The organism is Nocardia sp. NPDC046473 (assembly GCF_040645995.1).
Classification (GTDB): Bacteria; Actinomycetota; Actinomycetes; order Mycobacteriales; family Mycobacteriaceae; genus Nocardia.
In genome coordinates this window covers 576,493-632,729 of the sequence record NZ_JBEYZJ010000004.1, presented here as the reverse complement: position 1 = coordinate 632,729, position 56,237 = coordinate 576,493, and the positions used below count along the sequence as shown (strand labels likewise).

The 56,237-nt window shown below is 67.0% G+C and carries 57 protein-coding genes (1 of these 57 running past the window's edge); 37 read left to right on the top strand and 20 right to left on the bottom strand.

Features of this window, described 5'->3' with window-relative positions; all coding sequences use genetic code 11:
* Positions 1-70: 70 nt before the first annotated feature.
* The 4 genes from ABZ942_RS17060 (at position 71) to ABZ942_RS17045 (ending at position 2,829) form a co-directional block, all read left to right on the top strand.
* A complete protein-coding gene (locus ABZ942_RS17060) occupies positions 71-877 on the top strand; it encodes an alpha/beta hydrolase (RefSeq protein ID WP_357382866.1) in 807 nt (268 codons plus the stop codon).
* Positions 878-947: 70 nt separating this feature from the next.
* Positions 948-1,091 carry a hypothetical protein gene (locus tag ABZ942_RS17055; protein WP_357382864.1) on the top strand — a complete coding sequence of 48 codons (144 nt, stop codon included), beginning with the start codon at positions 948-950 and terminating at the stop codon, positions 1,089-1,091.
* Positions 1,092-1,123: 32 nt separating this feature from the next.
* Entirely contained in the window at positions 1,124-1,927 is an 804-nt protein-coding gene (locus ABZ942_RS17050; protein ID WP_357382862.1) for an alpha/beta hydrolase, read from the top strand.
* 155 nt (positions 1,928-2,082) lie between these two features.
* Positions 2,083-2,829, top strand: coding sequence for a histidine phosphatase family protein (locus tag ABZ942_RS17045; RefSeq protein WP_357382860.1), 747 nt, complete (start codon positions 2,083-2,085; stop codon positions 2,827-2,829).
* Between the two features lie 16 nt (positions 2,830-2,845).
* Here ABZ942_RS17045 and ABZ942_RS17040 read toward each other — a convergent pair whose 3' ends face one another.
* A complete protein-coding gene (locus ABZ942_RS17040; RefSeq protein WP_357382858.1) occupies positions 2,846-4,123 on the bottom strand; it encodes a helix-turn-helix transcriptional regulator in 1,278 nt (425 codons plus the stop codon).
* A gap of 1,135 nt (positions 4,124-5,258) precedes the next feature.
* Between ABZ942_RS17040 and ABZ942_RS17035 the strand changes: the two genes are divergently transcribed.
* Complete coding sequence (locus ABZ942_RS17035; protein WP_357382856.1) at positions 5,259-6,335, top strand: DMT family transporter; 1,077 nt, start codon at positions 5,259-5,261, stop codon at positions 6,333-6,335.
* Between the two features lie 124 nt (positions 6,336-6,459).
* Here the strand turns inward: ABZ942_RS17035 and ABZ942_RS17030 are convergent, their stop codons facing one another.
* Positions 6,460-7,365 carry a helix-turn-helix transcriptional regulator gene (locus tag ABZ942_RS17030; protein WP_357382854.1) on the bottom strand — a complete coding sequence of 302 codons (906 nt, stop codon included), beginning with the start codon at positions 7,363-7,365 and terminating at the stop codon, positions 6,460-6,462.
* A gap of 614 nt (positions 7,366-7,979) precedes the next feature.
* Between ABZ942_RS17030 and ABZ942_RS17025 the strand changes: the two genes are divergently transcribed.
* The 4 genes from ABZ942_RS17025 to ABZ942_RS17010 all read left to right on the top strand — a co-directional run bounded on the left by ABZ942_RS17025 (position 7,980) and on the right by ABZ942_RS17010 (position 12,407).
* Positions 7,980-9,152, top strand: a complete 1,173-nt coding sequence (locus tag ABZ942_RS17025) for a DUF3558 family protein (RefSeq protein ID WP_357382852.1) — start codon at positions 7,980-7,982, stop codon at positions 9,150-9,152.
* 189 nt (positions 9,153-9,341) lie between these two features.
* A complete protein-coding gene (hrcA, locus tag ABZ942_RS17020; protein WP_357382850.1) occupies positions 9,342-10,373 on the top strand; it encodes a heat-inducible transcriptional repressor HrcA in 1,032 nt (343 codons plus the stop codon).
* A gap of 141 nt (positions 10,374-10,514) precedes the next feature.
* Positions 10,515-11,666 carry a molecular chaperone DnaJ gene (gene dnaJ, locus ABZ942_RS17015; protein WP_357382848.1) on the top strand — a complete coding sequence of 384 codons (1,152 nt, stop codon included), beginning with the start codon at positions 10,515-10,517 and terminating at the stop codon, positions 11,664-11,666.
* Complete coding sequence (locus tag ABZ942_RS17010) at positions 11,667-12,407, top strand: 16S rRNA (uracil(1498)-N(3))-methyltransferase (protein WP_357382846.1); 741 nt, start codon at positions 11,667-11,669, stop codon at positions 12,405-12,407.
* Positions 12,408-12,442: 35 nt separating this feature from the next.
* Here the strand turns inward: ABZ942_RS17010 and ABZ942_RS17005 are convergent, their stop codons facing one another.
* On the bottom strand, positions 12,443-13,678 hold the full coding sequence (locus tag ABZ942_RS17005; RefSeq protein ID WP_357382844.1) for an MFS transporter: 1,236 nt from the start codon (positions 13,676-13,678) through the stop codon (positions 12,443-12,445).
* Between the two features lie 149 nt (positions 13,679-13,827).
* Here ABZ942_RS17005 and ABZ942_RS17000 point away from each other — a divergent pair, with 149 nt between their 5' ends.
* The 6 genes from ABZ942_RS17000 to era all read left to right on the top strand — a co-directional run bounded on the left by ABZ942_RS17000 (position 13,828) and on the right by era (position 19,231).
* Positions 13,828-14,763 (top strand): LysR family transcriptional regulator, encoded by a 936-nt coding sequence (locus ABZ942_RS17000; RefSeq protein WP_357382842.1) that lies wholly within the window; start codon positions 13,828-13,830, stop codon positions 14,761-14,763.
* Positions 14,764-14,922: 159 nt separating this feature from the next.
* Positions 14,923-15,984 carry a PhoH family protein gene (locus ABZ942_RS16995; RefSeq protein WP_357383200.1) on the top strand — a complete coding sequence of 354 codons (1,062 nt, stop codon included), beginning with the start codon at positions 14,923-14,925 and terminating at the stop codon, positions 15,982-15,984.
* A 74-nt stretch (positions 15,985-16,058) separates the two neighbouring features.
* Positions 16,059-16,613 (top strand): rRNA maturation RNase YbeY, encoded by a 555-nt coding sequence (ybeY, locus tag ABZ942_RS16990; protein WP_014982750.1) that lies wholly within the window; start codon positions 16,059-16,061, stop codon positions 16,611-16,613.
* Positions 16,610-17,956, top strand: coding sequence for a hemolysin family protein (locus tag ABZ942_RS16985; RefSeq protein ID WP_357382840.1), 1,347 nt, complete (start codon positions 16,610-16,612; stop codon positions 17,954-17,956). The genes ybeY and ABZ942_RS16985 overlap by 4 nt, the downstream gene beginning before the upstream one ends.
* On the top strand, positions 17,953-18,333 hold the full coding sequence (locus ABZ942_RS16980) for a cytidine deaminase (RefSeq protein WP_357382838.1): 381 nt from the start codon (positions 17,953-17,955) through the stop codon (positions 18,331-18,333). The genes ABZ942_RS16985 and ABZ942_RS16980 overlap by 4 nt, the downstream gene beginning before the upstream one ends.
* On the top strand, positions 18,326-19,231 hold the full coding sequence (era, locus tag ABZ942_RS16975) for a GTPase Era (protein WP_357382836.1): 906 nt from the start codon (positions 18,326-18,328) through the stop codon (positions 19,229-19,231). The genes ABZ942_RS16980 and era overlap by 8 nt, the downstream gene beginning before the upstream one ends.
* A gap of 24 nt (positions 19,232-19,255) precedes the next feature.
* Here era and ABZ942_RS16970 read toward each other — a convergent pair whose 3' ends face one another.
* Both ABZ942_RS16970 and ABZ942_RS16965 read right to left on the bottom strand, forming a co-directional pair.
* Entirely contained in the window at positions 19,256-22,300 is a 3,045-nt protein-coding gene (locus ABZ942_RS16970) for an NACHT domain-containing protein (RefSeq protein WP_357382834.1), read from the bottom strand.
* 517 nt (positions 22,301-22,817) lie between these two features.
* Positions 22,818-24,257: an amidase gene (locus ABZ942_RS16965; protein WP_357382832.1), complete on the bottom strand. Its 1,440-nt coding sequence runs from the start codon at positions 24,255-24,257 to the stop codon at positions 22,818-22,820.
* Between the two features lie 178 nt (positions 24,258-24,435).
* Between ABZ942_RS16965 and ABZ942_RS16960 the strand changes: the two genes are divergently transcribed.
* The 3 genes from ABZ942_RS16960 to ABZ942_RS16950 are packed head-to-tail and all read left to right on the top strand — an operon-like array spanning position 24,436 to position 26,402.
* Positions 24,436-25,302 carry an alpha/beta hydrolase gene (locus tag ABZ942_RS16960; protein WP_357382830.1) on the top strand — a complete coding sequence of 289 codons (867 nt, stop codon included), beginning with the start codon at positions 24,436-24,438 and terminating at the stop codon, positions 25,300-25,302.
* Positions 25,289-25,888 carry a TetR/AcrR family transcriptional regulator gene (locus ABZ942_RS16955; protein ID WP_357382828.1) on the top strand — a complete coding sequence of 200 codons (600 nt, stop codon included), beginning with the start codon at positions 25,289-25,291 and terminating at the stop codon, positions 25,886-25,888. The genes ABZ942_RS16960 and ABZ942_RS16955 overlap by 14 nt, the downstream gene beginning before the upstream one ends.
* A 55-nt stretch (positions 25,889-25,943) precedes the next feature.
* On the top strand, positions 25,944-26,402 hold the full coding sequence (locus tag ABZ942_RS16950) for a hypothetical protein (RefSeq protein ID WP_357382826.1): 459 nt from the start codon (positions 25,944-25,946) through the stop codon (positions 26,400-26,402).
* Between the two features lies 1 nt (position 26,403).
* Here ABZ942_RS16950 and ABZ942_RS16945 read toward each other — a convergent pair whose 3' ends face one another.
* Complete coding sequence (locus tag ABZ942_RS16945; protein ID WP_159080204.1) at positions 26,404-26,784, bottom strand: DUF1870 family protein; 381 nt, start codon at positions 26,782-26,784, stop codon at positions 26,404-26,406.
* 141 nt (positions 26,785-26,925) lie between these two features.
* On the opposite strand from ABZ942_RS16945, the gene recO reads away from it, so the two are divergent.
* The 5 genes from recO (at position 26,926) to ABZ942_RS16920 (ending at position 30,824) form a co-directional block, all read left to right on the top strand.
* Positions 26,926-27,678, top strand: a complete 753-nt coding sequence (recO, locus tag ABZ942_RS16940; RefSeq protein WP_357382824.1) for a DNA repair protein RecO — start codon at positions 26,926-26,928, stop codon at positions 27,676-27,678.
* Positions 27,679-27,729: 51 nt separating this feature from the next.
* Positions 27,730-28,548 carry an isoprenyl transferase gene (locus ABZ942_RS16935; RefSeq protein WP_357383199.1) on the top strand — a complete coding sequence of 273 codons (819 nt, stop codon included), beginning with the start codon at positions 27,730-27,732 and terminating at the stop codon, positions 28,546-28,548.
* Positions 28,545-28,976 carry a YbjN domain-containing protein gene (locus tag ABZ942_RS16930; RefSeq protein ID WP_357382822.1) on the top strand — a complete coding sequence of 144 codons (432 nt, stop codon included), beginning with the start codon at positions 28,545-28,547 and terminating at the stop codon, positions 28,974-28,976. The genes ABZ942_RS16935 and ABZ942_RS16930 overlap by 4 nt, the downstream gene beginning before the upstream one ends.
* An 85-nt stretch (positions 28,977-29,061) precedes the next feature.
* Entirely contained in the window at positions 29,062-30,042 is a 981-nt protein-coding gene (locus ABZ942_RS16925; RefSeq protein WP_357382820.1) for an ABC transporter ATP-binding protein, read from the top strand.
* The gene (locus tag ABZ942_RS16920; RefSeq protein ID WP_357382818.1) at positions 30,039-30,824 is read left to right on the top strand and encodes an ABC transporter permease; all 786 of its coding nucleotides are present in this window, start codon (positions 30,039-30,041) and stop codon (positions 30,822-30,824) included. The genes ABZ942_RS16925 and ABZ942_RS16920 overlap by 4 nt, the downstream gene beginning before the upstream one ends.
* Before the next feature lies 1 nt (position 30,825).
* Here the strand turns inward: ABZ942_RS16920 and ABZ942_RS16915 are convergent, their stop codons facing one another.
* Positions 30,826-30,975: a hypothetical protein gene (locus tag ABZ942_RS16915; protein WP_357382816.1), complete on the bottom strand. Its 150-nt coding sequence runs from the start codon at positions 30,973-30,975 to the stop codon at positions 30,826-30,828.
* Between the two features lie 77 nt (positions 30,976-31,052).
* Here ABZ942_RS16915 and ABZ942_RS16910 point away from each other — a divergent pair, with 77 nt between their 5' ends.
* The 3 genes from ABZ942_RS16910 to ABZ942_RS16900 all read left to right on the top strand — a co-directional run bounded on the left by ABZ942_RS16910 (position 31,053) and on the right by ABZ942_RS16900 (position 33,388).
* Positions 31,053-32,222 carry a histidine kinase gene (locus ABZ942_RS16910; protein WP_357382814.1) on the top strand — a complete coding sequence of 390 codons (1,170 nt, stop codon included), beginning with the start codon at positions 31,053-31,055 and terminating at the stop codon, positions 32,220-32,222.
* Positions 32,223-32,267: 45 nt separating this feature from the next.
* On the top strand, positions 32,268-32,873 hold the full coding sequence (locus ABZ942_RS16905) for a response regulator transcription factor (protein ID WP_357382812.1): 606 nt from the start codon (positions 32,268-32,270) through the stop codon (positions 32,871-32,873).
* 125 nt (positions 32,874-32,998) lie between these two features.
* On the top strand, positions 32,999-33,388 hold the full coding sequence (locus ABZ942_RS16900; RefSeq protein ID WP_357382811.1) for a hypothetical protein: 390 nt from the start codon (positions 32,999-33,001) through the stop codon (positions 33,386-33,388).
* A gap of 201 nt (positions 33,389-33,589) precedes the next feature.
* On the opposite strand, the gene ABZ942_RS16895 is transcribed toward ABZ942_RS16900, so the two are convergent.
* Positions 33,590-34,018 (bottom strand): hypothetical protein, encoded by a 429-nt coding sequence (locus ABZ942_RS16895; RefSeq protein WP_357382809.1) that lies wholly within the window; start codon positions 34,016-34,018, stop codon positions 33,590-33,592.
* Positions 34,019-34,276: 258 nt separating this feature from the next.
* Between ABZ942_RS16895 and ABZ942_RS16890 the strand changes: the two genes are divergently transcribed.
* The gene (locus ABZ942_RS16890) at positions 34,277-34,852 is read left to right on the top strand and encodes an isoprenylcysteine carboxylmethyltransferase family protein (RefSeq protein WP_357382807.1); all 576 of its coding nucleotides are present in this window, start codon (positions 34,277-34,279) and stop codon (positions 34,850-34,852) included.
* Between the two features lie 120 nt (positions 34,853-34,972).
* On the top strand, positions 34,973-35,248 hold the full coding sequence (locus ABZ942_RS16885; protein ID WP_357382806.1) for a YggT family protein: 276 nt from the start codon (positions 34,973-34,975) through the stop codon (positions 35,246-35,248).
* Positions 35,249-35,388: 140 nt separating this feature from the next.
* Here ABZ942_RS16885 and ABZ942_RS16880 read toward each other — a convergent pair whose 3' ends face one another.
* Complete coding sequence (locus tag ABZ942_RS16880; protein WP_357382804.1) at positions 35,389-35,991, bottom strand: TetR/AcrR family transcriptional regulator; 603 nt, start codon at positions 35,989-35,991, stop codon at positions 35,389-35,391.
* A gap of 102 nt (positions 35,992-36,093) precedes the next feature.
* Here ABZ942_RS16880 and ABZ942_RS16875 point away from each other — a divergent pair, with 102 nt between their 5' ends.
* A complete protein-coding gene (locus ABZ942_RS16875; protein ID WP_357382802.1) occupies positions 36,094-37,068 on the top strand; it encodes a hypothetical protein in 975 nt (324 codons plus the stop codon).
* A 94-nt stretch (positions 37,069-37,162) separates the two neighbouring features.
* Here the strand turns inward: ABZ942_RS16875 and ABZ942_RS16870 are convergent, their stop codons facing one another.
* The 4 genes from ABZ942_RS16870 to ABZ942_RS16855 form a co-directional block, all read right to left on the bottom strand.
* Positions 37,163-37,894 carry a hypothetical protein gene (locus ABZ942_RS16870; RefSeq protein ID WP_357382800.1) on the bottom strand — a complete coding sequence of 244 codons (732 nt, stop codon included), beginning with the start codon at positions 37,892-37,894 and terminating at the stop codon, positions 37,163-37,165.
* Between the two features lie 238 nt (positions 37,895-38,132).
* Entirely contained in the window at positions 38,133-39,113 is a 981-nt protein-coding gene (locus ABZ942_RS16865) for a hypothetical protein (protein WP_357382798.1), read from the bottom strand.
* 138 nt (positions 39,114-39,251) lie between these two features.
* Entirely contained in the window at positions 39,252-39,698 is a 447-nt protein-coding gene (locus ABZ942_RS16860) for a Fur family transcriptional regulator (protein WP_357382796.1), read from the bottom strand.
* 3 nt (positions 39,699-39,701) lie between these two features.
* Positions 39,702-40,052, bottom strand: a complete 351-nt coding sequence (locus ABZ942_RS16855; protein ID WP_150402966.1) for a metalloregulator ArsR/SmtB family transcription factor — start codon at positions 40,050-40,052, stop codon at positions 39,702-39,704.
* A gap of 223 nt (positions 40,053-40,275) precedes the next feature.
* Between ABZ942_RS16855 and ABZ942_RS16850 the strand changes: the two genes are divergently transcribed.
* Positions 40,276-41,667 carry a glycine--tRNA ligase gene (locus tag ABZ942_RS16850; RefSeq protein ID WP_357382795.1) on the top strand — a complete coding sequence of 464 codons (1,392 nt, stop codon included), beginning with the start codon at positions 40,276-40,278 and terminating at the stop codon, positions 41,665-41,667.
* A gap of 57 nt (positions 41,668-41,724) precedes the next feature.
* Here the strand turns inward: ABZ942_RS16850 and ABZ942_RS16845 are convergent, their stop codons facing one another.
* Both ABZ942_RS16845 and ABZ942_RS16840 read right to left on the bottom strand, forming a co-directional pair.
* Complete coding sequence (locus ABZ942_RS16845; RefSeq protein ID WP_357382794.1) at positions 41,725-42,174, bottom strand: DUF1707 domain-containing protein; 450 nt, start codon at positions 42,172-42,174, stop codon at positions 41,725-41,727.
* A gap of 55 nt (positions 42,175-42,229) precedes the next feature.
* On the bottom strand, positions 42,230-42,955 hold the full coding sequence (locus tag ABZ942_RS16840; protein WP_357382792.1) for a DUF899 domain-containing protein: 726 nt from the start codon (positions 42,953-42,955) through the stop codon (positions 42,230-42,232).
* Between the two features lie 200 nt (positions 42,956-43,155).
* Here ABZ942_RS16840 and ABZ942_RS16835 point away from each other — a divergent pair, with 200 nt between their 5' ends.
* Positions 43,156-44,076, top strand: a complete 921-nt coding sequence (locus ABZ942_RS16835) for an NADP-dependent oxidoreductase (protein WP_357382790.1) — start codon at positions 43,156-43,158, stop codon at positions 44,074-44,076.
* A gap of 97 nt (positions 44,077-44,173) precedes the next feature.
* On the opposite strand, the gene ABZ942_RS16830 is transcribed toward ABZ942_RS16835, so the two are convergent.
* The gene (locus tag ABZ942_RS16830; RefSeq protein WP_357382787.1) at positions 44,174-44,782 is read right to left on the bottom strand and encodes a transcriptional regulator; all 609 of its coding nucleotides are present in this window, start codon (positions 44,780-44,782) and stop codon (positions 44,174-44,176) included.
* Between the two features lie 63 nt (positions 44,783-44,845).
* Here ABZ942_RS16830 and ABZ942_RS16825 point away from each other — a divergent pair, with 63 nt between their 5' ends.
* Together ABZ942_RS16825 and ABZ942_RS16820 are read left to right on the top strand one after the other, a co-directional pair.
* Entirely contained in the window at positions 44,846-46,132 is a 1,287-nt protein-coding gene (locus tag ABZ942_RS16825) for an acyltransferase (RefSeq protein ID WP_357382785.1), read from the top strand.
* 354 nt (positions 46,133-46,486) lie between these two features.
* On the top strand, positions 46,487-47,926 hold the full coding sequence (locus ABZ942_RS16820; RefSeq protein WP_357382783.1) for a molybdopterin-dependent oxidoreductase: 1,440 nt from the start codon (positions 46,487-46,489) through the stop codon (positions 47,924-47,926).
* Between the two features lie 32 nt (positions 47,927-47,958).
* Here the strand turns inward: ABZ942_RS16820 and ABZ942_RS16815 are convergent, their stop codons facing one another.
* Both ABZ942_RS16815 and ABZ942_RS16810 read right to left on the bottom strand, forming a co-directional pair.
* Entirely contained in the window at positions 47,959-48,777 is an 819-nt protein-coding gene (locus tag ABZ942_RS16815) for a MerR family transcriptional regulator (protein WP_357382781.1), read from the bottom strand.
* Between the two features lie 44 nt (positions 48,778-48,821).
* Positions 48,822-50,801: a TPM domain-containing protein gene (locus ABZ942_RS16810; protein ID WP_357382779.1), complete on the bottom strand. Its 1,980-nt coding sequence runs from the start codon at positions 50,799-50,801 to the stop codon at positions 48,822-48,824.
* Between the two features lie 214 nt (positions 50,802-51,015).
* Between ABZ942_RS16810 and ABZ942_RS16805 the strand changes: the two genes are divergently transcribed.
* The 3 genes from ABZ942_RS16805 (at position 51,016) to ABZ942_RS16795 (ending at position 53,725) form a co-directional block, all read left to right on the top strand.
* Positions 51,016-51,693 (top strand): MBL fold metallo-hydrolase, encoded by a 678-nt coding sequence (locus ABZ942_RS16805; protein ID WP_357383197.1) that lies wholly within the window; start codon positions 51,016-51,018, stop codon positions 51,691-51,693.
* Positions 51,694-51,785: 92 nt separating this feature from the next.
* Entirely contained in the window at positions 51,786-52,466 is a 681-nt protein-coding gene (locus ABZ942_RS16800; protein WP_357383195.1) for a YdcF family protein, read from the top strand.
* Positions 52,466-53,725 (top strand): deoxyguanosinetriphosphate triphosphohydrolase, encoded by a 1,260-nt coding sequence (locus ABZ942_RS16795; RefSeq protein ID WP_357382777.1) that lies wholly within the window; start codon positions 52,466-52,468, stop codon positions 53,723-53,725. Before ABZ942_RS16800 ends, ABZ942_RS16795 begins: the two co-directional genes overlap by 1 nt.
* On the opposite strand, the gene ABZ942_RS16790 is transcribed toward ABZ942_RS16795, so the two are convergent.
* Positions 53,719-53,889 (bottom strand): hypothetical protein, encoded by a 171-nt coding sequence (locus ABZ942_RS16790; RefSeq protein WP_357382775.1) that lies wholly within the window; start codon positions 53,887-53,889, stop codon positions 53,719-53,721. The two genes, ABZ942_RS16795 and ABZ942_RS16790, sit on opposite strands and share 7 nt — an antisense overlap.
* 39 nt (positions 53,890-53,928) lie before the next feature.
* Here ABZ942_RS16790 and dnaG point away from each other — a divergent pair, with 39 nt between their 5' ends.
* On the top strand, positions 53,929-55,857 hold the full coding sequence (gene dnaG, locus ABZ942_RS16785; RefSeq protein ID WP_357382773.1) for a DNA primase: 1,929 nt from the start codon (positions 53,929-53,931) through the stop codon (positions 55,855-55,857).
* Here the strand turns inward: dnaG and ABZ942_RS16780 are convergent.
* Positions 55,854-56,237: the 3' portion of an Imm21 family immunity protein gene (locus ABZ942_RS16780; protein ID WP_357382771.1), read on the bottom strand. 162 nt of this gene lie beyond the right edge of the window; 384 of the gene's 546 nt are visible here — the last part of the coding sequence; the start codon falls outside the window, past its right edge; its stop codon occupies positions 55,854-55,856. The two genes, dnaG and ABZ942_RS16780, sit on opposite strands and share 4 nt — an antisense overlap.

Here is a 56,237-nt window from a genome sequence, read left to right as displayed (position 1 = left end):
CCGCTCCAACCGCTGACACTGCCCGCCACAGTCGCGCAGATCGTGTACAGCGCCGTCCTAGGAGGTTTTCGTGTCGAATCCCACCGCACGTCCGGTCGTGTTCATCCATGGATTATGGATGCACAGCAGCAGTTGGGGCGCTTGGCTCGACGCGTTCGACCGCGCGGGCTATCAGACCTTCGCGCCGGGCTGGCCGGGTGACGCCGAAACCGCCGACGCCACCCGCAAGAACCCCGACGCGCTGAACAATCGCGGCATCGGCGAAGTCACCGAGCATTATGCGAAATTCATCGCCGACCTGGCGACGCCACCCGTGGTCATCGGCCATTCCTTCGGCGGCCTGATCGCGCAGAAACTGCTCGGCTCGGGTTCGGTCGCCGGCTGCGTCGCGATCAACCCCGCCCAGTTCCGCGGTGTGCTGACCTTGCCGTTGGCCCAGGTCAAGAGCGTGCTCCCGGTGCTGAGTAAGCCCTGGCTGCGCGGCAAGACGTGGTCACACACGCCGGAGAGCTACCATCGCGCCTTCGCCAACGCGATCCCCCGCGAGGAATCGGACAAGCTGTTCGCCACCCACGGCATTCCCGCCCCGGCCCGCCCCCTGTTCCAAGCGGGCCTGGCCAATTTCGTGCCGAACAGCGAAGCCGGCGTCGATACCGAACGCGAGCGCGGCCCCCTGCTGATACTGGCCGGCGGCCGCGACCGCCTCGTGCCGGAAGCAACAGTGCGCTCCGAATACAACATTCAGCGCAAGAATCCCGGCGTCACCGAATTGGTCGTCTTCGCCGATCGCGGCCACTCCATGCCCGCCGATCACGGCTGGCGCGAAATCGCCGATACCGCACTGGATTTCCTGACAAAGCAAAGCCTCCCCGCCTAATTCATCGAGATCCCGGGTGTGGGCCGGCTCGTGCCGTCCGCTGCGATCGGCGGCGTGCACACCGGTGTCGGTGGCTGCGACGCATCGGGGACCCCCAGAGTGCGCAGACCTGCCGAGATCCCAGCCGAAGGTCTACGCTGACGCATCGCACGGCCTGCACGGCGAGTTCGAGCAGACGTTCAATGCCGACCTGCTGGACCTGCGCGCGCACTGACCGGCCGCGAAACCCGACCCGACAGGACAACCATGCACCTCACTCGCACTCTGCGGGCAGCCGTGGCGGCGGTGGCGATCACCGCCGCGACGACCTTGGCGGCCATTCCCGCCGATGCCGCACCGCTCCCGACCATCGTGCTCGTGCACGGCGCCTTCGCCGACGCCACCAGCTGGAACGGCGTCGCCGCCGCTCTGCGTGAGCAGGGCTATCGCGTTGTGACGCCGGACAATCCGCTGCGCGGTCCGACCTACGACGCGGCCGTCATTCAACGCACCCTGGACGCCATCTCCGGTCCCGTTGTGCTGGTAGGCCATTCGTATGGCGGTGCCGTGATCAGCAACGTGCACGACCCGAAGGTCGAATCCCTGGTCTACATAGCGGCTTTCGCTCCGGTGCAGGGTGAGCCCGCGCAGCTGCTGCTCGACCCGATCCGCTTCCCCGGCAGCCAATTGCTCCCGCCGGTCCTGCAACTCGGCATCGTCGACGACCCCACCGGCATCGCGGGCAAGAACCTCGACGGCTTCGTCGCGCCCGACAGCTTCAATGCCGTCTTCGCCCAGGACGTCAGCCCGGCCACCGCCGCGGACATGATCGCGCACCAGCACTCCATCGCGATCGCGGCCAACCTCGAACCGTCCGGCGCACCCGCCTGGTCCGGTACGCCGAGCTGGTACCTCGTCTCCGCCGCCGATCGAGTGATTCCCCCTGCCTCCCAACGGTTTATGGCCAACCGCATGGGCGCCTACACGAGCGAAGTGGACTCCTCGCACGCCTCACTGGTCTCCCATCCCGCCGAAGTCGCCGCGGTAGTAGAGGCAGCCGTCCCACGCTGACCAAGGCATAGACCGGACCTTCGCCACGCCGCACCCGTGCTCCCTGCGGCGCAGCGAAGATCCGCACCGCCCCGCCTCACGACTCCGCTCGAAAGGTTCGGTCCGCTGGTGGTGGGGGAGGGCGCATAATTCAAAGGTGATCACGAAGGGGAGTCGTGCGATTCGATGCTGAAAGTACTCGGGAACAGGGTGAATTCGAGAGATCGTGCTCGCACCCGAAGAATTCCGGATCCGTCGATCTGCTGTATGCGGTTCGGCACGGGCAAAGTACCGCGAATGTAGCTTTCGCCACGAATACACCCTTCGAGTCCGACGACATGGCCATCGCCCTCACCGATCTGGGTAAGCGGCAGGCGACCGCCGTCGGCCGGTGGTTCGCCGACCTCGACTCGCACCAGCTGCCAGACCTGGTGCTGTGTTCGCCGTACCTGCGAGCCGTGCAGACCTGGCAGCTCGCCGAGCAGGAATTACGCGCCGCGAACCGCGATCTGCCGTGTCACCACATCGACCAGCGCCTCTACGACCGGCACCGCGGCAAATTCAATCACCTCTCGCCCACCGTCGTGTGCGAGCGCTTCCCCGAGGAACCCGCGAAGCAAGCCCGCGACCCGCTCGGCTACCGGCCGCCCGGCGGCGAGTCGTTCCGAGACGTCGCCGACCGGCTACGTGGAGTCGTCGCCGATCTCGCAGCCGACCATCGCCACCGCCGCGTGCTGATCGTGGCACACGACGCGATAGTCCTGTTCCTGCGTCAACTCCTCGAAAACCTCACCGACACAGCAGTTCTCACTCTCGCCGAAGCCGGCTTGGCGGGCAACGGCTCGATCACCAACTGGCAACGCACCGCCGACGGCTACCACCTGCTGGCCTACGACCAGCGCACCCACCTGCCGCAGACCTGAACACATTGGCCCTAGCTCAACGCTCGATGATGTTGTCCCGCATGGCCTGTGGGAGACTGACCACGAGTTGCGAGACGTTCCGGCGAACCTGACCCACCCGCAGCTCCGGCGGCAACGACTGCCAGACCTGCCGGATCTGTTCGCGCGCATGGTCCAGCTCACCCTGCCTGGTCCACAGGGTGGCCATGTCGAGATCGAGCAGCGCCCGACCGACCTGATCCTTCTCGGCCATCGGCAATTCGAGCATCCGATCACGGATCGACTCGGCCGCCCGCCAGTCGCCGATCGAACTCAGCGCATGCGATTGATGCCAGCGCAGAATGTATTCGGAGGTGCCGAGGTTGTCGTCGGTCGTCGCCGTGTCGGGCAGCGCGGCGAACATCCGATCCGCCGCGTTGACCGCATCCAGGGCATCCCGGCGTCGCCCGATCCTGGCCTGGATGCCCGCCTCGGCCAGCAGGCCGAACACGCCCGCCGCCGTCGGGCCACGGCCGCTGGCCGCCTGCGCCGAACGCGCCGCGGCCAAACCCTGATCGAGCGCATGCCGATAACACTCGTGGGTGTGCGCCATGTGCCCGGCCAGCCAGGCCTCGAGCGTCGGGTCGCCTGCTTGCCTGGCGGCGCGGCGCGCCTTGGCGAACCACATGAAGGTGTCGTGCAGATCCGCGACGTCGTTGAGCCGAAAAGCGATGAGCCCCGCGATAATTGCCTCGATGCGGTACAGCCGGCGACGCAGATCCGCGGAGTGGTCGGTCAGCTTCACCTGCTGGACCTGGGCCAGATCGCGCATCCGCGCCGGGATGTATTCCGAAGGCGGCTGGACGTAGACGAGGTAGCCGCTGAGTTCTAGACCTTCCTCCAACGCGCGCACGGTATCTCGCGCGGTGGAGCCGACTTGCGAAGCGGGAGTAACGATCAAGCGACTCGGAGGCGGCGCAGGCGGAGGGTCGTCGTCGGTGTAGTCGTGACCGAAGCCGAGCCGGTCCGGCCGGGTGCGATACAACCGGCACAACGCGTCGAGGAACTGATACGACGGCATATCCAAGCCGGTTTCCCAGCGGGACACGCTCTGATGCGACAGTCCTCGGCACGACGACCCGTCAGCCGTGACGATCTCCTGCAATCGGTGCGCGACATCGACGAGGGTGAACCCGTACGCGATGCGATGGGCCCGCAGCAACGAGACGCCGCAGTGTGACCGGACCGCGTGTACCTGGTCCCAGGTCGATCCACCGGCGGCCTCGTACTCGCGGACCACCCGTCTTCCGCACGCGATGCTGTGCGGCCCGTTCATTCCAATTCCCCCTTGCTGCCCTCACCTCAGCATTACGCGGACGCACGCTGTGTTGTCGGTAGGTGCGCTGCGCCAAGGCGCGTTGTACTGCTGTTTCGCTCGCTCACGCGGACCCATGGCTCACCCTGCTAGCCCTGTGTTCGTCGTGCGCGAAGGCGCATCGTGTTGTTTCGCTCGCGCGTGATCGTTCTCGGCTCACCCTGCTGGCGTCGAACTCGGCCATGCGCGAGGGCGCACTATGTTCTCCATTCGCTCGCTCACGGCTCACCCTGCTAGCCCTGAGCTCCTTCGTGCGCGAAGGTGCACTGTGTTGTCGGTTGGCTTGCTCACGCTGCAGACTCACGGCTCACCCTGCTGAGTCCTGAGTTCTGTCGAGCGCGAGGGCGCACTGTGTTGTCGGTTCGCTCGCTTGCGCTCGCTCACAACATCTCCAGATCACTGCTGTTCAACTATCCGGACGAGCGCACGGATTTGCGTCGTCCGTGCTTCCGACCGTATCCGTGTACTGGTCTTTCGTCCATAAACAGTGCGTTCTGCACGCCTGGCGCGCAAGGACGGGGCAATCCCTGGCCGGTCGTAGCGATCGGCGGCACCCTGGGGGCATGAAAAGAATCGTCATCGTCGGTAGGGTCCTGGCGTACCCCGAATGCACCGCCGACGAGGATGACCCAGTGTCATTCGCCCACAAGTTGGTGCATGTGATGACGCCTATCGCGACTGCGATGACCGCGCTGGCCACCTTCGTGACCTGCGCCTCGGCAATAAACACCGCGGCTGTGATGGTATTGGCCGCCGCCTGGGTACTGGCCGGTTGGCTGGCCCGTGGGCGGCGGCGCTGCACCACTCGCACAGACCGGCGGCACCTCCGGATGTCGCGTGTCGCAGGGGGTTCCGCCTAGTCGAAATGCCACAGTAACTGAGGCACACACGGGCGCGTGATGCCGCAGCGGGACTCGTTCAGCCCCATACCGTTGTAGCTGCGGCGATCACGTAAAAAATACCCGGGAGTACGGTTCCGGGTGTCGATCATATCGGTAATGTGAGCGACATCAACGGGTCCGCGATCGTACAAAGCAGACAGTCAACTGACCTGCGCGGTATCGGAGCGCTGGTCCTGTTAACCGCGTCTTTCGCCATGCTCACGGTGCTGTCCCGTTATCTCGGTAGCGGTTTCACTCCCGCCCAGCAGGTCTATCTTCGCACGGGCCTGGCGTTCTTCCTCTCGATAGTCGTATTCAGTCGGTGGATCCGTTGGCGCACCATACTTCGGATCCGCATGCGGGAATGGTGCGTCATCATCGGACGCACCGTCCTGCTGTACGTGGTTGGGACCACATTATTTTCCAAGGCCGCGGGAATGACGGCGGTGAGCGACATTTCGTTCATCGCCGCCCTCCCGCTGGTCTCCGCGCTCGGGATGCTGTTGCGTAGCGTGCGCATCTCCGCCGTCCGGATTGTCTTCGTCGGCGGTTCTGCCGTCGGTGTCGCGATCCTGTCGGGATTCGGTGGTAGTGCCGCGAGTTCACTGAACTATGGCAACTTGCTTGCGTTGCTCGCCATGGTGGCAATGTCGCTGGGTTATCTCGGACGAGGTTGGCACGACGGCACTTTGAACAATCACGAGCTCACCGCATTGACCCTAGGCGTCGGCGCGGTAGGTGTGGTGCTGACTTCCGTTGTGCAGGGAGACGGCATTCCCCATATTCCGGCGCACACGTCAGCGGTAATGCTATGGGCCGCAGTCGGTCTCGCCGGCGTGCTCAGCGTGCTGAATGTCTTTCTCATCAACTATTCGTTCGACCGCGTCGACGCGGTGCTCAGCGGCAATATGCTGACCGTCGAATGTGTGTGGGGTTTGCTGTTCGGGCTGGTCTTCTTCGGTCAGGTGCCCACCTGGAGCGGAATCCTGGGCGGGGCAGTGATCGTGTTGTGTGCGCTGGCACTCAACCTGCTCGACGGCCGCGCCGCCCCCGCCGAGGCCGAACCCGAAGACGATGAGCCGGCGCCGATTCCCCTCGCCCGACGAGAACCCGAGTTCGCCGCGCTCGCCACCGCCGAGCCCGCACCCCCGGTACTGCGGATGTACCGATCCGACGACGGCGAGCAGTCGCGCACCCCACGCGAAGAGGAACTGGCAGCCAGCCAATCGTGGATCGGTGCCTGGACCAACGACTCGGCAAACGGTCGAGAGCAACAAAGCGCCGCCAGCTGACCGGCGCCACTCGACGCATGCTCTTGACGCAGGCCGCAGCATGCGTCAAGAGCGCGTTTCCTACGTCGAGTCGTGGCTTACCACCGCTGGTCGGTCTTGACTGCGGCTGGTGAGCGCTGGTGGATCAGACGGCCGTCGAGAAGGCTGTGTTCAGTGCGTACTCCTGTGCGATTTCGCGGATGAGGGCGCGGCTGCGGGACTCGGTCAATGCGGAACGTTGCAGGTCGACGTGGGCTTGCTGGTACTGGCTCACCTCGTCCGGCTTGTCGAGGTACCGCGCGCCGGTGTGGCTCTGCAGGTAGACAACCGGCGGCTCGGTGAGATGTGCCGTTGGGTGCCTGGGGAATTCGAGTAGCACGAACGGGCCCACGGCCAGACCGGCGTATGCCTCTGCTGCGAGCGGGACCACCCGCACCGAGACATTGGGTAGCTCACCGACTCGGGCGAGATGCTCGAGCTGATCCGCCATTACGGCCGGGCCGCCGATTGCGCGACGTAGGACGTATTCGTCCAGGATGGCCGCGACGGTCAACGGGTTGTCGGTGTCGGTGAGCCGAGCCTTTCGGCGAGCGAACAGTTCGATGCGCCGTTCGACTTCGGTGGTCGGCATTGTGGGGGAGTGCACGCGGGTCATCGCGCGCCGATATGCATCGGTCTGCAACAACCCCGGCAGTAACACCGTCTGATACGAAACAATCCTCTTCGCTGCCTCGGCCAACCCGACAAACACATCGAAGTGCTTCGGAATGGCATCCCCGTACGCCTGCCACCATCCGGTGCGATGCGACTCTTCCGCCAATCCGAGCAGCCGCCGCGTCACGTCGTCGCGCGCGCCGTATACCGCGCACAGCCGCTCGATGAACAACGGATTCAATCGGACGGATTGCCCGGTTTCCATCCGCCAGAGTGTCTGCTTGCCAACGCCTATCGCCTGCCGGGCGAATTCCGCGCTGACGCCTGAATGCTCCCGGAGCTCGCGTAGCTGACGTGCCAGCATGCGTCGCGGGAGGGTCGATCCAGTGGGGGTCACGGCAATTCCCTTTCGTAGCCTAGCTATTGGCCAGATATGCAACTGGAACCGCATGACGGGAATCCTTGAAACCTTGCGAATGTGCGCTGGTTCCACCACTGGGAACCTTCCCGCCGATCATTTCCGGTGCTCTACTGAAGGCGTGCCCCGGTCCGTGTCATCGAAGTACTGAAACCTTATCTGCGACAGCGGGTTCAGGTCCACTCGGATCGGGTGGACCAAGCGAAGCCAACTGTCGCAGCCCTATCAGCCACCCGCCGGCCGCTCACCCTGCTCAGCAGCCGGCCACCCCGCGCGGCGAGCACTCGACCGCCACAACGGATGTGCGGCCCGCGCGATCAGCTGCGGCTTGTTGCCGACGAGAAGCCAAGTGCTGCAAGCCTGTCGTAGCCGGGACCGCCGACGAGCCGTTGCGGCCCGAGGCTCCGACGAACCGGACCGAAACCTCCGGTCGCCGCTGCCCAGCCCCCCGGTTGATCATGAGTTTTGTTCGCCTGGCCCGGATTCCGGCATTGATTGGGTCACGATTCGCCGGGTATTCGAGAATTAACAAGAGAGCGCCCATTATTGGGTTAACCTGCCGTGGATCGTTCGATAAGCCGAGGGAGTTGCCGTTGATAGTGGGCGGCAGTCGGCGCTGGGCGGCCGTGGTAGCGATAGCCACGGCCGTTATCGCGCTGGGCGGGTGCGGCACCATCACCAAAGAGTCGACCGCGCGATCCACCGCCGAGTCCACCGCGCCGCGGGCGGCGAAAGCACAGGTAGGGACGCCGGGTTCGGCGGAACTGGCCGCCATCGCGCCCGGCACGCCCGACCTGATGTCGCGGATCCGCGCTACCGACCCGTGCGCCCTGTTGAACCGCGAATACGCCGAGCGCCTCGGCGTTTTCCAGCGCTTCGACCGCAGCCCGGGCATGGACCGCGGCAGCGGCTGGACCGGCTGCGGATTGATACTCAGTGCCCCCGATGACGCTTACTACTCGTTCGACCTGGAACTCGACAAGCTCTACACCTCGGACAAACGCGCGGCGGACAAGACCGAACAGATCAACGGCCACACCGTGTATCGCAGCGCGAGCAGCGACGACAGACCCGACGCGTACAGCTGCGACTATCGAATCCCGGCCGGGGACACCGGATTCGCGCACTTCCTCAGCGTCGCCAAGTTGGCAGGCTCGGCGAAGACGCCTGTCCCGTGGTCGCAGCCCTGCAGCTTCACCAGGGAGTACCTGGCCGCAACCATCGACGGTCTGTTGGCATTGCCGCCACACGTGATCGACGATCAGGCCGGACGGTCGCTGATGCAGCGCAACCCCTGTGCGGCCACCGCGCAGATCACCGCACAGTTCGCCGGCTGGCAGATGACATCGGTCGGCTGGCCCGAGGCCTACAAGTGTGCGATCACCCTGGTCCAGCCCGGCGGCGCGAACCGCACCACCGTCGAGGTCTCCTTCAACCAAACCAGCGAGCAGATGGTCAAAACGGGCGAGGTCCTGCGCCTACCGTCGGGCCTCGACGGCGGCCAGTCGATCCAATACGCGCGGCACACGAACGTGGAGGGAGTCACCGGCATAGAGCTGCGCACGGTCCAGTCCACCGATCCCACCCGCCAAAACTCCAGCTGCGCAATAACACTGAACTACCGCCGGGCCGACCCGCCCACCGCCAACAACGCGCACCTGCTCACGGTTTCGGTGAAACTCGCTCCCGTCAGCCCGCCGTTCCCCTTCGACGCCTGCGCGCAAGCCGCCCAGATCACCCCGTCGGTCCTGCACGCGATCCCCTGAAGCCGGCAGTGCCCTCGTTCGGACCCGGTTCGCACTGGCCACCCAACCGACCGCCCGTCCGTCCCCAGCGCTGGCAAAGGGGCGATTCGGGTATAGGCAATTAGACTGGTTGAGCAGACGGGCCGGGATTCGCATGGTGCTGTGCGATGAGCGGCGGCGTACCCGAGACGAAGCGAGGAGGTGGGGCCGATGTCGAGCACCGAGGACAGGCGCTTCGAGGTCCTGCGCGCGATCGTCGCGGACTACGTCGCGACCAAGGAGCCGATCGGGTCGAAGAGCCTGGTCGAGCGGCACAATCTGGGCGTTTCCAGCGCGACTGTGCGCAACGACATGGCGGTGCTGGAGGCGGAGGGCTACATCACGCAACCGCACACCAGTTCCGGGCGCATTCCCACCGACAAGGGCTACCGGCAGTTCGTGGACCGGATCGCCGAGGTGAAGCCGCTGTCGGGGGCGGAGCGGCGCGCGATCATGGAGTTCCTGGAGTCGGGCGTCGATCTCGATGACGTGCTGCGCCGCGGCGTCCGGCTGCTGGCGCAGCTGACCAGGCAGGTCGCGGTGGTGCAGTATCCGTCGGTGTCCGCGTCGACGGTGCGCCACATCGAGGTGGTCGCGTTGAATCCCGCGCGGCTGCTGCTCGTGGTGATCACCGACACCGGCCGGGTCGACCAGCGCCTGGTGGAACTCGGCGCGCTCATCGATGACGAGGATCTGGCCGCGCTGCGCGGCATGCTCGGCGGCGCGATGGACGGCAAGCGGCTGGCGCACGCATCGGCGGCGGTCGCGGAGCTACCCGAGCGGGCGCCGCTGCGCCTGCGCGATGTGCTGATCCGGGTGTCGACGGTGTTGGTCGAGACGCTGGTCGAGCATCCGGAGGAGCGCCTGGTGCTCGGCGGCACCGCCAACCTGACCCGCAACGCGGCCGATTTCGGCTTCCCCGGTTCGCTGCGTGACGTGCTCGAGGCGCTGGAGGAGCAGGTGATAGTGCTCAAGCTGCTGGCCGCCGCGCAACAGCCGGGCACGGTGACCGTGCGCATCGGCGAGGAGACCCAGGTCGAGCAGATGCGCGGCACCTCGGTGGTGTCGACCGGCTACGGCACCTCCGGCGCGATCCTCGGCGGAATGGGTGTGCTCGGCCCCACTCGGATGGACTATCCGGGAACCATCGCCTCGGTGGCGGCCGTTGCCCGGTACATCGGCGAGGTCCTCGCCGAACGCTGACGGCTCCGATGCCGCTGATACCCTCGTACTTCCGGCCGGATAAAGTTGAGTGCATCCGACTAATGCTGGCCATCAGCATGCGGTTGGAACGGTGAAGCACCGTCGGCACTGTCGAGAACGACCAAGGACTAGAGAACTCAAGTGGCACGGGACTACTACGGACTGCTCGGCGTCGCGAAGAACGCGACCGACCAGGAGATCAAGCGCGCCTATCGCAAGTTGGCGCGGGAACTCCATCCCGACATCAACCCGGATGAGACGGCGCAGGCCAAGTTCAAGGAAGTGTCGGCCGCCTACGAGGTGTTGTCGGACCCGGAGAAGCGGCGCATCGTCGACCTCGGCGGTGACCCGCTGGAGTCCGGTGGCGGTGGCGGCGGCTTCTCGGGCGCGGGCTTCGGCGGCCTCGGCGACGTGTTCGAGGCCTTCTTCGGCGGCATGAACTCCTCGGGTGGCGCGCGCAAGCCGCGTGGCCGGGTGCAGCCCGGCGCGGACTCGCTGCTGCGGACCCGGCTCAGCCTGGCCGAATGCGCGGTCGGCGTGACCAAGCATCTGACGGTGGACACCGCGATCCTGTGCGATGTGTGTACCGGCGCGGGCACCAACGGCAAGTCCAAGCCGGTGCGCTGCGAAACCTGTGGCGGCGCAGGCGAAGTGCAATCCGTGCAGCGTTCGTTCCTCGGCCAGGTGCTCACCTCGCGCCCCTGCCCGACCTGCCGCGGCGCCGGTGAGACCATTCCCGATCCGTGCCACAAGTGTGGTGGCGACGGCCGGGTGCGCGCGCGTCGCGAGATCGCCGCGCCGATCCCGGCCGGTGTCGCGAACGGCATGCGGGTGCGGCTCGCCGCGCAGGGCGAGGTCGGCCCCGGCGGCGGGCACGCCGGCGACCTGTACGTGGAGATCGTCGAGCAGCCGCACGATGTGTTCGTCCGCGACGGCGACGACCTGCACTGCACCATCCGCGTCCCGATGGTCGACGCCACCCTGGGCACCACCGTGGTGATCGATACCATTCTGGACGGCCCCACCGAACTGACCATCGCGCCGGGCACCCAGCCGGGCGAGGTGTCGGTGCTGCGCGGGCACGGCATGCCGCGGCTGCGCTCCGGTGCGCGCGGTGATCTGCTCGCGCACCTGGACATCGTGATCCCCGCCAAGTTGGACGGCAAGCAGACCGAACTGCTGCGCAAGTACAAGGGCATGCGCCCGAGCGAGCGCGCCGAGGTCATGTCCACCCAGTCCGAGCACAACAGTGGCCTGTTCGCCAGGCTGCGGGCCTCGTTCAGCGGGCGCTGATTGGCCGCCACGGTCTTCTACCTCGACGAGGTGCCCGAACCGGGCGCCATCGCCGTGCTCGACGGCCCGGAGGGCAGGCACGCCGCCACGGTGCGCCGCATCCGGGTCGGCGAGCCGATCACGTTGTCGGACGGGCGCGGTGTGCTCGCCGAATCGGAAGTCGTTGCGGCGCAACGTGACCGGCTGGAGCTACGGGTACTGAATCGTGCTGTGGCGCAACCCGTTCCACCTCGCGTGACGGTTGTTCAGGCGCTGCCGAAGTCGGACCGCTCGGAATTGGCCGTCGAGCTGATGACCGAGGCGGGCGCCGACGCCATCGTCCCGTGGCAGGCCGCCCGCTGCATCGCCAACTGGGAAGGCAAGGCGGGCAAGGCCGTCGACAAGTGGCGCGCCGCCGCCCGCTCGGCCGCCCGCCAATCCCGCCGCCCCTACATTCCCGAGGTAGCGGACCTGCATCGCACCCGCGACCTCGTCGAGCTGATCCGAAAGTCCAAGGCGGACGGCGCAGTCGTCGCCGCCCTGCACGAATCCGGCACCGGCCGCTTCACCGAACTCCCGTTCGCCGACGCTGCCGAAGTCGTGCTGATAGTCGGCCCGGAAGGCGGCCTCGACAACGCCGAACTGGCTGCCCTCACCGAAGCCGGCGCCGAAGCAGTCCTGCTCGGCCCCACCGTGCTCCGCACCTCGACTGCCGCCGCGGTCGCCCTGGGTGCTCTCGGCGCCCTGACGCCGCGCTGGTAGAGATCTCGCGCAGACCAAGGCTGAAGGTCGAACTACTAGATCCCTACTGTCGGCTGCTTCGCGCCCGAACGGGAATTCGCGTGAATCGTCAAGGTGCAGACGAGGATCGCGGCGACGATGAGCAGTGCCGCTACGCAGAGGACCAAGCCGAGCCAGCCGTGGTGGACGTAGGCGATGCCGCCGGCTGCGCCGATTATGGAGCTGCCCAAGTAGAACGCGAACAGGTACAGCGAGGATGCGGCGCCTCGGTTTCCGTTCGCCATGGCGCCGACCCAGGCACCCGCGACCGTGTGGGCGCCGAAAAAGCCCGCGGTGCACAAGGACATGCCGATGACGAGGGTGACGAGGTTGTCGGGGAGGGTCATGGCCAGCCCGACGGCCATGATCGCCACGGCGGCGGCGAGGACTCGGAGTCGCCCGACGCGGTCGGCGAGGCGACCGGTAATCGCCGCGGCCGCCGATCCGGCGAGGTAGAGGACGAACACCAAACCGGCTACGGCTTCGGGCAATTCGAACGGTGGCCGGGTGAGGCGGTAGCCGAGGAAGTTGTAGAGCGAGACGAAGCCGCCGATCAATACGAAGATCAGCGCGAACAGGGTGAGCAGACCGCGGTGGCGCAGCTGCGCGGCGAGATCGCTGAGTACTGTGCGGATTCCGGCGGGTCTGGCGACGAAACTGCGCGAGGGAGGCAGGCCGCGGACGAACCACACGGTGCACACCGCGGCCGCGACCGAGATGGTTGCCTCGGCCCACCGCCAAGAGGCCACACTCAGCGTGAATGCCGGAATGACGCGTCCGGCCAAGCCACCGAAGGTGGTGCCCGCGATGTAGACCCCCATCGCCGCGCCGAGCCCATCGGGGCCGATCTCCTCGGCCAGATAGGCCATCGCCACGGCAGGCACTCCGGCCAGGGTGAGCCCTTGCAGCGCCCGTCCGGTCAACAGCACGTCCAGCGTGGGGCTGAACGGCAGCAGCAAGCCGATAACAGCCGAACTCACCGCCGACACCGTCATCACTCGCGTGCGACCGAACCGCGAGGACAGCGCGCTGACCGGCAGGATCGCCAGCGCGACAACCCCGGTGGTCAGCGAAACCGCAAGTGCCGCATGGGCAGGCGTCGCACCGAACGCCGCGGACAGGCTCGGTAGCAGGGCTTGCGCGCTGTACATGGTCGCGAAGGTGGCCAAGCCCGCCGCGAACAGCGCGGTGGTGATCCGGCGCTCGTGCGTGGTTCGGCCCCCGGCGACGGGCCGGGTCTTCGTCGAGGTCATGGCTTTCAGAATCGCCCGCTGCCCCTTCCACAGGGAAATGAATAATAATGGAGGAGTTCATGCGCTGAACGCATATAGGCAGACCAGTTGAGGCCGCTCCGGCCTGCACTGTGAGGCTCGTCACTAGGATTCAAGGAGGGTGGGCGCCCGTGCTGAGTGAAGACCTCGAATGGTTCACCACGCTCGCCCAACTGGAACGCGTCGGCGCCGCCGCCGAACGCCTGCACATCGCCCAGCCGACCCTGTCCCGCATGCTCGGCAGGCTCGAACGCAGGCTCGGCGTCGAACTGTTCGACCGCCACGGCAAACGCATCACCCTCAACGAGTTCGGCCGCATCTATTACGAACACGCCCGCCGCGCCCAAGCCGAACTCGACACCGCCGCCAAGTCCATCGACGATCTGAACAACCCCGCGAACGGCGTTGTGCGCCTGTCCTTTCTGCATTCGTTCGGCGGCTGGCTGGTCCCGCAACTGGTCGGCGAATTCCGCCGCGGTTCGGCCAGAATCACTTTCGCGCTGCGCCAGGGACCCGCGGAAATGGTGGCCACCGATGTGCTCGACGGGACATCGGATCTGGGGATCGTCTCGCCGCGCCCGACCATGGCCGGCATCGGCTGGCGCGGCCTGCTCCGGCAGCGCCTCGCGCTGGCCGTGCCCGCCGATCACCGGCTGGCCGGGCGCAGGCAGGTGCGCCTCGACGAGGTCGCCGACGAGGACTTCATCGCCATGCATCCCGGCTTCGGCATGCGCCGCATCGTCGACGAACTGTGCGCCGCCGCCGACCTGCGCCCGCGCATCGCCTTCGAGGCCAGCGACCTGATCACCGTCGCGGGCCTGGTCGCCGCAGGTCTTGGCGTCGGAGTGCTGCCGGAGGAGGACATCGGCCCGGCGAGTTCGCCGCGCGTGGCCGGTGTGAAAGCGGATGTGCGGCTGCCGGGGCCGGTACTGATCCCGCTCGCGGACGCGGGCGCCACCCGTGAGGTCGGGCTGGTGTGGTCGGCCCAGACGTCGGCGCCCGGGGCCGCGCGACGCTTTCGTGATTTCACCGAGGATTGGGCGCAGCGACGCCGGGGAATCCCCTGATCATCCGGTCCTCCCGTTAGCGGCTTATTCACTGGGCGGTGTCGGTGGGGCGCGTTAAACTTTCATCAACACAGCAGCACGTCGAGACCGGAAAGCAGGCTATAGCCACTTTTGAGAACACAAGGCGAGATCGGCGACCCGACAACCCCCGCAGCAGGCATCACAGCTGACGACAACACCTCGGGTCCCGCAGCACGCACCGTGCGTTCCAGTATCGAACTCGCTCCCGAATCCGTGTTCCCGTTTCTCGGTTCGGCCGACCAGAACCTGCGTGAGCTCGAAGAGTTGCTCGACGCGGACATTCACGTCCGCGGCAATTCCGTCACCCTCACCGGCAAGGCGGCCGACGTCGCCCTCGCCGAGCGAGTGATCGAACAGCTCGTCGCGCTCACCGGCCGGAACCGAGTGGTGACCCCGGAAGCGGTGCGGCACACCGTTTCGATGCTCACGGAGGGCTCCTCCGAGTCCCCGGCCGAGGTGCTCAGCCTGGACATCCTGTCCCGGCGCGGCAAGACCGTCCGGCCCAAGACGCTCAACCAGAAGCGCTACGTCGACGCGATCGACGCCAACACCATCGTGTTCGGCATCGGCCCCGCGGGCACCGGCAAGACGTATCTGGCGATGGCCAAGGCCGTGCAGGCGTTGCAGACCAAGCAGGTCACCCGGATCATCCTCACCCGCCCCGCGGTGGAGGCGGGCGAGCGGCTCGGCTTCCTGCCCGGCACACTCAACGAGAAGATCGACCCGTACCTGCGCCCGCTCTACGACGCACTGCACGACATGATGGATCCCGAAGCCATCCCGAAGCTGATGGCGGCCGGAGTCATCGAGGTCGCGCCGCTGGCATATATGCGTGGTCGCACGTTGAACGATTCGTTCATCGTGCTCGACGAGGCGCAGAACACCACGGCCGAGCAGATGAAGATGTTCCTCACCCGGCTCGGGTTCGGTTCGAAGATCGTGGTGACCGGTGACGTCAGCCAGGTCGACCTGCCGACCGGAGCACGGTCCGGGCTGCGGGCGGCCAGCGAGATCCTCACCGACATCGACGACATCCACTTCTCATACCTGACCAGCAGCGACGTCGTCCGGCACCGGTTGGTCGCCGATATCGTCGACGCCTACGAGCGGGCCGAATCGGAGCGTACGCCGCAGGTCGGCGCGCACTATCCGGGCAACCGGGCGCAGCGTCGGGCCGCAAGTCGAGGCGATCGACACTGAGTTGCGCACAATGTCGGTCATTCGGTCGACACCCAACGGCGTTGGGTGTCGACCTGCGGCATTAGGCTGACCGGGTGAGTATCGAGATCGCCAACGAGTCGGGTATCGACGTGCCCGAAGAAGATCTGGTCAGTGTCGCGCGCTTCGTGATCACCCGGATGGATGTGCACCCCGCCGCGGAACTGTCGATGGTGCTTGTCGATCTCGACACCATGGCCGACCTGCACATGCGCTGGATGGACCTACCCGGCCCGACCGACGTCATGTCCTTCCCGATGGACGAACTCGAGCCGGGCGGGCGCCCCGACAGCCCCGAACCCGGCCCGTCCATGCTCGGCGACATCGTGCTGTGCCCCGAATTCGCCGCGGGCCAGGCGCGCAAGGCAGGCCACTCGCTCGACCACGAGCTCGCGCTGCTCACCGTGCACGGCGTGCTCCACCTGCTCGGCTACGACCATGCCGAGCCGGAGGAGGAGAAGGAAATGTTCGCGCTGCAGGCCCGGCTGCTCGAAGAGTGGTACGAGAGCCTGCGCGAAGCACAGCGGCGGGCCGAGCTCGCCGCCCGAGACGCCAGGTTGCTGGGGAAGGCGGGCTTCACCACACCGGGTGACGCATTAGGGCCCGCGTGAATTCGCTGACCCTGATACTGCTTGCCGTCCTGCTCGTCCCCGTGGGGGGACTGTTCGCGGGCATCGATTCGGCGTTGAACACCATCTCGCAGGCCCGCGTCGACGATCTGGTGCGGGCCGACCGGCCCGGCGCGGTGCGGCTGAGCAGGATCGTCGGCGACCGCGCCCGGTACGTGAATCTCATGGTGCTGCTGCGCATTCTGTGCGAAATCGGCGCCACCGTGCTGCTCGCCGCGGCACTGATCTCGGTCTGGGAGGACGACTGGGCGCTGCTGGTCACCGCCGTTGTCATGGTGCTGGTGTCCTACGTGGTGATCGGCGTCGGCCCGCGTACGTTGGGCCGTCAGCACGCCTATTCGATCGCGCTGGCCGCGGCGCTGCCGTTGCAGTTCATCGGGGCGCTGCTCGGCCCGTTGTCCCGGCTGCTCATCCTGCTCGGTAACGCGATCACGCCCGGTAAGGGTTTCCGCAACGGCCCGTTCGCCTCCGAGATCGAGCTGCGCGAAGTGGTCGAGATGGCCAGCGAGCGCGGCGTGGTGGCCGACGAGGAACGCCGAATGATCCAGTCCGTCTTCGAACTCGGCGACACCGCCGCCCGCGCGGTGATGGTGCCGCGCACCGAGATGGTCTGGATCGAAGCGGATAAGACTGCGGCACAGGCGATGTCGCTTGCCGTGCGGTCGGGGCACTCGCGTATCCCGGTGGTCGGCGAGAACGTCGACGACATCCTCGGCGTGGTGTACCTGAAAGACCTTGTGCCGTACGCGGAACGGGGCCGCAAGGTGCTGGTGCGCGAGGTGATGCGTCCCGCCGTGTTCATGCCCGACTCCAAACCGCTCGACAGCCTGCTCGACGAGATGCAGCGCAGGCGCAACCACATGGCGCTGCTCGTCGACGAATACGGCGGCATCGCCGGGCTGGTCACCATCGAGGACGTGCTCGAGGAGATCGTCGGCGAGATCGCCGACGAATACGACACCGACGAGACGCCGCCCATCGAAGACCTCGGTGACGGCCGCTACCGCGTGTCCGCGCGACTTCCGGTGGAAGACCTCGGCGAGCTGTACGGGCTCGACATCGAGGAGGAGGACGTCGACACGGTGGGCGGCCTGATGGCGCACGAGCTCGGCCGCGTGCCGCTGCCCGGGTCGAAGGTCGCGGTGCACGGGCTGATGCTGCGCGGCGAGGGCGGTGCGGACACTCGAGGGCGGGTGCGGGTGCACACGGTGGTGGTGCGCAAGGTGAAGGATGCCGACGGCGAGAAGTCGAACGGCAAACGCAAAGGCAATGGCGCGGATCGGGAGACCCCGGCCGGTCGACACGAGGACGGAGACACCGAATGACCGAATTGGATCCCGAGGACAACAAACTGCTGGTGCTGGCCCGCGGGGCGATGGGCCGGGTGGGCGGCGCCAGCGGCGCGGCGGTACGCGACACCGACGGCCGCACCTACGCGGCAGGCGAGGTGACGCTGGCGGCGCTGCGGCTGACCGCGCTGCAGTCGGCCGTCGCGGCCGCGATCTCCAGTGGCGCAGAGGGATTCGAGGCGGCCGTGGTGGTCGGCGGCCGGTTGTCGGACTTCGGGGTCGCGGCGGTGCGCGAGGTGTCGCCCGCCGCCAAGATCATCTTCACCGATCGGGACGGCGCGGTATTCGAGATCGTCGACGACTCCCAGCTTGCCGTCGACGCGGCGCAGGCCAGCGAGGTGCGCGGTGGCTGACGGCGAATTCCGTTCCGGTTTCGTCTGTTTCGTCGGCCGGCCGAACACCGGCAAGTCGACGCTGACCAATGCCCTGGTCGGCCAGAAGATCGCGATCACGTCCTCGCGTCCGCAGACCACCAGGCACACCATCCGCGGCATCGTGCATCGCGACCACACCCAGCTCATCCTGGTCGACACTCCGGGTCTGCACCGTCCACGCACCCTGCTCGGTCAGCGACTGAACGACCTTGTGCGCGACACGTATTCGGAAGTCGACGTGATCACGCTGTGCATCCCCGCCGACGAGAAGATCGGGCCGGGCGACAAGTGGATCGTCCAGCAGATCAGGCAGATGGCGCCGAAGACCACCTTGCTCGGTGTGGTCACCAAGATCGACAAGGTGAGCCGGGACCAGATCGGCGAGCAACTGCTCGCGCTGTCGAAGCTGCTCGGACCCGACTGCGACGTGGTGCCGGTGTCCGCGGTCAAGGGGGAGCAGATCGAGGTGCTCATCGATGTCATCGCATCGAAAATGCCTGAGGGACCGGCGTTTTACCCCGATGGCGAGCTGACCGACGAGCCAGAGGAAACCCTCATGGCCGAGCTCATTCGGGAGGCGGCACTCGAAGGTGTCCGCGACGAACTCCCGCACTCGCTGGCCGTGGTGATCGAGGAGATCCTGCCGTACGAGCAGAACGAGGAAATGCTCGACGTGCACGCCATCCTGTACGTCGAACGGCCCAGCCAGAAGTCGATCATCATCGGCAAGGGTGGGGCGCGCCTCAAAGAGGTCGGCACCAACGCCCGCCACCAGATCGAGCACATCCTCGGCACCCGCATCTACCTGAACCTGCACGTGAAGGTCGCCAAGGATTGGCAGCGGGATCCGAAACAGTTGGGCAAGTTGGGTTTCTAAGGGGCGCGCGGCAACTCCGCCGATTTATGGCCGGTAGAACCGGATGCGGCCCTGCGACACCATCGTCCCGGTTGTCGCCGTGGCACGGTCGATCGTCACGGTCAATTCCCGGTCCGCACCCGGCTGTGGGATGGATGCCAGCCGAACCGGGCTGCCGTCCACCCTGGCGCAGTCGTTCAGCGAGATCGTTTCCAGCAGTGGGAGATCGCCGAGCGGCGTGAGGTCGTCCGGCAGGCTGACCGCGGACAGCTCCAGCGATCGGAGCCGGGGCAGCAGCGCGGTCAGGGCGGGCAGTTCGTCGGTGAGATCGCAATCGGCCAGCGTCAGCCGTTCGAGTCGTAATGCTCGGCCGGCTGTGGTGAGCGCGGCGGGCGCGGCCGAGCCGCTGAGACCGAGGTGGCTCAGCTCGTGATCCACCAGGCCGGTCAGGTTGTATCCCAGGGGAACAGGCTCGAGGGCAAGGGAATCCAGTTGCGTCGGCAGTGTCGCGGCGGACACCTGTGGCAGCGACTGCCAGCCGACTAGCTGAAGGACGCGCAGGCCGGTGCACGCGCCCAGCGCGTCCAGGCCGCTGAGCACCGCCTGATGGTCACTCGTAGAGAGAACCAGTTCGCGTAGGTGGCCGGGTTCGCGCGAAACGGCAAGCGCCGCCACATCGTTGATTCCGGTCAGCCGGAACAGCGAGAGCATGGGGACCGCCGGTACTCCGTCGGCGGCCAGCGTGCCGATGCTGGAAGGGAATTCGACGATCAGGGATCGAAGGTTGCCGAGCCGAACGATGGGTGCCCACTGGCGCGGGCGCCACAGCCAGAGATCGAGACCGGGCTGTGCCGGAAAGTTGGCGAGTACTTCCTCGGCGTATTCGGTCGGATCGTAGTAGTCCCAGGTGCTGATCAACTCCTGCTTTATCTCCTTTCGGTGGTCCGTGGCATAACTGCCCAGCAGTCGCAACGAGGCCGGTCCACCGATGAGCGCCGCCGTTCGGACCGTTGTCAGCGCGCTCATCTCGGGTATGCCGTCGAGATTCTTCGGCAGGTATCGCAGCAGCGGCTCGCCGACGGCGACGAGTGAGGCCGCCTCGTCGAGGTCGTGCGGCGGGACGAGCCCGGCGATCGTCTCGTCGAGCCGATGAGCCAGGTCGCCCGAGAGCGACTCGATCGTCTCCCAGCACGACGCGGCCAGTAGGCGCAGGTGTCGCCCGTCGCGGTCGTCGTCGTCCGCGCGGTCGAGGATTCCGGCGATCAGCTCACCGCGCTGGCTGCTGTTGGCGTGGCCCGCCGCCATGATGACCGTGTCGTGCCACACGTCCAGATGAGCGCGTCCGACAAGGTTGCCGATGCGGTCTTGCGCCGCGGCCTCCGCTGCCGCGAGGTATTCCTGAAAGGTGCGGTGTACGAAGTCGATTCGGCCATCGGCGGGGGATCGCAGGATGCCTGAGCGATTGAGCAGATAGTCCAGCACATCGCGCGGATCGACCTCGAGGTGACGCATGGAGGCGATCTTCGCGGTCACATATCCCTCGGCCTTGTCGAGGTCGACTTCGTTGAGATTGTTGTCCGACAAACGCCAGGCCAGATCGCGGAGCACGGTGACCTTGTCGGTCAAGCTGAGCGACGCGTGGTGCGCGCTCGGGATATGCCGCTCCGCATCGCGCCGCTGCACGAGCAGATCGACCGCGATCTGATACAGCTCCATCCGATTGCGCGGGAGCTGGCGCTTGCGCCGCAGATGCAACGAACACAGCATCGCCGCGAGCAGCGGGTTGGCGGCCAGCGCCTGCAGATGCGGGCGGTCCCGGACGCTGGCGATGAGGGCGTGTTCGTAGTCGGGTAGTTCCGTCGGTTCGCACGGCAGCCGCTGTCCGCTCGCGCCGACGGCTTGATGCCATTGCCGGATGAAGGCATTCAGGTCCGACCGCGTCATGCGTTCGAGCTCGATCGGCGCGAAATCGGCGGTGTCGAGCCAATCATGTTGTGCGGCTGCTGGTCTGGAGGTGACGACGATTGTGGTCCGGGGGTAGGCGTTGAGTAGGAGATTGATCCACTCGCGGACCTTGTCCCGATCCGCGGGAAGGAGTTCGTCCACACCATCGATCAGCAACAGGACCTGTCCGTCCGCCAGCTGACGATCGATCCAGGCACTAGGCAGATGGCTTGTCAACGGGCCCGCCGCGTCGTCGAGCAGCTCGTGCAGCTTGGGTAGCCGGCGAGTGGCGTAGCTGCGCAGCCTGAGCAGCACGGGGACAAGCCCATTCCATGCCGCGAGGTCGCCGGTGAACGTCGCGCGCGCCGCGGTGACCGCCAACCAGCGCAGCAGCGTCGTCTTGCCCGATCCGGCTTCGCCGCGAAGCAGGATTCGAGACTTTCGGCTCAGGGCCGCTTCGACTCGCCCGCCGCCGAGCCCTTGTTCGTCGGCCTGGCGCCGGTCGCCGAACCACAGGTAGTTCTTGCCGACCACTCGCAAACTCACGTAGGCGACGGAAAGCCTTGTCCGCAACGGCTGTTCGACCGCGAAACTGAACAGCTCGACCTCGTCGAGGGTCCGGCTGATCAGCTCGAGGTACTCGCGGCGAAATTCGACGTCGTGGTCACTGCCGTCGGGTGCATACAGCGAACGCTTGGGCAGTTGCTCCAGGACCTGTTCGACATCGGTGCCCAATCTGTCGATGCGCCTGAGCAGCTCGGGCACCGCCCGCTCGACGAACACCGGCAGATGGCGGACTATCTGGACGTAGCAGTCGCAACATTCCGCGACGAGCTGGTCGTACAGCGCCGATCCCGCGGCACTCAACCAGGTCGGCTGTCGTACGGTTTCGCGGATCCGCCGGGCCAGCTGGGCGGGGTCGGCGTTCGACGCGAAGATCTCGGCATCGGACAGGTCGGCCTGTTCGAAGGTGTCCACCACCGCGTCGATGACGGCGGTGTGCTCACCGTCGTCCAGGCCTCGAAACTCGTGCGCGAGCATGGGTTCGAGCCGTCCGGCCACCGCGTCGGCGATCTGTTCGAACTGCCGTTTGACGCTGCGCTGTGGTCGGATACCGGGGACATAACGCCTGATCAGCTCGTCCATCTCGGAGCGCCTGTCTTGCTCCCCCTGCTGTTTCGCCAACAGAAGATGCACCGCACGACCGACCAACGCAGTACCGAGCCTGACCGCAACGAGTTCTGCGCTCACGTTCCCCCTATCCCAGGCCGGCACTATCCGATCGCACCCCGTGGCCCTCGATGATGCCACCACCCCCCGTACACCTCGCGCCGACTGTCGAGAATAGATCGCTGACCGCCCCGGTTCGACCGCCTAACCCCAAGATCCGCACCCTAACTCGGGATCCGCACCGACTCTAGGGCCCTATTTCGAGTGCGGATCTTCGCGAACCGGCGGGCACGGTGCGCCGAACATGCCGACAACTTCGTCAAGGTGCACCCACAAGTGGGTTTGCCCTGTTGCAGTCCGCTGGGTTGCCTCGTGTCGGTGATGGTTCGACGAAGGCAAGCGTCCGTGGATGGTGGGGCTCAGTGGGATCGCCGCCGGAGGTAGACGGTCGTGGTCCCAGCGCGGTTCCGTGCTAGCCGAGATCAGCAGCGGTTCAGCGAGCTAGCCACCAGGGGGCAGGCCGTTCGCGTTCCCAGTGCAGTTCTGACTCCAGTTGTGCGGCAACCGAAATCAGGAGGGGTTCGGTGGAGGCTGTGCCCATTAGTTGGGCGCCGACTGGTAGGCCTGCGTTGGTGAATCCGGCTGGGACGTTGATGCTCGGCCAGCCGAGTACGTTCCATGGCCAGGTGTATGGGCAGGCGGCGGTGATGAGGTTGTTGGTGGCGTTGATGCCGATGTTGTCGATGTCTTCGGCGCGTGGGGGAGGGGTTGCGGTGGTGGGGGCGAGGACCAGGTCGTAGTCGTGGAAGAAGTTGCCGATGCGCTTGTGTAGTAAGGGTTCTGCTCGGCGGGCGGCGAAGAGGGCGGGACCGTCGAGGAGTCGGCCGAAGCGAGTGTTGGCGATTGTGCGTGGATCCACTTGGGCGCCAGGGAGTTTCTGGTGGGCTGCGCGGATGCCTGCCATCGATCGCGGTAGGAATGATGCGCCGATCATGAGGCCGTAGTGCAGATCGGCGACGGTTACGGTGTGGCCCAGCTTGCGCAGGGTGTCTCCGATGCGTCGCACCGCTGCGGCGATTTCGGGGTCGAGCGCCGTTCTGGTCGCAGTGAAGGGAATGCGCAGGGAGAGGGCGATGCGCAGTCGGCCGGGATCGCGGCCGACGGCCTCGGTGGCGGAAATCGTTGGGGGAGTGTGTAGATCGCCCTGATGCGGTCCGGCGGCGACGTCTAGGAGTAGGGCGGCGTCGGCGACAGTGCGGGCAAGGGGCCCATTGACGGTGAGTCCGTAGAACGCTTCGGCATGCGGCCAGGTGGAGATCCGGCCGCGCTGCGGTTTGATGCCGACGAGATTCGTCCACGACGCCGGAATCCGGACCGAGCCCGCGCCGTCGGAACCCAGTGCGGCGGGCACCAATCCGGCCGCGACAGCCGCCGCCGAGCCGCCGGAGGAACCACCCGGCGTGTGGTCGGCGCCCCACGGGTTGCGGGTGTATCCGAAGGAGGCCGCGCTCGTGAACGGCAACTGCCCGAGCTCGCAGGTATTGGTCTTGCCGACGATCACCGCGCCCGCCGCCCGCAACCGCCGAACCGATTCGGCGTCTTCGGTTTTCGGCGGGAAGTCGCCGCCGCAGCCGAATGCTGTTGGCTCACCGGCGATGTCGGTGTCGTCCTTCACCGCGATTGGCACACCGAGCAGTGGCAGCCGTTCGCCCGCGGCGAGGCGACGGTCGGCGTCTGCCGCCTCGGCAAGCGCCTTCTCGCGACGCACGATTCGGAACGCGTTCAGTGTCGACTGAGACCCCTCGATGCGATCGAGAGCTGCACCGACGGCGGCGACGGAGCTGATCGTGCCCTGCGCGATGGCGGCGGCATGGTCGGCCAGCCCGAGGTCGCCGGTCTGTGTCTCGGAGGTTTGCCGAGTGGTGTCCGTCATGTGAGCTCCGTCTCGTCGTGCTTTCGGAAGACGGTAGCGCGCAACTGGTCAAGCGACTAGTTCGCCTCGTGGGTGCATATCTCCGCGCGACTGATTCCGCCGGTCAATCGTCGAAAGCTGTAGACATACATACGGTATGTATGTAACAGTGACGACACCGCAACGCACTGGAGGAACGATGGGAATCAGCACCGAACTCGGCCGTACACACGAGATCGACCTGCCCGGCGGCCGCATCCGATACCACGACACAGGCGAGGGCTCGCCGGTCCTTTTCGTGCACGGACTCCTCGTCAACGCGGACCTGTGGCGCAAGGTCGTGCCCGGCATCGCCGCCGCGGGCTACCGCTGCCTGACCCCGGACTGGCCGCTCGGCTCGCACCAGATCCCGGTGCCGGATGCGAACATGACCGTGCCCGGCGTCGTCGACCTCATCGCGTCGTTCCTCGAACGGCTGGACCTGACCGACGTCACCGTGGTCGCCAACGACACCGGCGGCGCACTCACCCAGGTCCTGATGACCCGTCATCCGGCCAGGATCGGCCGCGTGGTGCTCGCCGCGGTCGATAGCTACGAGGCATTCATGCCGCCGCCGTTCAACGTGTTCACCTGGCTGGCCAAGATCCCGGGCTCGATGCGCCCGGTGACCGAGGTGGCGCGCATCCGTGCGCTGCATTCGACGCCACTGGTGTTCGGCTCGATCGCCAAGCGCCCGCTGCCGCCGGAGATCGCCGACTCCTACCTGGTGGCCAGCCGCGAGTCCGGCGCCATCCGCAAGAATCTGCGGTTGTTCCTGAAGAACGCGAAGAGCCGCTACACGCTGGAAGCCGCGTCGCATTTCGGGTCGGTCGAGATCCCGGTGCTCGTGGTGTGGGCACGCGAGGACAAGATCTTCCCGATGTCCTACGCCGAACGCCTGAGCAGGGATCTGCCGCACGCGACGCTGAAGATCATCGACGACTCCTACACATTCATCCCGGAAGACCAGCCCGAGTTGCTCACCGAGTCGATCCTGGAGTTCACTCGGCTGCATGCCACGCCGTAGCCAGGAGGATCGCTCCCGCACCACCAGGGCCGCGCTCGAACAGGCCGGACGTCGGCTGTTCACCGAGCGCGGCTTCGCGGCGACCTCGGCCGAGGAACTTGTGACCGAGGCCGGAGTCACCCGGGGCGCCCTGCATCATCACTACGGCGACAAGCGCGGGCTGTTCCTCGCGGTGTTGGAACAGATCGAGGTGGAGACCACCGAAGAGATCGAAAATGCCATCGCCACCGTCGATCCCGACGATGTGATGGCCGGCATGGCGGTCGGTCTCGGTGTCTTTCTGGAGATCTGCCAGCGTCCCGCGATGCTGCGCATCGCCCTCACCGACGCGCCCGCCGTGATGGGCTGGCAGGCCTGGCGCGAATTCGAAACCCGCCACGCCCTCGGCATGACCATCGCTCAACTGGAACGCGCGCGCGCCGCGGGCCTGATCGCCGACGGCCCCATCCAGGTGCTTGCCCAACTGATAATCAGCGCGCTCAACGAGGCGGCCCTGATCGTCGCGCACGCCGAGGACCCGGACCGCGCCCGCGCCGAAGCTCAGCAGGCGGTATTGCAGCTGGTCTCCGGCATCGTGCGGACCTGAATCAGCTCGAGCGCAATAGTCGTGCCCGGCCGTGCGGGCACCCAGAATCGGCGAGATGAAGCTCGTAGCGATAGGTGTCGGCCTCGCGGTCGGCTTCGGTCTGGCCGGAACAGCACAGGCGCAGCCGCTCACGCCCGATTACGCACAGGCCCCGAACGGCATCGGTGTCACTGATCCGGCACTCACGCCTACGATCTCGCCGATCCAGGTGCCGACGACGGAGGTGCGGCGCGGTCCCGACGCGACCACCATCGTCGCGCACCCCTACCTCGCGCCGTGGGTGCACAACCTGGTCCCGATCGCGCCGAATACGGCCGTCGAGGTGCGGGGTGCGGCTCGCGTCACCGTGCCCGGCGCGGCCGACGGCCGTGCGCTGGTCATCAATCCGAACGGGCACTGCCTGTTCGACGGGCCCGGCGCCCAGCCCACCCAGCTCGGCGCGACCGCATTGACCCCCGTGCGGGTCGACACCCCGCTGTTCCAGCTCGTCATCGAACCGACGCTGTACCGCTGAGCTACTCGACGAATTGCAGCTCTACTTGGGGTAGTTCGACCATCACCCGGGCGCACACGGCTCGATGCCAGGTGGCCGGGTACCGGGTGTCCGGCTCGTGCCTGCAGTAGTCGTCGTTGGTGCGGTAGGTGTGCAGGCGCGGCGAGATCTCACCGGCGCCGATGGCGTCGACCATCGCCTCGACCACCTGCTCGGTCTCGTCGGCGATCTCGGCCAGCTCGCGGGCCGCGGTGTCCGGAATCTGGAACGCTCCCCGTTCCCAGCGTTCTACGGTGCGCTCGGCCACGGCGAAGAGCCGGGCGCACCAGGGCACCGGTAATCCGAGTAGTTCGCGGGTGGCCCGGAAGCCTGCGGCGGTTCCGGTACCAAGTAGGTCGTCCAAATCCGAAAGCCCCTCCCCAGCAGTACGGTAGAGAAAAGGATAGGTCAGCGCGCCGACCGGCATGGCGGATTCGTCGCCGGAAGTGGCAGTGCGGGTGCCGCGCCTGCCGGGGGCTGTCGGGTCTTCGTGGGAGGATGAGGCGTGCGTTTGTATCGGGATGTTGCGGTGGTGGTACGCCAGCACAAGCTGGGCGAGGCGGACCGCATCGTCACGTTGCTGACGCGCCAGCACGGTTTGGTGCGCGCGGTGGCCAAGGGGGTGCGCCGGACCAAGTCGCGGTTCGGGGCCAGGTTGGAGCCGTTCGCCTACATCGACGTGCAGTTGCATCCCGGTCGCACGCTGGACGTGGTGACCCAGGTGCACACGGTGGAGGCGTTCGCCTCCGACATCATCGACGACTACGGCCGCTACACCACCGCCTGCGCGGTGCTGGAAACCGCCGAACGGCTGGCCGGTGAGGAGCGGGCGCCCGCGCCGCGACTGCACGCGCTCACCGCGAGCGCGTTGCGCGCCATCGCCGCCAAGCAGCGGCCGCACGAACTGATTCTGGACGCATTCCTGTTGCGCGCCATGGGTTTTGCGGGTTGGGCGCCCGCGCTGGACGAATGCGCCAAGTGCGCGACGCCGGGCCCGCACCGGGCGTTCCATGTCGCGGCAGGCGGTGCGGTGTGCGTGCACTGCCGCCCGCCCGGGGCGGCGACCCCGGCACCCGGGGTGCTCGATCTGCTGGTCGCGCTGCTGCGCGGCGAGTGGGAGTACGTCGAGACGGTGCCGGAGGGGGTGCGCAGGCAGGCCAGCGGTCTGGTCGCCGCGCATCTGCAGTGGCATCTGGAACGACAGCTGCGCACGTTGCCGCTGATCGAGCGGTCGAGCCCGGTACGCGCCCCCGCCTGATCCGCGGCGACCATGGAGACCTTCACAAGGCCTCCACAATCATCAGGCAGGATAGGGGCCGTGATCCTCCGCCGAGACTCCTCCACCGCGACCAAGTCGGGCGCTACCCGCACCGTTCGTCCGCCCTCGCAGCACCCCTCGGGCGCTCGTCCGCCGGAAATCCCGGCCGTGCTGGTGCCCAACCACGTCGCGCTGGTGATGGACGGCAACGGCCGGTGGGCCCAGGAACGTGGACTGCCGCGCACCGCCGGTCACGAACGCGGCGAGGCCGTGCTGATGGACACCGTCGAGGGCTGCATCGAGATCGGCGTGAAGTGGCTCTCGGCCTACGCCTTCTCCACCGAGAACTGGCGGCGCAGCCCCGAGGAGGTGCGCTTCCTGATGGGCTTCAACCGCGACGTGATCCGGCGTCGTCGCGACGAGATGCACGAGATGGGCGTCCGGGTGCGCTGGGCCGGGCGGCGACCGCGCTTGTGGCGCAGCGTGATCAACGAGCTGGAGGTCGCCGAGGAGCTGACCAAGGACAACACGGTGATGACTCTCACCATGTGTGTCAACTACGGCGGTCGAGCCGAAATCGCCGATGCGGCAAGGGAAATCGCGCGCCGAGTGGCGGCGGGCGAGATCGACCCGGAGAAGGTCACCGAGGCGATGGTGGCGAAATACCTGGACGAGCCGGACATGCCGGACGTCGATCTGTTCCTGCGGCCCTCCGGCGAGTTCCGCAGCTCGAACTTCCTCATCTGGCAGTCCGCCTACGCCGAATTCGTCTACCAGGACACCCTGTTTCCCGATTTCGACCGGCGCAACCTCTGGCAGGCCTGCCTCGAGTACGCTTCGCGTGACCGCCGGTTCGGCGGCACCAAATGAACGGCGGCACGGACATGGAATCAACGGTGAGTCCGGAACACGAACTGCAGGCGCGAGCCGGTGCCTGCCTGTCGATCTACGACATCGACGTGCGGGTCGACCCCGAGGGCTCGATCGGCTTCGAATACGAGGGCTCGCTGTGCTCGTTGCGCGCGGTGCGGCTCGCGCCCGGGCTCGACGTGCTGACGCTGACCTGCGTGCTGGCCTGGGATCGTCCGGTCAAGGCGCAGCTGCACAAGCGGGTCGCCGAACGGAACAACGAGCTGCAGTTCGGCTCGCTCACCGTGATCGTGCGCGAGAAGCTCGCCGACATCATCCTGCGCTACACCTTCCCGGCCGCCGGGCTCGACGATCAGGCGCTGGCCACCATGCTGGTGCTGGTGCTGTCCGGGGCCGGCCGCGCCCGTCAAGGCCTGCTGCTGCCCTGAGATGGCACGGCCATGACAACTGTCATGGCAGACACGTGACATGCGTGCGAGGTATTCGGGGCGCTGATGCGCGAACGTTTACTGCATGACATCAGCACTGACGACCGCGGCCGACTTCGCCGCGGCTGGCGGTTCGGGGAAGCGGGGCCCAGGGGCCCACGGGACGACACCGGCGATCGAACTGCACGATCTGCGTAAGAGCTTCGCGGTGCCCGGGGGCGGCGCCGTGCAGGCTGTCGACGGACTGGACCTGGTCATCGAACCGGGCGAGATCGTCGCGTTCCTCGGGCCCAACGGCGCGGGCAAGACCACCACCCTCGACATGGTGCTCGGCTTGGCCAAGCCGGACGCAGGCACCGTCGAGGTGTTCGGCGGCACGCCGGCCGAAGCGCTTGCGGTAGGACGGATTTCGGCCGTGCTGCAATCCGGTGGCCTGCTGCCCGACCTCACCGTCGGCGAGACCGTGCGGCTCGTCGGCACGCTGTACGCCGACGTGCGTCCGGTCGACGAGGTGCTGGCCCGGGCAGGCATCGCCGATATCGCCGGTCGGATGGTCGGTAAATGCTCCGGCGGACAACGTCAGCGGCTGCGGTTCGCGCTCGCGCTGCTGCCCAATCCCGACCTGATCGTGCTCGACGAGCCGACCACCGGCATGGATGTCGAAGGGCGACGGGACTTCTGGAACGCGATGCGCCAGGACTCCGAGCGCGGCCGCACAGTCCTGTTCGCCACCCACTACCTGGACGAGGCCGACGCCTACGCCGATCGGATCGTGCTGGTCCGGGCCGGGCGGGTGGTCGCGGACGGTAGTGCCGCCGAGATCAAGAACCTGGCTTCGGGTCGTTCGGTCAGCGCCACCCTGGCCGGTGCCGTGCCGACCGGGCTGATCGCGATGCCCGGCGTCGATGACGTCGAGGTGCGTGGCGACCGAATCGTCGTGCACACCAAGGACTCCGACGCGGTAGCGCGCTACCTGCTCACCGAGACCACCGCGACCGACCTCGAAATCACCTCGCACAACCTCGAATCCGCGTTCTTGGCGCTCACCACCGGAGACCTGACATGACAACCCTTGCCGCACAGGCCGTTACCCAGCATCGGCCGACCCCGCTCGGCGGTTTCAGCGCCGGATTCCTGCGTTTGGAACTGCGCCGGATGCTGCGCAATCGCCGGACGATGATCTTCACGCTGGTGATTCCGCCGCTGTTCTTCGTCATCTTCGGGCTGCAATCCGACTACCGGACACAGTCTTCCGGCACCGGCAATGTCACCGGCTACATCATGGTATCGATGGCCGTCTACGGCGCGATGCTGGCCAATACCAGCGGCGGCGCCATGGTGGCGATCGAACGCGCGCAGGGCTGGAGTCGTCAATTGCGGCTCACCCCACTGCATCCGGTCGCTTACATCGCCACCAAGGTCACCGTCGCGATGGTGCTCGGGCTGATCTCGGTCAGCGCGGTCTTCGTGGTCGGCGCCGTGCTCGGTGCCCAGCTGACGCCCGTCGCCTGGGTGAGCTGCTTCCTGCTCGCCTGGATCACCTCGGTGGTCTTCGCCGCCTTCGGCTTGTTCGTCGGCTACCTGCTGCCGTCGGAGAACGTCATGCAGCTGCTCGGGCCGGTGCTCGCGGTGTTGTCGTTCGCGGGTGGGCTGTTCATCCCGCTGCACGGTTGGTTCGGGACGGTGTCGAAGGTGTTCCCGACCAACGGGGTGGCGACGCTGGCGCGGATACCGTTCGGCGACACCAGCGCGGCGTCGATCGCGCTTGCGGTGCTCAATGTTGTGGTGTGGGCCGCGGTATTCGTCGGGGGCTCGACCATGCTGTTCCGTCGTGACACGTCTCGCTGAGCTATTCGGTGCGCCGCGGCGCGGCCGTCCCCGAGAGGTGGACGGTCGCGTCGCGGCGTTCCTCGGTATCCGGAGTTTGCCCCGGGATCGGGTGGTGCTGCTCGACGCGAAGTCTCGACTCGATCCCGGTGCTCGCCGGGATGCCGAGCATGGTTCGGTACCGTCTCTCCTCGTGATCGACCGCGCGCGACAGCTCCCTCGCGACCCGTCGCGTGCCAGAGGTGTGGCATGGGCGTGACGTCGCGGTTCAAGCCGCTGCGCGATGGCGGAGCGATGGGATTCATCGACCGGGTGGTCAGCGACGACGGCGCGGTGAACAGCCGACGGCGTGGATGGTTCGGCGCGCTGATGTCCTCGGCGTGGATGTCCTACATGATCGCGCCGGTGGTGCAGGATTGGTCGGACGGTGAGCGGCTGCGGGTGATACTCGCAGCGGCAACGTTGCTCGGGTACGCGACGTTGATCCTGAGTACGTTTATCATCTTCCGTCGCCGCACCCCGGCCGAGTCGGTGGAGGATCGGCCGGCCGATCCGCGGCTGTGGCCGTTCCTCGCCGGCATGGCCGCGTGCACGACGGCACTGATCCCGTTGCTCGGTTCCATTGCCTTGCCGACCGCGATCGTCGTGGCGGTGGCCGCGATCTTCCATCTGCCGGCCCGGGAGTCCGGCTATGTGACGCTGTCCGTCGCGCTCGTGCTCTTGTTCGTCCCTCTAGCGATTCCGAGCATGTCCGACATGCCGTTCTACCTCGCCTTCGTCCCGATGATCATCTGGGTGGCCAGGCAGTTGGGCCTGCGTGGCGAGCGGCTCGCGGAGCTGGCTCGGCGGCAGCGGGCGGAGCTCGACATCGTCGAGGAACGCAACCGGGTGGCGCGCGACGTGCACGATATCCTCGGCCACTCGCTCACCGTGATCACGGTGAAAACCGAACTCGCGCAACGGCTCATCGATGTCGACCTGACGCGGGCGCGGACCGAGCTGGCCGATATCGAGCGGCTCGCGCGGGAGGCGCTGGCGGGAGTGCGCGATACCGTCGGTGGGTTGCGTGAGGTTTCGCTGCGGGGTGAGCTCGCCAATGCCCGAACGGCTTTGGCCGCTGCGGATATCGCCGCCGAGCTGCCGGAGGTCGAGGACACACCGCACAGCGAGTTGTTCGGCTGGGTGTTGCGCGAGGCGATCACCAACGTGATCCGGCACAGCGCCGCCCGGCACTGCACGGTCACGGTGACGCCGTCGAGTATCGAGGTCGTCGATGACGGGCGCGGGGTCGGCGCGGCCGCGGCGTCCGGCTCCGGGCTCGCCGGTCTTCGCGCCCGCGTCAAAGCCGCAGGCGGGACCTTGACGTTGTCCGCTCCGGCGGAAGGGGGAGTGCGTGTTCGCGCCTCGGTCCCCGAGTAGGACATTGTCGACCAGAAGTGCTCTTCGAAACAGGAAGTGGGCCAAATGATCCGGCTGTTGCTCGCCGACGACCAGGCGTTGGTGCGCGGCGCGCTCGCGGCGTTGCTCGGACTGGAATCCGACCTCGAGGTGGTCGGTGAGGTGGGTCGCGGTGACGAGGTGGTCGACGCCGTCGCCCGCACGAACCCCGACGTGGTGCTGCTCGATGTGGAAATGCCCGGCCTGGACGGCATCTCGGTCGCCGGACAGCTGCACGCCGCGCATCCCGCCGTCCGTGTTCTGATGGTGACCACATTCGGCCGACCCGGTTACCTTCGCCGCGCCATCGACGCGGGCGCCAGTGGTTTTGTCGTAAAAGACACCCCTGCAAGGGAATTGGCCGATGCCGTCCGCCGGGTCCAGATGGGGCTGCGCGTGGTCGATCCCGCGCTGGCCGCCGAAACCCTGACCGCGGGCACCTCTCCGCTGACCGAGCGCGAACGCGAGGTCCTGTCCGCCGCCGCCGACGGCGCAACCGCAGGTGCCATCGCCAAACAACTGCACCTCTCCGAAGGCACCGTCCGTAACCATCTTTCCGCCGCGATCGGCAAGACAGGCACCTCCACCCGTGCCGAAGCCGTTCGCGCCGCCGAACGCCTCGGCTGGCTCTGACCTGCTGCCGAGCCGTGAACTGCGGGCGCACACAGGACTTACACAACAGATCCGCAGGGATGTCCCACCCTTCGCTCGTACGGTCGGAGTTTCAGGTCGGGACAATCCATACATAAGGCGCAGTAATGGCAGAAGCAGAGAGCACCGGGGAACCTTCCTCGGTGCCGAATACGAACCCAACAGCGGCGGCCCCCAAACCGCCATCGCGGCTGGCGACCCGCTGGCGCGGATCACGCCCATTACGGATCGCGAGTGCGGTGCTGGTGGCCGTGGTGATCGGCGGCGTCGGATTCGGCGCCGGGCTAGCCGTCGGCGGTGGCGATGGCCATCATCACGGCGGGCACCAGATGGCCGCCGCCCATCGTTTCGGGCGGGATGACGGCCCGAGGATGCATCGGTTCGAGCGCGGCGATCGGCCCGGGCCACGGGACCTGCCCGGCGCGCCGGGCAACAACACTCCCGGAGCACCGGCCCAGCCGTCCGTCACGCTGAGTCCAGCACCGGCGCCGCGCTGATCGCCGGCACGGTCGGCCGCTGATCGGATCGCGGCTGGCCGTGCCTCTTGCGGTGATGAGATGGTCGGGCGGCACATTCGCCGCCCGGCCGCGGGCTAGCCGACCGCCTGCCCGGCGTGGTGGGCCGGACACGCTTGCTCTGGCGTTCTGCCGCAAGCGTTTTCGCGGTGTCAGCCGTACCCGAGATATGCAGCTGAGCGATTACGGCAGCACGGCGCAGGCGGGGCCGAGGTTGATGCCGGTCCCGACGGTCACCGTCGTCATGATGTATGACTCGCCTTGGACGTACTCGGCGGCCCAGATGTCGTGCTTGCCCTTCTTGACGGGGGTCCAGGTGGTGCTCGCCTTGCCGGATGCGTCCGCGACCTGGGTGACCGGCTTGAACGTATCGATGGTCCGGCCGCCCTCGACGTCGTCGAGGTACGTCACGGTCGCGCCGGGTCGCGCGGTCGCGGTGACCGTGTAGGAGCAGCCGGTGCCGTAGCCACCGCCCGAGCTACCGAAACTCAGTCCGGGTGCGACGTCGACGCGGGTGACCGCGGCCCCAGCGGTCGGTGCGGTTAGCGCGATCGCGGCGGTCAGTGCGCCGAGTGTGGTCAGCGTGGCAGCAGTCTTCTTTGAAACGGTCACAGCAGATTTCCCTTCCGACAAAACCGATTTCCCCACGGGGGGCCGCCCCGACACTTGCACAGGCGGTGTCCGCGATCAATGGCCCGGTGCGGATCGATGGGCCGGTAGTTCCTTGGGGTCCGCCAGCGAGTTGCCGCTGACCCCGGGCAACTGGTGGTGCACTGTCGTCGAATCAGGGAGGTCCCTGATGTGCTGCCACAGGTTTCGGTGGTTTGCTCGCTGTACCGGCCGTACGAATCAGTCGAAGGAGCGAGTGCCGTGAACGCTGCGATAGTCAGCACCTGGGTGTGGTTGGCGCTCGAGGTCGCCCTGCGGGTGCGGGATCGCTTGCGTAGCAAGGGTTCCACCGAGCACGACCGTGGCACTCGGCTGACCATCGTGCTGCTCGTCGCGGTCGCCGTCAACGGTGCCGTCGCGGTCGCCGCCTTCCTGCCCGCGACCAGCGTGTTCCAACTGCCCGGCCGATCGCACCTGCCGTGGGAGATCGCCGGGCTTGCGATCATGTGGCTGGGGTTGGTCGTGCGAGTCTGGGCGATCGCGGTGCTCGGCAGTTCGTTCCGGACGACCGTCGAAGTCGACAGTGACCAGACGGTGGTCGACCGGGGCCCGTACCGATGGGTGCGCCATCCGTCCTACACCGGTGTCCTGCTGATCACGACCGGCTTGGGCCTGGCCGCGGGGAACTGGCTCTCGCTGCTCATCGCCGTCGCGCTTCCGGTCTATGCCTTGAGTAGGCGGATCGACGTCGAAGAACGGGCATTGGTCGAGACCCTCGGCCGCCCGTACCAGACATACCGAGCCGGTACCAAACGGCTCGTCCCCGGCGTGTGGTGAGCAGTCGTCGTCGGTTCGCTGATAGTCATCTAAGAATCCGGCAAACGGGACACTTTTCGGGTGGTCCGGTGCGTTGAGACCGGTGAGAAGGCCAACCCGGCCACCACGAAGGAGTTCGGAATGAGCCTTATCGGGACCGTCATCGGTTACGCACTGACGATATTCATCGTGCTGCTGCTCGCGCGGATGGTGTTCGACTGGATGTTGGCGCTCGGCAACAGCCCCAGCTGGGCCAACCGCCCCCGCGAACTGGCGCATGCCGCGACCGAGCCGGTCATCGCGCCGGTCCGCCGCGTCCTGCCACCGATCCGCGCCGGCGGTCTCTCGATCGACCTAGCCTTCACCGTGGTATTCATCGTCGCCCTGGTCCTACGCGGAATCGCCTTCAGCCTCTAACGGCCACGTCGGACGCCCGCGACCCGACGCGAGCCGGGCCGACAACTGCCGCACCTTCTCTCGGGATCTGCACTCGCTATAGGGTCCGATTTTCGGTGCTGATCCCGAGGGTGGGTGCGGATTATGCCGCGCGCGGCGGGTCAGGTGGCGGGGCCGTAGGGGAGTAGCGTGCGGAGGCCGCGGGCCAGGGTTTGCGGGTCGATGTCGCCGATTATCAAGTGTTGCAACATGAATCCGGGGATGACGCCCATGATGGCGGTGGCTACGGCGTGAATGTCGGCGTCGGCGGGCAGCCAGCCCGCGTCGCGCATGCGCTCGGTGTATTCGTACCAGCAGTTGCGGATGGCGAGGATGGCTTCTTTGACGTACTCGGCGGCGTCGGGATGCACCAGCGCCAGCGCCCACGCCTGCGGGACCAGTCGCACCGGGTCGTCGGGTCCGCTGCGCGCGGTGACGTGCTCGGCCAGCGCGGCGACCAGAACGTCCGGTGTCGGCAGCGGTTCGCTGCGGATCAGCTCGGTCATCAACGCGCGCAGGGTGACCGTCGTCTGGCTGGCCAGTGCCCCGATGAGGTCGTCTTTGCTGTTGAAGTAGCGGTAGACGGCCCCGGCGGACAGTCCTGATTCGGCGAAGACATCCTGCATGGACGTCTCGTGGAAACCCTTGCGGGCGAAGCACCGGCGGGCGGCGTCGAGGATCTGCTGCCTGCGGCGTTCCAGGTGCTCTTCGCTGACTCTGGGCATGTCTCCAAAGTAAAACGAACATCCGTTCTTGACAAGCTCATAGGTGCGGGCGACGATATTCGCATCGAAAGAGAACGATCATTCGATTTACGGGAGAACGTCATGAATACCACGCAGCGTGCGCTCGCCGTCGCCGTCGGCGCCGCTCTGCTCCAGGCCCTGATGCTGATCGCCTTCGCCTGGCCAGCCGCCAACATCGCCCCCCGCGATCTACCCATCGCGGTCACCGGCCCGCAGGCCGACCTGGTCGTCAGTCAGCTGGCCGCGCACAGTCCCGACGCCTTCGACATCTCCCGCCCCGCCGACGAGGCCGCAGCCCGCGCCGCCATCGAGGACCGAGAGGTGTACGGCGCCATCGTCACCGGCGACGGCCCGCCGCGCGTCTTGATCGCCTCCGCCGCGAGTGTGGCTGTCGCACAACAACTCACGCAGCTCGGCCAGCAGCTGTCCGGTGCTCCGGCGGCACGGGTCGACGACGTGGTCGCCACCGACTCCGACGATCCACACGGCAACGCGTTCGGCGCCATGGTGCTTCCGCTGGCGTTGTCGGGCATTGCGGCGGGCGTTCTGCTCAGCCTGCTGATCCCGACAGTTCGTGGAAAAGCATTGGGGCTGGTCACCTTTGGTGCCGTCGGCGGTCTCTTGAGCATGGAGATCATCCAGGGCTGGATGTCGATCGTACCGGGTGCCTACCTCGAACTGGCCGCCGTCGCCGGCCTCGTCTCGTTCGCCGTCTCCGGCGCGGTAGTCGGCCTCTCCGCCGCAATCGGCAGAGCAGGCATCGCTATAGCCGCCCTGACTATGCTGCTCATCGGCAACCCGTTCTCCGCCGCAACCTCGGCCCCCGAACTACTCCCACAACCGTGGGGCGCCATCGGTCAACTCCTCCCACCGGGCGCCGCCGCCTCGCTACTCCGTTCGGTCGCCTTCTTCGACGGCGCCGGCGCCGGGAAACCACTTGTGGTGCTATTGATTTGGGTCGCCGCCGCACTGGTGCTACTCGGCACCGGCGCCCTGCGTAGCCGCCGACCCGACGAAATACCCACTCCGGCACCGATTCCCGTCACCACAGGCTGAGCCACGCGAAGAGATTCGCTGAACGGGGCATGGTGACGCCGAACGTCGAGTAGACGCGCCACCATGTCCCGTCCGATGCCTGCCGAATATTCGACTACACCTGGCAATTACCTGAGGCGTCTGGGTTGCAGTGCCACTTTGCCTTGTACTTGTCCGGTTGGGACTTCTTTGCTTCCGCTATCTTTTCGGGAGTTATGCGGAGCAAATCCGTCAGTCTTTCCTTGTAGTCCTTGATGTAATCATCGGCATCTTCTTTATCGTACTGATCCATATCCTCGTATTTTTTTCCCATCTTTTCTTCCACTCTAGCTTTGGCGCCATCGGCAATTGCTTGCTCGATATCTTGCGGAGCCTCCCGCAACATGAGGTCGACGTTGTTCTGGAACTTCCGCTCGAAGAACTCGGTCATGCCGTCCTCGGTTGCACAGCAAGCCTTGATGACTCCCTTATTGCCTTCGTCGGTGACAACCCGATATATAGCCTTTGCGAAGTCTTGCTGGTTCTGGCAGATCTTCTGCCGAGACCGAGGGTTGAGTATCGTACTTCCGTCCTGGTAGACGCCGAAATATACCTTCATGTCAAGACGGTCGTCGTCGATCATTCGAACTGCGGTCGAATAGAATCGCAACCCACCTGTGTCATATGGCGAATCGTCCTGGATATTCATGTATTCGGTGTACCAGGCACGGCTGCGCTCGGCTACGCCGTCGCCTTCGCAGACGAATCCGAGGAGGAACTTCGCAATCGTCAACTCGTCCTCGTCGGAATGGGCGGTAGCGTGGCTTGCGGTAGCGCCGAGCAGCACGGCTGCGATCATCGTGAGCACGGCCAATAGGCTGCTTCTTATCGCGAGCATGTTCGGGTGTTCCCCTTCGGTGTCAGCGTACGTCCGATCGGCCCGCTCGATCGATGCGCGGGTCTTAAGGTTCGTCGGTACGGGCAACAGGTGTCGATCAGTCTTCGTTACCGAACAGGTCGTGGATGGAAAAAGATCCCGGACAGACAGAAACGGCCCCGGAGATGTGCTCCGGGGCCGTGCTCAGCGGCTGAGCCGCATTCGGGTATCAGCTGACGGTGAACGCCAGGGTGGGTGCGGTGGCCGCGCCGTCGGTCTTCTGGCTGTTGTAGGTCAGGACGTAGTTGCCGGTGGCGGGGGTCGGGACGACGAAGACGACGTAGTCCTTCGCGTTGTCGATGGTCTGGTTCGCGTCGAGCAGTTCGTTGATGGGGCTGCGATCGTCGGCGACCAGGCTCTGTCCGTCGGGCGTCTTCAGCGAGAAGTACTCGGTGAAGATGTTGGCGCCGCCAGCCGAAACCCCGGACCCACCAATGATTTTGATGTGCAGGGCGAGCTCGTCCTTGCCGTGCTCGTGTTTGGTGTAGCTCGGGCTGAGCTTGCCTGCGGTCACCTCGATGGTGGTCTGGTCCTGGATCAGCGTGCCGGTGACGGGCAGCGTCTTCGGCTGCACGCTGTCCACCTTGCCCGCGGCGCTGAGCGGAATCTTGGTCTGGTTGTCCGCGGCCTCGCCGTACACCACGGTCATCGTGTCGATCAGGTGGTCGGCATCCTTGGCGGACTTGACCGACGTGGTCACCTTGCCCGCGGCCGAACCGCCGCCGGGCACCGTCGGGTTGTCCCAGCTCGCGCCGCCGTCGACCTGGCCGCCGACCAGCAGCGAGGTGTTGTTGCTGATCGTCTTGTTCTCGAGGGTGGTGTTCTTGTAGGTGATGTCGATCAGCACCTTCGCGCCGCCGAATTCGTCGGGCACCACGGTGGCCTTGTTGACGGTGATGTCGAAGCCTTCGTACCAGCCGGTCTTGCCGACGGTCCGCACCGTGGACTGACTCACGTTGTTGCTGCCGGGTGCGCCGTTGGCGGCCACGCTGGTGGCCGGTGTCGCCGAGACCGGTGTGGCCGCGCCGTCCTTGTCGTTGCAGGCGGTCAGGACCATCGCTGCCGCGCTGAACAGCGCGACAGCGCCTGCGGCGGTACGGATTCGGCGGCTACGCGCCGGAACTACAGATGAAATCAGGGTCGTGCGCACGCTGAGCCTCCCGGAAATGTGCAAACCCCAGAGCGCGACACCCGGGTCGGCCGGGCGTTCGTGGGTTCGCGTTGAAATCTGCACGGGGAGGTGCGGTGTTAACCAGAGCTCGGTCCGCTGAGTGAACCGAAGCGTGGACTACAACGTGGTGCGGCCGTCGCCGTCGCCGGCCGACGCACAGGACGCGCAGGTGCCGAACACCTCCATGGTGTGGCTGACCTCGGTGAACCCGTGCTCGCGCGCGATCGCGCCCGCCCAGGCCTCCACGGTCGGGCCCTCCACCTCGACCGTGCGGCCGCAGTTGCGGCACACCAGATGGTGATGGTGGCCGGTGGAGCACTGCCGGTAGACGGACTCGCCGGAGTCGGTGCGCAGCACGTCGACCATGCCCGCGTCGGCCAGCGACTGCAGCGTGCGATAGACCGTCGTCAGGCCGATACCCTCGCCGCGCTTGCGCAACTCGTCGTGCAACTCCTGTGCGGAGCGGAACTCCTCGATGTCGCCGAGCAGTGCGGCGATGGCGCTGCGCTGTCTGGTGCTACGGATGCCGACTGCCTTCTGCGGAACGACACTGTTCTCAGGCACGAATTACCCTTCCTCGGCGTGCGCGACGGCGTCGACCACGATATGCGCGAGATGGTCGTCGACGAGTTCGTAGAGCACCTCGCGGCCGGACCGCTCGCCGTGGACGACGCCTGCGGACTTGAGGATGCGCAGATGCTGACTCACCAGCGGTTGGGTGACCCCGAGCGCATCGACCAGCTCGTGCACGCAGCGCGGCGACTCGCGCAGCTGCAGCACAATGGCGATGCGGACCGGTGCAGCCAGTGCGCGCAGCAGCTCGCCGGCGTCCTCCAGGACGGTTCGCGCCGGTACCGGCGCGGGCGCGGGCGCGCGGTACGGGTTATGCGGATGGGCGGTGGCGGTCTCGGCGGTCATGGCACCAACTCCTTATTGGAAAGCGATCCCATTTTGATATGCACAGTTGCGCATGTCAAACGGGCGCGCCGGGGCGTGCGCGTTTTCCCCGAAGCGCCGACGGTTGCCCGTGCGGTGGAAACTGGGTTGGGCAGGGCCGATAGTCTGTCTTCGTATCGTTGCGTACTCGCAAAACAATGGCCTGAACGCATAATCCGACTCGTAGTGGATGGAGAATTCTCGAGTGGCACCCAAGTCGAAGGTGGACACCGTTGCCAACCTCGCCAAGCGCCGGGGTCTGGTGTACCCGAGCGGTGAGATCTACGGAGGCACCAAGTCGGCCTGGGACTACGGTCCGCTGGGCGTCGAGCTCAAGGAGAACATCAAGCGGCAGTGGTGGCGGTCCATGGTCACCAGCCGCGAGGACATCGTCGGCCTCGACTCGTCGGTGATCCTGCCGCGCCAGGTGTGGGTGGCCTCGGGTCACGTCGGGGTGTTCAACGACCCGCTGGTGGAGTGCCTGAACTGCCACCACCGCTTCCGGCAGGACCACCTGCAGGAGGCGTACGCGCTCAAGCACAAGATCGACGACCCAGACACGGTCTCGATGGAGCTGATCGCCTGCACCAGCTGCGGCACCGTCGGCAAGTGGACCGAGCCGCGCGACTTCAACATGATGCTCAAGACCTACCTCGGCCCGATCGAGTCCGAGGAGGGCATGCACTACCTGCGGCCCGAAACCGCGCAGGGCATCTTCGTCAACTTCGCCAACGTGATGACCACCGCGCGTAAGAAGCCACCGTTCGGCATCGCCCAGATCGGCAAGAGCTTCCGCAACGAGATCACCCCCGGCAACTTCATCTTCCGCACCCGCGAGTTCGAGCAGATGGAGATGGAGTTCTTCGTCAAGCCCGGCGAGGACGCGCAGTGGCACAAGTACTGGATCGAGACCCGCTTCGCCTGGTACACCGACCTCGGCATCAACCCGGACAACCTGCGGCTCTACGAGCACCCGAAGGAAAAGCTGTCGCACTACTCGGCGGGCACCACCGACATCGAGTACCGCTTCGGCTTCCAGGGCAACGAGTGGGGTGAGCTCGAGGGCGTGGCCAACCGCACCGACTTCGACCTCAAGACGCACTCCGAGCACTCGGGCACCGAGCTCAGCTTCTTCGACCAGACCACCAACGAGCGCTACGTGCCCTACGTCATCGAGCCCGCGGCCGGCCTGACCCGCTCGCTGATGGCGTTCCTGGTCGATGCCTACGCCGAGGACGAGGCGCCGAATGCCAAGGGCGGCGTGGACACTCGCACCGTGCTGCGGCTGGACCGCAGGCTCGCGCCGGTCAAGGCGGCCGTGCTGCCGTTGTCGCGCAACGCGGATCTGACGCCGAAGGCGAAAGACCTTGCGGCGCAACTGCGCCGGAACTGGAACGTGGAGTTCGACGACGCGGGCGCGATCGGCCGCCGCTACCGTCGTCAGGACGAGATCGGCACCCCGTTCTGCATCACGGTCGACTTCGACACCCTCGACGATCAGGCGGTGACCATCCGCGAGCGCGACACGATGACGCAGGAGCGGATCGCGCTGGACAAGGTCGAGGGCTATCTGGCTCAGCACCTGTTGGGGTCGTAAGACTTTCGCGAAACGAGACGACCCGCGCCTGGTGATCGGCGCGGGTCGTTCGTCGTTTCAGTGCCTCGGCGGCAGCGGCGGAGTCGGTGGCGTCGGAGGCAATTGCGGACCGTGCTCGCCGGAGCCGTTGCCCTGCACGGTGATTCCGATCGCCGTCGGAATGAGCAACGCCATGCCCCACGGCACCGCCACCCAGAACGGCCAGAAGTAGTGCGCGCCGGTGGCCACCCAGATCAACAGGCACAGCATGTTCACGAAGACCCAGGGGGTCCACATGATGACGACCCACTGCGGCACCCGCTTCGACACCGGCGCGCGCGAAGCACGTTGGGCCGGAAGGTCGGCCAGCACCGGCGTCAGTTCCCCGTAGGTCTTGGCCCTGTACACCTGCTGCAGCCGGTCGTCGTACTCGTGCAGCGTCAGCCTGCCCTCGTTCATCGCGTGCCGCAGTTGATCGACGACCTTCTCGCGGTCCGCATCAGACGCCCGCACATTCTCCGCACCCACGATTGCCAGCGTAGGGCGGTGGCGGGCGATCCGCGCTTCAATGCCGCCCAGACTTTCAATGGCAGTGCGGTACGTCCGCGTCGTAGCTGTCGTGGTGCACGGCCTCGCCGACGTGCTTTTGCCTGCCGAGCGGGGTGAGGTCCAGGTAGTTGTGGGTGCCGATGTGGATATCGCCGCCGCGGGCGTAGGACGAGTAGGTATGGAAGACGGCACCGTCGTCGTCGCGCCAGAAGACGCTGGTGCCGGGCTGTTCACCGTCGAGCTGCCAGGTCTGGCCGCTGGCCTCGATCTCGGCCTTGGTGCGGAAGTTGTATTCGATCGGGGTGACGGACTCGTCCTGGGTGGCGTGGTAGTCGTAGTTGAAATCGCTGCCATGCGAGGAGTACATGGGGAAGGTCCAACCCATGCGCTCCTGATAGCCCTGCAGCACGTCCCACGGTCCGCGGGACACCACCGCGAACGAGGTGTTCTGGTGGTGCAGGTGCGCGAAGTGGCCGACGTTGTCCAGTAGGAACGCGCAACTGGGGCAGCCCGCGTTCAGATCCCAGCGCCACATCATGTGATAGACGATGAGCTGGCGGCGGTGCTCGAACAGCTCGCTCAGCGTGAGTTTGCCTGTCGCGCCTTCGAATACGTACTCCTTATCGATCGCGACCATCGGCAGGGCGCGGCGCGCGGCCGCGAGCTCGTCCTGTCGGCGGGTGAGCGCCTTCTCCTCGGCCAGCAGGCTCTTGCGGGCCGCAAGCCATTCGTCGCGGGTTGTTACGGCCGGACGGTTCATGAGGTTCTCCCTTGATTCGGGCACAGTGATCCGTGTGTGTAGACCGGATGTTCGGGGCGAATACATCGGTCGGTAGGGCATGGATGTGTTCAGCCGGGTTGACGTGAGCTGCGTTTTCGGACTTGTGGCGCGGGAATTAACCGGGCCGGGTGGGCCGTTGACGCTCGATGTGCCTTAGTCACCGAAGCGAGGAGCTCAGCATGGCAAGAGCGGTGAAGTTCGATCGATATGGCGGGATCGACGAGTTGCAGGTGGTCGAGGTTGCGACGCCGACCGCCGGGCCTGGGCAGGTGGTCGTCGCGGTGGTCGCGGCGGGCATCAATCCGGGTGAGGCGTACATCCGCAGCGGGGCGTTGCACGATCGGTGGCCCGCGACGTTTCCGTCGGGGGAGGGGACCGATTTCGCGGGGCGGATCGTGGAGATCGGTGCGGGTGTCGGTGGTATCGAGGTCGGGGACGAAGTGCTCGGGTTCACCGAGGATCGGGCTAGTCATGCGACGCACGTTGTGGTGCCCTTTGCGCAGGTGACGCCCAAGCCTGCCGAGCTGGACTGGGATGTCGCCGGCGCGTTATATGTTGCGGGCACAACGGCTTTCGCGGCGATACGGGCGGTGGAAGCCAACGAAGGCGATACGGTCGTCGTGTCCGGTGCAGCCGGTGGTGTCGGCTCGATCGCGGTGCAATTGTTGCGTGCGCGCGGGGCCGAGGTGATCGGTATCGCGAGTGCGGGCAATCACGACTGGTTGCGGAAGGTCGGGGTGACGCCTGTTGCGTACGGGGACGGGCTGATCGACCGGCTCCGGGCCGCCGCACCGGATGGCGTGGAGGCGTTCGTCGATACGTTCGGTGCCGATTATGTGGATATCGCTGTTGAACTGGGTGTTCCGGTCGATCGCATCGACACCATCATCAACTTTGCCGCCGTGGAGAAGTACGGCGTGAAGGGTGACGGCAACGCTGCCGCGGGCACCATCGATGTGCTCACCGAGCTTGCCGATCTGGCTGCGGCGGGCACCCTCGAGGTGCCGATTGCCGGTGTGTATCCGCTCGACAAGGTGCAAGAGGCCTACCGCGAGCTGGAGCAGCGCCACACTCGCGGCAAGATCGTGCTGCATCCCTGATTTCTGATGCGCCTCATGATTTCCCGCACCTGAAATCGCATGCCAGTTTCGGGCTCTATTGCGATTCCAGGCGCGGGAAATCAAGAAGCGTGCGTCTTCAACGGGGGACGTCCCAGAAGGCGAGTTCGTGGCGCATGCCTTCGCGGAAGAGCTGTTCCGCGCGGTCCGGGTCGGCGCCCGCCTCGTCGATCATCTGGGCGCAGCGGCGGGTGAGGGCGGCGAAGTCGGGGTCGGCGTAGGTGTCGACCCAGCGGCGGTAACGCGGTTCGGCGGGCGGGTTCTCGGCGAGCCGCGCACCGAGCGTGGAGTAGCCCCACATGCACGGATACATCGCGACCAGACCCTCGGCGTAATCGGCCGCCGAGTCGAGCAGGAATTTCGTATATCCCTTGCAGGCAACACCTTTGGTGACGCCGCCGAGGTCGGCGCCGAATTCCGCGGCCAGGGAGCGGTGCAGCGCGAGCTCGTCGTGATACGTGGCGTGCGCCAGATCCACCAGGTCGCCGAGGTGGTCCGCCGGTGCCTGCCAGGCCAGACGGCTGAACACCCGGACGTAATCGAGCAGGAACAGATAGTCCTGCTCCAGCCAGGAACGGAAGATCGGCTCGGGCAGGTCACCCTTGGCGATGCCCGCCACGGTCGGATGCTCGAGCTGATGCTCGACCAAGGGACGGCCGAGTTCTTCCAGATGCGCGGCGAGACTCATGTCGACCAGTGTTCCTCATTCGTTCATTTGCGCCTCGAGCCGGTGTTGCCGCACGCTTGCGATGTGTGGCGGGATGAGGACGACGTGGTGCGCGCATTGGCACCGTCGGAACAGCGATTTGTACGGCACGGCACCTACACGGGCCGGTCGGTGTCGGTATCGGGCGAGCTCGATCCGGCAGCGTTGAAAGAGGCTTTCGCCGCATTGCAGCTGGCGTTTCCGGTGGTGCTCTGCCGGATCGAGGAAGACGCGACGGGGTCGGGTTATCTACTGCCCCCGGGAGATTCGCGAGTAGGGGCTTCGGTCACCGCGGGCGACGTGGCGACTGTGAGTTTGCCGGCCACCCCGGTGGACCCCGCGACACAGCTGGCGTATCTGGACGCGGTGATGTCCGGCGCCGGTCGGTGGCGGGTCACGCTGTTCGCGCACCACAGCATCGCGGACGCCGGGCACTGCGTGGAGCTGCTGTCGCGGTTCTGGGGCTTTTACACCGACATCATCGAGTCCGTGCCGATAAGTGTTGTGCCGCAGGACTATCCGCAATCTCTGGAATGGCATGTGGCGCAGCGCGGCATTACCGAGGGGCGCGTGTCCGGCTTCGAGGGCGTGACGCGGCCGCTGCCACCGACGGTAGCGCCTGTCCCCGTTGGTGATCCGGCATCCAGTGTGCTGGTCCGGCCCAAGCGCGCACGACTGGATCAGGCGGCGACGGCGCGCATCGTCGGACTCGGCCATCATCGAGGCGTCAGCGTCAACGGGTTGGTCACGGCCGCGCTGCTGCGCGCTTACGCATCCGAAACATCGGATGCCGCAATCGGTCCAGTGCCGTTGAGCTGTCTGTATCCGGTGGATATGCGGTCGCGGCTGAACCCGAGGGTGGCGCCCGCCGCGGGCACCAACATGGCCGGACTCGCGTCATTCGCCGCCGGGATCGATCTCTCGGACAGTGTTCTCGCACTGGCCCAACAGATTTCGGAACGACTACGCGACGACCTGACCGACGGCATCGTGCAACAGTCGGTACTGCACTTCCCCGACTTCTATGGGACCAGCCGAACGCACGCCTTGGCCGAGCATGTCGCGGTCACCAATACCGGCGCAGTGCCACCGTTTCGGACACCCATCGGACTCGCGCTCACCGACTACGAAATCGTCTACCTGTCCGCCCACCCCAGGCCCTCGGCAGGCGCTGCTGCCGCGGTCACCTTCCTTCTCTACACGTTCCACGGCCAACTGACCGTCGGGCTGCTCGGCGGCGGTGCCGGCGCGGACCGACTGCTCGCCGCGGTAGGCAAAGAGCTGACCGCGCTGTCCGAGGAAACAATCGAGTTGGCCGCTACTGGTAGCTGACTCGGGTGGGTCGCATGACCAGCACGACGCGGCGGGGATGGTCGGCGACCGGTAGGTCAGTCCGTAGCGGCGAGGACGTCGAAGAAGTCGCCGGTGGGGTCGGGCTCGGGTGTCTCCACTGCGCGGCGGACCTCGAGGAGCGGTCCGGCTGGTCCGGATCGTTGAGGCTGATCGCTACCTGTGGATCGCCGCTTGGGGTGAGGGTCGTCGAGTGTCCGTAGCGCGGACGGGTGAGCAGGTCTTCGAACGTTGTTGTGTGCGGTCTGCGGCGGGGAAAGCGGCAGGCCGGTGCTGCCGTTCGGGCAGAATGCTTGGTGACAGCGGACGATCGGGTTGGAAGCGGGTGTGCCAGCGGTGGTGACGAACGGAGACCGGAGCGGGGTCGCAGCGGCAGCGGTCGGGGTGGCGGCGCTCGGGGTCGGTGAGGCGATCGCCGCGACCCGGGGTGGCTCACTGATCGACACCCTGGGGCGCGCGCTCATCGATGTCGCGCCGGTGCCGGTGGTCGAGGCCGCCGTCGCGGTGTCCGGTCGGCACGACAAGACCGTCACCCGGTTGGGTGTCGCCGCGGGTGTGGTCGCCGGCGCGCTCGGGCTCGGCGCGTTGCCGGAACGGCTGCGCACACCCGTCGCGGTGGCGGCCGGTGCCGGTGCGGCCGCGTTGGCGACGCGGCTGCCGACCCGCTCGACGTCCACCGTCGCCGGTGCGGTCGCGGCCTCCGGAGTGCTCGCCGCCGGCCTGCGCAGGCGGCCGCACGGACTCGGCGCGCTGGCCTGGCTGGCGACGGGCGCCGGGATGTTCGCGGCCGCGCACACCTTGCAGCACGACCTGGACCGCAAGCAGGACAACGACATTCGCCGGATCGGCCCGATGGGCGCGTTGGGCGTGGTGCCGCAGGACGGGCTCGAGGACGAGCCGGGGCTGTCCCCGCTGGTCACCGCGGCGCACCGCATGTATGTCGCCGATGTCAACCTGCGCCCGCCCCGGATCGATCCGGCCCACTGGCGGCTGTCCGTCACCGGCAAGGTCGCGCACCCGCTGCGTTTGTCGCTGGACGAATTAGCCGATGACGCAGTGGAATTCGATGCCGTCATGGTGTGCCTGCACAATCATCCCGGCGAAGGCAGGGCGGGCAACGGCCGCTGGTTCGGCGTGCCGCTGGCCGATCTGCTGAAACATGCCATCCCGGAATCCGACGCCACCCGACTGGTCACCAGGGCCGTCGACGGCTACACGATCTCACTGCCGCTCGACCCGCTGCGCTCCGGCGAATGGCCCGCCTACGTGGTGATCGGCATGAACGGCGAACCACTCACCCCCGCCCACGGCTTCCCCGCCCGCGTCTTCGTGCCCGGCCTCTACGGTCAATACACCGGCGCGAAATGGCTTGGCGAACTGGAACTCACCGACGACACCCACGCCGACTACTGGTGGCGCCGCGGCTGGCCCGCAGGCCCCCTCGCGGTGACACCACAGGCCCGCATCGACGTCACCGCACCCGGTCGCGCCGCCGCGGGCACCACCACGATCGCCGGAGTCGCCTGGGCCCCGCCGCACGGCATCGCCGACGTGGAAGTCCGCATCGACGAAGGCGACTGGCGCCCAGCCGATCTCGCCACCGAACTGGCTCCCGCCGCCTGGCGCCGCTGGCGCATCGCAGTGCAACTGCCACCGGGAGACCACCGGATCCAGGCCAGAGCCACCAGCCGCTCCGGCGAAGTCCAGGAAGGCCGACACCGCGCCCCCTTCCCCACCGGCCCGTCCGGCTTCCACACGATCACCATCCAGGTCTGACCGGCCCTTGATCTTGAAGGTCGGGACTTGGGCTACTTCGGGACGATCGGCTCCTGTAGTTCGGTGACCCAGCCGCTCGTGTCTTCGGTGTAGACCAGCGTGACCTCGCGGCTGGGACCGCTGAGGTGGTAGCCGTTTTCGTCGACCCAGCGGCCGAGCGCCTGCCAGGGTTCGAGCACCTCGTCCATGCTGCCGCGGTGGACGATCGTGGCGGCCTGGGGGACGGCGGGCAGGTCGACGATGGTGAAATCGTGCGCGTCGCTCGGGGCGAGGTCGACCGGCACGGCGGCGTGCGCGAGTACCGTGCCGTCTTCGCGCTGGTCGTAGTACGCGATGGCGCAGCCGATGATCGGCACGCCGACCTTCTCCAGTCGCTTGCAGATGTCCTCGAAGAGCGGGCCGATGACCGGGCCGATCGATTCAGGCTCGAAATCGCCGGCCACAGCAGATAATTCGGCTACTCGGACCGCCGGAATGGACTTGATGATCACGTCGTGGACAGGCATGGCGCCCTCTTTCTCGATGATACGGAGCCGCGTTTCGACCTGGACGAGCCGGGCGCGGTCGCTCGCGATGCGCTGTTCGAGCTCGGCGCGGCGCAGGGTGAGCATGCCGCGCAGTTCCGCGCCGCTCACCTGGTCGTCCAGAATCTGGCCGACCTGCTCCAGCGTGAAGCCGAGATCCTTCAGTGCGACAAGGCGATTGAGCCGGGCCAGCTGCCCGCCGGAGTAGAAGCGGTAGCCGCTGTGCTCGTCGACCCGATCGGGGCGTAGCAGCCCGAGCGCGTCGTAGTGGCGCAGCATGCGTACCGACACCCGGCCGTGTCTGGCGAAGTCTCCGATGGTGAACATAACGACTCCTGGTCTATGTCCTCACACGGTGTCAGGGTCAAGCATCAGAACCGGCCGCCGCGGCTGATCCGCCGCGAACCCGTCGAACCGCCGTAGGAGCCCGCGCTCCAGCTGCCCGACCCGGAGCGACGGCCGCCGCTTGCCGCTCCGCGCAGCAGTCCGTCGATCAGGATGCCGCCGAGCACCGCCCCGGCCTGCGACGTTCCCGACACCGGCTGGGCCGTCTCCCAGGCCCGCACGCTGGCCTGCGCGGCCTGCAGCGCCCGTCCGCCGAGGTCGGCGGCGGCCTGGGCACTGGTCAGTGCCCGCGCGGGATCGGTGGCGCTGAGTTGTTGCGCCGCATCGAGATTGCGTTGTGCCTCGGACAGCCGGGTGCGCGCCTCGGCGTCGATGCCGCCGCGCCGGGTGGCGATGTAGTCCGATGCGGCGCTCACGCGGGAGCGGGCGTCGGTCAATGCCTGATCGAGTCTGCGCCGCAGATCCTCGGCGGCGAATTTGCGATCGGTGGCCGCGGCGATGGCGCGATCCAGATCGCCGTCGGCGGCTACCGCGTCGTGGAAGGCGTCGAGCGGGTCGGCTGTCGCGGCGGCCGCGGCTTTGTCGAGGGTGGTCTGCGCGGTCGCTGTCGCGGCGGCCAGCTCCGGGCCGCCGTAACTGGAAAGCTCGGTGGCGGAGGCGATATCGCGGCGCAGTTCATCCAGCACCGCGGCCAGGCCGTCGCGCGCCTGCTGAATGTTGGCGGACGCGTTGTCGATTCCGTCGAGCAGCGATCGGGCTTGACCGACCGCCGCCTCCGCCGCGCGGATCGCGGCGACCGCGCCGCCCTGCTTGCCCACCGGCTGGGTGAGGGCCGCGCGTCCCGCGTCGATGTTCTGCTCCGCGAAGGTGATTCGTTCGCGCGCCATGGTCGCGTTGTCGTGAATCGGGGCGAGCACGCTGGCCGGGTGCGCGGCGGTGAGCCGGGTCAGTTCCGCCTCGGACGCGGGCAGGCGGCTCTTCAGCTCGACGAGATCCCTTGTCAGCCCGTCCAATCGGTCGGCGGCGTTGATCAGCAGATTGCGCATGGCGTCGAATTCGGCGACCTGGGCGTCGAGTTCGCGATCGGCGCGGCCGACCGTGCCGATCAGGTCGACCAGGAGCGTGCGCTGTTCGTCCGGCGTCTCCGGGATGTCGTCGTCGAGTCGCTGCCTGATCGAGAAGGCTTTGGAGGCAGCCGTTTTCGCATGCTGGAGCGCGGTATCGAAGGGCAGTGCGGCGGTCGTGCCGAACTCGCCGGTCGCCAGCTCCAATTCCTCGGCACTGGTGCGGATCGCATTGTCGATCTCGACGAGGGCCTCCCGCGAGCGCGCGTGCAACGCCTCCAGCGCAAGCGCAGCCAGCGCGGTGGTGTTGTCCGGGTCCACCTCACGTGCCGCCGCGAGCTCGGCCTTCGCACGGTCGCGCCGCCGCTTGCGCGCGAACAGCACGAACCCGCCCACCACCAGCACGACCAGCACACCGATGACGAGCAGGAAGCCGACGTTCACGCCGCCGCCCTGCATCGCAGACTTCAGGCCATCCGCCGTCGCGACACCCGCATCCGCCCACCGGCCATCCCGCAGCGCGGGCTCCACCTCGCGCGTCAGCAGGCTGTTCAACGTGGAATCGCTGACACCGCTGGGCAATTCCCCATAGAACCAGTAGGAGCGATCCCGCGTGGCGACCGCGAGCAACAGGTCGCGGCTACCGAACCCGGACTGCGACGCCGTGCGCTGCGCCCACACCTCCGGCCCGAGCCCGCCGAAGTCGCGCACGTAAACCACCCACAGCCGCACCTGCTGATCGGCGTACAGCTGATCCACCGCCGACCGCACCTGATCGAGCTGCCCGCCGTTCAGCGCCTGCGCGGAATCGACGACGTAGGTGTCCATCCGCAGCGGCGCCTCCGCCGTCCCCGTCGGCGCACCGACCAGCGCGGCCCCGGCGAACAGCACGCTGAGCACCACCCAGGAAGTCCAGCGGGCAACACGATTCGGCAGCGACATGGCACGAATCTATCGCGCAACCCCGTCCTCGGGCTGCTGGTCGACGCCGCAACCGGAAGTTCCGGGCCGGACGCGCGCCGCCACCCGCATTCCGTTGGATCACCAGCCGCCGCATGCCTCGGACGAAGCCGTGCTCGGCGGACCGGAACGCTGCCGACCAGGTGGGGAACTCGCGGAATGGCAGCCGATCGCGCCGGTCGATAGCATCGACGGTGTGATCAACATCGATCGCCCGTATACCGGTCATGTCTCGCCGGGTTCCGATCCGCAGCAGCATGACGTTCCGGGTGCCCGCATCGTCAAGATGTCCGTCGGCGGCATGGACAACAACTGTTACCTCGTGCAATGCACGGCCACCGGCGCGGCGCTACTCATCGACGCCGCCAACGAGGCCGAGCGTGTCGCGGAACTCATCGACGCCGTGGCGCCGGGTCAGCTCGGCGTCATCGTCACGACGCATCAGCATCCCGACCACTGGCAGGCGCTGAAGCAGACGACCGCTGCCACCGGAGCGCCCACCGCCGCACACGAACTCGACGCCGACCCGCTCCCGGTCCGGCCGGATCGCCTGCTCGACGACGGCGACCACATCCACATCGGCGAACTGACCTTCGAGGTCATCCACCTGCGCGGCCACACTCCGGGCTCGGTCGCCCTGGCCCTCACCGACGGCGACGAACGCGTCCACCTGTTCACCGGCGACTCGCTGTTCCCCGGCGGCCTCGGCCGCACCACCAGCCCGGCGGACTTCGACTCGCTCTACCGCGACGTCACCGGCAAACTCTTCGCCCGCTACCCCGACGACACTGTCGTCTACCCCGGCCACGGCGACGACACCACCCTCGGCACCGAACGCCCGCACCTGTCCGAGTGGCGGGAACGCGGCTGGTAGCCGGGATCCGGACCTGCCCGACTCGGGTAGATCCCCGAACAACCCGGGCGAAGCACCCGTACTGGCAGACTTGGGGAGTGGATTCGCCAACGATGCGCGCTCGAGCCGATGCGGCGCCCGGTCCCGTCCCGCCGCGCGGCTACGGCGCCGGGGTGCTGCGGTGGATTCGCCGACTCGTTGTCGGGTCGGTGTTGATGGGTTTGGTGCTGGTCGGCGGGACGGCGCTGCGGGTGTGGCAGGTGGCGCGCATCGACGATTACACGACGGCCGACGCCATCGTGGTGCTCGGCGCCGCGCAATATTCCGGCACACCGTCGTCGGTGTTCGAGGCGCGACTCGACCAGGCTTACCGGCTGTTCCGGCTGGGCGTGGCGCCGCGGGTGATCACCGTCGGCGGCAAACAGGAAGGTGATCTGTACACCGAGGCGGCGTCGGGCAAGAACTATCTGCAGTCGCGCGGGGTGCCGAGCGACAAGATCCTGGCCGTAGAGACCGGCTCGGACACCTTGCGCAGCATCGAGGCGGTCGCCACGGCCATGCAAGCCCGCGACCTGAGTTCCGCGGTGCTGGTGAGCGATCCGTGGCATTCGCTGCGCACCCGAATCATGGCCCGCGACGAGGGTCTCGACGCGTGGACCGCGCCGACCAGGACCGGGCCCGCGGTGTACACCCGCGAGTCGCAGGCGCACGGAATCGCCAGGGAGACAGGCGCTTTGCTCTGGTATCAGCTCACCCATTTCGCAGCGGACTTCCGATATACGGCAGGACAGTAGTGGACGGCTATACCGAACACGATTACGAGCGGCTCGTCGTCGAGCGCGCCAAGACCGCCGGACTCGGCCCGCCGCGCAGCGAATTCGAGTCCGGCCACCGCACCGAATTCGCCCGCGACCGGGCCAGGGTGCTGCACTCCGCGGCGCTGCGCCGCCTCGCGGACAAGACCCAGGTGATGGGTCCGCGCGACGGCGACACCCCGCGTACCAGGCTCACCCATTCGATCGAGGTCGCCCAGATCGGCCGCAGCATCGCCGACGGCCTCGGCTGCGACGCGGACCTGGTCGACCTGGCCGGGCTAGCCCACGACATCGGCCACCCGCCCTACGGCCACAACGGCGAAAAGGCCCTCGACGTCTTCGCCGACGCGCACGGCGGTTTCGAGGGCAACGCGCAGAACCTGCGCATCCTCACCCGCCTCGAACCGAAGGTGCTCGACGCCGACGGTGTCAGCGCGGGCCTCAACCTGACCCGCGCCTCGCTCGACGCCGCCCTCAAATACCCTTGGGGCAGAACGGGTCCCGCCACCAAATTCGGCGCCTACGACATCGACACCGATCGCCTGGACTGGATCCGCAAGGGCGCTCCCGAGCGCCGCCGCAGCCTGGAATGTCAGATCATGGATTGGTCCGACGATGTCGCGTACTCCGTGCACGATGTCGAGGACGGTGTGATCGCGGGCCGCATCGATTTGCGCGCACTGGCCGATCCCGTCGAACAGGATGCGTTGGCCAGCCTCGGCAGGCACAAGCACTACTCCCTGTCGGCGGACGAGTTGGTGGCTGCGGCCCAACGACTTTCGGAGCTACCCGTCGTTGCCGCGGTGACCGTTTATGACGGCACTCTCACCAGTTCTGTTGCGCTCAAACGACTTACGAGCGAATTGGTCGGCCGCTTCGCCACCGCCGCCATCCTCGCCACCCGTGCGACGGCGGGCAGCGCCGCTCTCTCCCGCTACCGCGCCGACCTCGAGGTTCCGCACGTGGTCGCCGCCGAAGTGGCCGTGCTCAAGACCGTCGCCCTCCGCTACGTCATGTCCGATCCGGACCACAAACTCCGTCAAGCCGCCCAACGCGACCGCATCCACGCCGTCGCCGAGGGGTTGCTCGCCGCCGCGCCGCAGAGTCTCGATCCGCTGTTGCTGCCGTGGTGGGACGCCGCCGACGACGACACCGCGCGGGTGCGGGTGATCGTGGACCAGATCGCCTCTTATACCGAGAGCAGGCTGGAGCGGGTCGCGGCGTCGTTCGGTCACTGATCGGCGTCGCGCGGCTTGCGCATGTGTACCGCCGCCACGCCCGCGTCGTCGAGTGTGACGAGGATGACGCGGCGGTCGGCGGGATGTGCGCTGCGGGTCGTCGGCCCGCCGCCGCGCTGTTCGGCAACAGTGAAGTCATCGATCCGGCTCGGGCGAGCAGCCATAGGTGAAAGACGTCGGTCCCGGCGGGTACGCTCACTGCCGTGCCCGGACGACTCCCTGATCGCGATATCGCGGCGATACGTGACCGCGTCCGCATCGAAGACATTGTGGGGGAGTACGTCGCGCTGAAGCGCGCGGGCGCCGACTCCATGAAGGGGCTGTGCCCGTTCCACGACGAGAAGTCGCCGTCGTTCCACGTGCGGCCGAATCACGGCCTCTTCCACTGCTTCGGCTGCGGTGAAGGCGGCGACGTCTTCGCGTTCCTGCAGAAGATCGACCACGTCGGCTTCGTCGAAGCGGTCGAGCAGATGGCCGACCGGATCGGCTACCAGATCAACTACGAGGGCGGCGGCACCTCGGTGCAGCGCGATCGTGGCACCCGTTCCCGGTTGGTCGCCGCCAACGCCGCCGCGCACGAGTTCTACATGGCTCAGCTGCGCGAGCCCGGCGCCGAGACGGCCCGCAAGTTCCTCACCGACCGCAATTTCGATGCCGCCGCGGCCGAGCAGTTCGGCTGCGGTTACGCGCCCGCGGGTTGGGACACGCTGACCAAACATCTGCTGCGCAAGGGTTTCGAGTTCAAGGAGCTGGAGGGCGCTGGGCTGTCCCGGCAGGGCCAGCGTGGTCCGATCGACCGGTTCCACCGCCGGCTGCTCTGGCCGATCCGCAACCTCGGCGGCGATGTCATCGGGTTCGGTGCGCGCAAGCTCTTCGACGACGACACCATGCCGGGCAAGTACATCAATACCCCGGAAACGATCCTGTACAAGAAGTCTCAGGTGTTGTTCGGCCTCGACCTGGCCAAGCGGGACATCGCCAAGGGGCATCAGGCCGTCGTGGTCGAGGGCTATACCGACGTGATGGCCATGCACCTGGCCGGCGTGAAGACCGCCGTCGCCTCCTGTGGCACCGCCTTCGGCGACGAGCACCTCGCGTTGCTGCGCAGGCTGCTGCTCGACGACAACTTCTGGCGCGGCGAGATCATCTACACCTTCGACGGTGACGCGGCGGGCCAGGCGGCGGCGCTGAAAGCCTTTGCGGGCGACCAGAAGCTGGCCGGGCAGACCTACATCGCGGTGGCACCCGACGGGCAGGACCCGTGCGAGCTACGCCAGCACTCCGGCGACGGCGCCGTTCGCGACCTGGTGGCGCGGCGTACTCCGTTGTACGAGTTCGTGATTCGCGGACTGCTCGCCGATCACAACCTGGACACCGCCGAGGGCCAGGTCGAGTCGCTGCGCCGGGCGATTCCGGTGGTCGCGCAGATCAAGGACAACGCGTTGCGCAAGGCGTACGCGACGAAGCTGGCCGGGTGGGTCGGCTGGGACGATATTCAGACCGTGGTCCGCCGGGTCGGCGACGAGGCCAAGCGCAACCGAATGGGCGGCGGTAGCAGCGCCGGTGGGCGGCCGGCGCCGCCCGCACGGCAGGCCGAGGTGATCGCCGAACATCCTGCGGCACGACCCAATCCGAACGATCCGACGCTCATGCCGCAGCGGCAGGTGCTCGCGGCGGCGCTGCAGTATCCGGCGATGGCCGGGTCGGTGTTCGACTCGCTGGAGGCGGACGCCTTCACACATCCCGCTTACGCGGCGGTCCGGTTGCTGATCTCCGAGGTGGGCGGTACCGGGGCCGGGCTCGGCGGTGCCGAATGGGTCAACGCCGTTGCGGATCGCACCGACGACCTGACCATGCGTGCGTTGCTGTCCGAGCTGGCGAACGAGCCGTTGCCGGTGAAGAACGCGTCCGGTATTCCCCGGTTCGTCGCCGGGGTGCTGGCACGAACGCAGGAGGCGTGGGTGGGCCGCCAGATCGCCGAGCTGAAGTCGAAGCTGCAGCGGGTGTCGTCCACTGAACAGCCCGATGACTACATGGCGTTGTTCGGGGATCTGGTGGCGTTGGAGCAGTACCGCAAGAGCCTGCTGACGCAGGCGATGGGCAATCACAACGACTTCGCCACCGGGGCTTAGTAACTCGCGTTCGGTGGGTCGACGGGAAGCAGCTGGATCAGATCCATCCCGTTGCGGTCGTGTTCGATCCGCGCAGCGCGGACCAGCCAGCGACCGGCCCCGAGCGGAACAGGCGCTTGGTCCGGCAGCACGCCGTCTGGGTTTGCCGCGGACAGGTCAAGGCCAGGATAGACCGAGTCCATCAACACACCCGGTCCGTCGGTCTCCCAGATGCCACATTCCTGCCACTCGATGGCCTCGTGCGCGAGCGTCGCCTTGGCGTCGGCGATGAGTTCATCCTCATCGTCGGCGTAGTACAGGCGGAGGAAACAACGGTGCTCGGATAGGTAGCAGGTGGTAGACGGTTCGTCGCCGAGCACGAGGGCCTGCGCGCCGCTCTC

What these genes read in the sequence shown, in the direction of transcription:
- ABZ942_RS17050 (WP_357382862.1), top strand. Translation starts at nt 1,124, where the DNA reads ATGCACCTCACTCGCACTCTGCGGGCAGCCGTGGCGGCGGTGGCGATC.
- ABZ942_RS17040 (WP_357382858.1), bottom strand. Translation starts at nt 4,123, where the DNA reads ATGAACGGGCCGCACAGCATCGCGTGCGGAAGACGGGTGGTCCGCGAG.
- ABZ942_RS17035 (WP_357382856.1), top strand. Translation starts at nt 5,259, where the DNA reads ATGCTCACGGTGCTGTCCCGTTATCTCGGTAGCGGTTTCACTCCCGCC.
- hrcA (WP_357382850.1), top strand. Translation starts at nt 9,342, where the DNA reads ATGTCGAGCACCGAGGACAGGCGCTTCGAGGTCCTGCGCGCGATCGTC.
- ABZ942_RS17005 (WP_357382844.1), bottom strand. Translation starts at nt 13,678, where the DNA reads ATGACCTCGACGAAGACCCGGCCCGTCGCCGGGGGCCGAACCACGCAC.
- ABZ942_RS16980 (WP_357382838.1), top strand. Translation starts at nt 17,953, where the DNA reads ATGACCGAATTGGATCCCGAGGACAACAAACTGCTGGTGCTGGCCCGC.
- ABZ942_RS16970 (WP_357382834.1), bottom strand. Translation starts at nt 22,300, where the DNA reads ATGGACGAGCTGATCAGGCGTTATGTCCCCGGTATCCGACCACAGCGC.
- ABZ942_RS16965 (WP_357382832.1), bottom strand. Translation starts at nt 24,257, where the DNA reads ATGACGGACACCACTCGGCAAACCTCCGAGACACAGACCGGCGACCTC.
- ABZ942_RS16960 (WP_357382830.1), top strand. Translation starts at nt 24,436, where the DNA reads ATGGGAATCAGCACCGAACTCGGCCGTACACACGAGATCGACCTGCCC.
- ABZ942_RS16955 (WP_357382828.1), top strand. Translation starts at nt 25,289, where the DNA reads ATGCCACGCCGTAGCCAGGAGGATCGCTCCCGCACCACCAGGGCCGCG.
- ABZ942_RS16950 (WP_357382826.1), top strand. Translation starts at nt 25,944, where the DNA reads ATGAAGCTCGTAGCGATAGGTGTCGGCCTCGCGGTCGGCTTCGGTCTG.
- ABZ942_RS16930 (WP_357382822.1), top strand. Translation starts at nt 28,545, where the DNA reads ATGAACGGCGGCACGGACATGGAATCAACGGTGAGTCCGGAACACGAA.
- ABZ942_RS16925 (WP_357382820.1), top strand. Translation starts at nt 29,062, where the DNA reads ATGACATCAGCACTGACGACCGCGGCCGACTTCGCCGCGGCTGGCGGT.
- ABZ942_RS16920 (WP_357382818.1), top strand. Translation starts at nt 30,039, where the DNA reads ATGACAACCCTTGCCGCACAGGCCGTTACCCAGCATCGGCCGACCCCG.
- ABZ942_RS16915 (WP_357382816.1), bottom strand. Translation starts at nt 30,975, where the DNA reads ATGCTCGGCATCCCGGCGAGCACCGGGATCGAGTCGAGACTTCGCGTC.
- ABZ942_RS16910 (WP_357382814.1), top strand. Translation starts at nt 31,053, where the DNA reads ATGGGCGTGACGTCGCGGTTCAAGCCGCTGCGCGATGGCGGAGCGATG.
- ABZ942_RS16905 (WP_357382812.1), top strand. Translation starts at nt 32,268, where the DNA reads ATGATCCGGCTGTTGCTCGCCGACGACCAGGCGTTGGTGCGCGGCGCG.
- ABZ942_RS16900 (WP_357382811.1), top strand. Translation starts at nt 32,999, where the DNA reads ATGGCAGAAGCAGAGAGCACCGGGGAACCTTCCTCGGTGCCGAATACG.
- ABZ942_RS16885 (WP_357382806.1), top strand. Translation starts at nt 34,973, where the DNA reads ATGAGCCTTATCGGGACCGTCATCGGTTACGCACTGACGATATTCATC.
- ABZ942_RS16880 (WP_357382804.1), bottom strand. Translation starts at nt 35,991, where the DNA reads ATGCCCAGAGTCAGCGAAGAGCACCTGGAACGCCGCAGGCAGCAGATC.
- ABZ942_RS16875 (WP_357382802.1), top strand. Translation starts at nt 36,094, where the DNA reads ATGAATACCACGCAGCGTGCGCTCGCCGTCGCCGTCGGCGCCGCTCTG.
- ABZ942_RS16855 (WP_150402966.1), bottom strand. Translation starts at nt 40,052, where the DNA reads ATGACCGCCGAGACCGCCACCGCCCATCCGCATAACCCGTACCGCGCG.
- ABZ942_RS16840 (WP_357382792.1), bottom strand. Translation starts at nt 42,955, where the DNA reads ATGAACCGTCCGGCCGTAACAACCCGCGACGAATGGCTTGCGGCCCGC.
- ABZ942_RS16835 (WP_357382790.1), top strand. Translation starts at nt 43,156, where the DNA reads ATGGCAAGAGCGGTGAAGTTCGATCGATATGGCGGGATCGACGAGTTG.
- ABZ942_RS16830 (WP_357382787.1), bottom strand. Translation starts at nt 44,782, where the DNA reads ATGAGTCTCGCCGCGCATCTGGAAGAACTCGGCCGTCCCTTGGTCGAG.
- ABZ942_RS16815 (WP_357382781.1), bottom strand. Translation starts at nt 48,777, where the DNA reads ATGTTCACCATCGGAGACTTCGCCAGACACGGCCGGGTGTCGGTACGC.
- ABZ942_RS16810 (WP_357382779.1), bottom strand. Translation starts at nt 50,801, where the DNA reads ATGTCGCTGCCGAATCGTGTTGCCCGCTGGACTTCCTGGGTGGTGCTC.
- ABZ942_RS16800 (WP_357383195.1), top strand. Translation starts at nt 51,786, where the DNA reads ATGCGCGCTCGAGCCGATGCGGCGCCCGGTCCCGTCCCGCCGCGCGGC.
- ABZ942_RS16790 (WP_357382775.1), bottom strand. Translation starts at nt 53,889, where the DNA reads ATGGCTGCTCGCCCGAGCCGGATCGATGACTTCACTGTTGCCGAACAG.